Source organism: Hyphomicrobium denitrificans 1NES1, from assembly GCF_000230975.2.
GTDB lineage: Bacteria > Pseudomonadota > Alphaproteobacteria > Rhizobiales > Hyphomicrobiaceae > Hyphomicrobium_B > Hyphomicrobium_B denitrificans_A.
Map to the genome: position 1 here is coordinate 3,544,551 of NC_021172.1, position 54,668 is coordinate 3,599,218.

60 protein-coding genes and 1 pseudogene (2 of these 61 cut by a window edge) are annotated in these 54,668 nt (G+C 63.6%); 18 read left to right on the top strand and 43 right to left on the bottom strand.

The annotated features are described in order from the left end of the window. From HYPDE_RS17040 to HYPDE_RS17100, 13 genes are all read right to left on the bottom strand, one after another. On the bottom strand, positions 1-1,722 hold the 5' portion of the coding sequence (locus HYPDE_RS17040) for a relaxase/mobilization nuclease domain-containing protein (RefSeq protein ID WP_015599783.1). Its footprint begins 30 nt before the window's first position; 1,722 of the gene's 1,752 nt are visible here — the first part of the coding sequence; it begins with the start codon at positions 1,720-1,722; its stop codon lies off the left edge, out of view. 247 nt (positions 1,723-1,969) lie between these two features. After that, positions 1,970-2,809 carry a lytic transglycosylase domain-containing protein gene (locus tag HYPDE_RS17045; RefSeq protein ID WP_015599785.1) on the bottom strand — a complete coding sequence of 280 codons (840 nt, stop codon included), beginning with the start codon at positions 2,807-2,809 and terminating at the stop codon, positions 1,970-1,972. 2 nt (positions 2,810-2,811) lie between these two features. Beyond that, complete coding sequence (locus HYPDE_RS17050) at positions 2,812-3,324, bottom strand: S26 family signal peptidase (RefSeq protein ID WP_015599786.1); 513 nt, start codon at positions 3,322-3,324, stop codon at positions 2,812-2,814. Then, on the bottom strand, positions 3,321-3,830 hold the full coding sequence (locus HYPDE_RS17055) for a DUF2840 domain-containing protein (protein ID WP_015599787.1): 510 nt from the start codon (positions 3,828-3,830) through the stop codon (positions 3,321-3,323). Before HYPDE_RS17055 ends, HYPDE_RS17050 begins: the two co-directional genes overlap by 4 nt. Further along, positions 3,827-4,081 (bottom strand): hypothetical protein, encoded by a 255-nt coding sequence (locus HYPDE_RS17060; protein WP_015599788.1) that lies wholly within the window; start codon positions 4,079-4,081, stop codon positions 3,827-3,829. The genes HYPDE_RS17055 and HYPDE_RS17060 overlap by 4 nt, the downstream gene beginning before the upstream one ends. Further along, the gene (gene parA, locus HYPDE_RS17065; protein WP_015599789.1) at positions 4,078-4,716 is read right to left on the bottom strand and encodes a ParA family partition ATPase; all 639 of its coding nucleotides are present in this window, start codon (positions 4,714-4,716) and stop codon (positions 4,078-4,080) included. The genes HYPDE_RS17060 and parA overlap by 4 nt, the downstream gene beginning before the upstream one ends. Continuing rightward, positions 4,713-5,768 carry a replication initiator protein A gene (locus HYPDE_RS17070; RefSeq protein WP_015599790.1) on the bottom strand — a complete coding sequence of 352 codons (1,056 nt, stop codon included), beginning with the start codon at positions 5,766-5,768 and terminating at the stop codon, positions 4,713-4,715. Before HYPDE_RS17070 ends, parA begins: the two co-directional genes overlap by 4 nt. Before the next feature lie 7 nt (positions 5,769-5,775). Then, the gene (locus HYPDE_RS17075) at positions 5,776-6,060 is read right to left on the bottom strand and encodes a helix-turn-helix transcriptional regulator (RefSeq protein WP_015599791.1); all 285 of its coding nucleotides are present in this window, start codon (positions 6,058-6,060) and stop codon (positions 5,776-5,778) included. 132 nt (positions 6,061-6,192) lie between these two features. Next, the gene (locus HYPDE_RS17080; RefSeq protein WP_244437719.1) at positions 6,193-6,699 is read right to left on the bottom strand and encodes a DUF2285 domain-containing protein; all 507 of its coding nucleotides are present in this window, start codon (positions 6,697-6,699) and stop codon (positions 6,193-6,195) included. Next, positions 6,659-6,964, bottom strand: a complete 306-nt coding sequence (locus tag HYPDE_RS19865; protein WP_432263856.1) for a transcriptional regulator domain-containing protein — start codon at positions 6,962-6,964, stop codon at positions 6,659-6,661. The genes HYPDE_RS17080 and HYPDE_RS19865 overlap by 41 nt, the downstream gene beginning before the upstream one ends. A gap of 121 nt (positions 6,965-7,085) precedes the next feature. Beyond that, entirely contained in the window at positions 7,086-7,364 is a 279-nt protein-coding gene (locus HYPDE_RS17090; protein ID WP_015599794.1) for a DNA -binding domain-containing protein, read from the bottom strand. 50 nt (positions 7,365-7,414) lie between these two features. Continuing rightward, on the bottom strand, positions 7,415-7,693 hold the full coding sequence (locus HYPDE_RS17095; RefSeq protein WP_009338111.1) for a hypothetical protein: 279 nt from the start codon (positions 7,691-7,693) through the stop codon (positions 7,415-7,417). A gap of 244 nt (positions 7,694-7,937) precedes the next feature. Continuing rightward, positions 7,938-8,837 carry a MurR/RpiR family transcriptional regulator gene (locus HYPDE_RS17100; RefSeq protein ID WP_015599795.1) on the bottom strand — a complete coding sequence of 300 codons (900 nt, stop codon included), beginning with the start codon at positions 8,835-8,837 and terminating at the stop codon, positions 7,938-7,940. Between the two features lie 299 nt (positions 8,838-9,136). Between HYPDE_RS17100 and HYPDE_RS17105 the strand changes: the two genes are divergently transcribed. The 5 genes from HYPDE_RS17105 (at position 9,137) to HYPDE_RS17120 (ending at position 11,560) form a co-directional block, all read left to right on the top strand. Beyond that, the gene (locus HYPDE_RS17105) at positions 9,137-9,901 is read left to right on the top strand and encodes a COG4280 domain-containing protein (RefSeq protein ID WP_015599796.1); all 765 of its coding nucleotides are present in this window, start codon (positions 9,137-9,139) and stop codon (positions 9,899-9,901) included. Positions 9,902-9,910: 9 nt separating this feature from the next. Beyond that, complete coding sequence (locus HYPDE_RS19435; RefSeq protein ID WP_187290845.1) at positions 9,911-10,057, top strand: hypothetical protein; 147 nt, start codon at positions 9,911-9,913, stop codon at positions 10,055-10,057. A 20-nt stretch (positions 10,058-10,077) separates the two neighbouring features. After that, positions 10,078-10,317, top strand: a complete 240-nt coding sequence (locus HYPDE_RS17110; RefSeq protein WP_244437721.1) for a tyrosine-protein phosphatase — start codon at positions 10,078-10,080, stop codon at positions 10,315-10,317. 168 nt (positions 10,318-10,485) lie between these two features. Continuing rightward, complete coding sequence (locus HYPDE_RS17115) at positions 10,486-10,962, top strand: DUF2127 domain-containing protein (RefSeq protein ID WP_015599798.1); 477 nt, start codon at positions 10,486-10,488, stop codon at positions 10,960-10,962. A gap of 43 nt (positions 10,963-11,005) precedes the next feature. Then, positions 11,006-11,560: a phosphatase PAP2 family protein gene (locus HYPDE_RS17120; protein ID WP_015599799.1), complete on the top strand. Its 555-nt coding sequence runs from the start codon at positions 11,006-11,008 to the stop codon at positions 11,558-11,560. Between the two features lie 241 nt (positions 11,561-11,801). Here HYPDE_RS17120 and HYPDE_RS17125 read toward each other — a convergent pair whose 3' ends face one another. From HYPDE_RS17125 to HYPDE_RS17205, 16 genes are all read right to left on the bottom strand, one after another. Continuing rightward, positions 11,802-12,155: a response regulator gene (locus HYPDE_RS17125; protein WP_015599800.1), complete on the bottom strand. Its 354-nt coding sequence runs from the start codon at positions 12,153-12,155 to the stop codon at positions 11,802-11,804. Positions 12,156-12,248: 93 nt separating this feature from the next. Next, positions 12,249-12,572, bottom strand: coding sequence for a DUF736 domain-containing protein (locus HYPDE_RS17130; RefSeq protein ID WP_015599801.1), 324 nt, complete (start codon positions 12,570-12,572; stop codon positions 12,249-12,251). 542 nt (positions 12,573-13,114) lie between these two features. Beyond that, positions 13,115-13,735 carry a hypothetical protein gene (locus HYPDE_RS17140; protein WP_015599803.1) on the bottom strand — a complete coding sequence of 207 codons (621 nt, stop codon included), beginning with the start codon at positions 13,733-13,735 and terminating at the stop codon, positions 13,115-13,117. Between the two features lie 160 nt (positions 13,736-13,895). Beyond that, positions 13,896-14,834, bottom strand: a complete 939-nt coding sequence (locus HYPDE_RS17145; protein WP_015599804.1) for a DUF2493 domain-containing protein — start codon at positions 14,832-14,834, stop codon at positions 13,896-13,898. A 307-nt stretch (positions 14,835-15,141) separates the two neighbouring features. Beyond that, a complete protein-coding gene (locus tag HYPDE_RS17150) occupies positions 15,142-16,188 on the bottom strand; it encodes a DUF7146 domain-containing protein (RefSeq protein WP_015599806.1) in 1,047 nt (348 codons plus the stop codon). Beyond that, positions 16,188-20,501: a strawberry notch-like NTP hydrolase domain-containing protein gene (locus HYPDE_RS17155; protein WP_041320615.1), complete on the bottom strand. Its 4,314-nt coding sequence runs from the start codon at positions 20,499-20,501 to the stop codon at positions 16,188-16,190. The genes HYPDE_RS17150 and HYPDE_RS17155 overlap by 1 nt, the downstream gene beginning before the upstream one ends. A gap of 96 nt (positions 20,502-20,597) precedes the next feature. Continuing rightward, positions 20,598-20,834, bottom strand: coding sequence for a DUF4326 domain-containing protein (locus HYPDE_RS17160; protein ID WP_244437722.1), 237 nt, complete (start codon positions 20,832-20,834; stop codon positions 20,598-20,600). A gap of 218 nt (positions 20,835-21,052) precedes the next feature. Further along, positions 21,053-21,295 (bottom strand): DUF6117 family protein, encoded by a 243-nt coding sequence (locus HYPDE_RS17165; protein ID WP_015599810.1) that lies wholly within the window; start codon positions 21,293-21,295, stop codon positions 21,053-21,055. Next, on the bottom strand, positions 21,292-21,717 hold the full coding sequence (locus HYPDE_RS17170; RefSeq protein ID WP_015599811.1) for a hypothetical protein: 426 nt from the start codon (positions 21,715-21,717) through the stop codon (positions 21,292-21,294). The genes HYPDE_RS17165 and HYPDE_RS17170 overlap by 4 nt, the downstream gene beginning before the upstream one ends. Before the next feature lie 68 nt (positions 21,718-21,785). Beyond that, positions 21,786-22,058, bottom strand: a complete 273-nt coding sequence (locus HYPDE_RS17175; protein WP_015599812.1) for a hypothetical protein — start codon at positions 22,056-22,058, stop codon at positions 21,786-21,788. Next, entirely contained in the window at positions 22,055-22,471 is a 417-nt protein-coding gene (locus HYPDE_RS17180; protein ID WP_015599813.1) for a hypothetical protein, read from the bottom strand. Before HYPDE_RS17180 ends, HYPDE_RS17175 begins: the two co-directional genes overlap by 4 nt. A gap of 67 nt (positions 22,472-22,538) precedes the next feature. After that, positions 22,539-22,733 (bottom strand): hypothetical protein, encoded by a 195-nt coding sequence (locus HYPDE_RS17185; protein ID WP_015599814.1) that lies wholly within the window; start codon positions 22,731-22,733, stop codon positions 22,539-22,541. 2 nt (positions 22,734-22,735) lie between these two features. Then, positions 22,736-23,110: a DUF6915 family protein gene (locus HYPDE_RS17190; protein ID WP_015599815.1), complete on the bottom strand. Its 375-nt coding sequence runs from the start codon at positions 23,108-23,110 to the stop codon at positions 22,736-22,738. Between the two features lie 10 nt (positions 23,111-23,120). Continuing rightward, on the bottom strand, positions 23,121-23,600 hold the full coding sequence (locus HYPDE_RS17195) for a DUF6878 family protein (RefSeq protein WP_015599816.1): 480 nt from the start codon (positions 23,598-23,600) through the stop codon (positions 23,121-23,123). Positions 23,601-23,696: 96 nt separating this feature from the next. Further along, positions 23,697-25,832, bottom strand: a complete 2,136-nt coding sequence (locus HYPDE_RS17200; RefSeq protein ID WP_015599817.1) for a ParB/RepB/Spo0J family partition protein — start codon at positions 25,830-25,832, stop codon at positions 23,697-23,699. 189 nt (positions 25,833-26,021) lie between these two features. Continuing rightward, the gene (locus HYPDE_RS17205; protein ID WP_015599818.1) at positions 26,022-26,981 is read right to left on the bottom strand and encodes an ArdC family protein; all 960 of its coding nucleotides are present in this window, start codon (positions 26,979-26,981) and stop codon (positions 26,022-26,024) included. 306 nt (positions 26,982-27,287) lie between these two features. On the opposite strand from HYPDE_RS17205, the gene HYPDE_RS17210 reads away from it, so the two are divergent. From HYPDE_RS17210 to qatD, 7 genes and pseudogenes are all read left to right on the top strand, one after another. Continuing rightward, positions 27,288-27,908: a type IV toxin-antitoxin system AbiEi family antitoxin domain-containing protein gene (locus tag HYPDE_RS17210; RefSeq protein ID WP_015599820.1), complete on the top strand. Its 621-nt coding sequence runs from the start codon at positions 27,288-27,290 to the stop codon at positions 27,906-27,908. Further along, a complete protein-coding gene (locus HYPDE_RS17215; protein WP_015599821.1) occupies positions 27,898-28,815 on the top strand; it encodes a nucleotidyl transferase AbiEii/AbiGii toxin family protein in 918 nt (305 codons plus the stop codon). Before HYPDE_RS17210 ends, HYPDE_RS17215 begins: the two co-directional genes overlap by 11 nt. A gap of 87 nt (positions 28,816-28,902) precedes the next feature. After that, positions 28,903-29,088 (top strand): annotated as a pseudogene (locus tag HYPDE_RS17220) (hypothetical protein); the annotation flags it as partial. Between the two features lie 68 nt (positions 29,089-29,156). Further along, positions 29,157-31,109 (top strand): Qat anti-phage system ATPase QatA, encoded by a 1,953-nt coding sequence (qatA, locus tag HYPDE_RS17225; protein ID WP_015599823.1) that lies wholly within the window; start codon positions 29,157-29,159, stop codon positions 31,107-31,109. Further along, positions 31,109-31,996, top strand: coding sequence for a Qat anti-phage system associated protein QatB (qatB, locus tag HYPDE_RS17230; RefSeq protein ID WP_015599824.1), 888 nt, complete (start codon positions 31,109-31,111; stop codon positions 31,994-31,996). Before qatA ends, qatB begins: the two co-directional genes overlap by 1 nt. After that, positions 31,993-33,342 carry a Qat anti-phage system QueC-like protein QatC gene (gene qatC, locus HYPDE_RS17235; protein WP_015599825.1) on the top strand — a complete coding sequence of 450 codons (1,350 nt, stop codon included), beginning with the start codon at positions 31,993-31,995 and terminating at the stop codon, positions 33,340-33,342. Before qatB ends, qatC begins: the two co-directional genes overlap by 4 nt. Continuing rightward, on the top strand, positions 33,339-34,103 hold the full coding sequence (qatD, locus tag HYPDE_RS17240; RefSeq protein WP_015599826.1) for a Qat anti-phage system TatD family nuclease QatD: 765 nt from the start codon (positions 33,339-33,341) through the stop codon (positions 34,101-34,103). Before qatC ends, qatD begins: the two co-directional genes overlap by 4 nt. Before the next feature lie 125 nt (positions 34,104-34,228). Here qatD and HYPDE_RS17245 read toward each other — a convergent pair whose 3' ends face one another. From HYPDE_RS17245 to map, 3 genes are all read right to left on the bottom strand, one after another. Next, a complete protein-coding gene (locus HYPDE_RS17245) occupies positions 34,229-35,527 on the bottom strand; it encodes a site-specific integrase (protein WP_015599827.1) in 1,299 nt (432 codons plus the stop codon). A gap of 148 nt (positions 35,528-35,675) precedes the next feature. Continuing rightward, positions 35,676-36,335 (bottom strand): JAB domain-containing protein, encoded by a 660-nt coding sequence (locus HYPDE_RS17250; RefSeq protein WP_015599828.1) that lies wholly within the window; start codon positions 36,333-36,335, stop codon positions 35,676-35,678. A gap of 13 nt (positions 36,336-36,348) precedes the next feature. Next, positions 36,349-37,182 (bottom strand): type I methionyl aminopeptidase, encoded by an 834-nt coding sequence (gene map / locus HYPDE_RS17255; RefSeq protein WP_015599829.1) that lies wholly within the window; start codon positions 37,180-37,182, stop codon positions 36,349-36,351. A gap of 237 nt (positions 37,183-37,419) precedes the next feature. On the opposite strand from map, the gene HYPDE_RS17260 reads away from it, so the two are divergent. Further along, a complete protein-coding gene (locus HYPDE_RS17260) occupies positions 37,420-38,394 on the top strand; it encodes an OmpA family protein (protein WP_244437725.1) in 975 nt (324 codons plus the stop codon). A gap of 160 nt (positions 38,395-38,554) precedes the next feature. Here HYPDE_RS17260 and rplS read toward each other — a convergent pair whose 3' ends face one another. The 11 genes from rplS to hrcA form a co-directional block, all read right to left on the bottom strand. Continuing rightward, positions 38,555-39,250 carry a 50S ribosomal protein L19 gene (gene rplS / locus HYPDE_RS17265; RefSeq protein WP_015599831.1) on the bottom strand — a complete coding sequence of 232 codons (696 nt, stop codon included), beginning with the start codon at positions 39,248-39,250 and terminating at the stop codon, positions 38,555-38,557. 311 nt (positions 39,251-39,561) lie between these two features. Next, entirely contained in the window at positions 39,562-41,196 is a 1,635-nt protein-coding gene (locus HYPDE_RS17270) for a L,D-transpeptidase family protein (RefSeq protein ID WP_041321477.1), read from the bottom strand. A 144-nt stretch (positions 41,197-41,340) separates the two neighbouring features. Next, positions 41,341-42,072 (bottom strand): tRNA (guanosine(37)-N1)-methyltransferase TrmD, encoded by a 732-nt coding sequence (gene trmD / locus HYPDE_RS17275; RefSeq protein ID WP_041321478.1) that lies wholly within the window; start codon positions 42,070-42,072, stop codon positions 41,341-41,343. A 59-nt stretch (positions 42,073-42,131) separates the two neighbouring features. Continuing rightward, positions 42,132-42,419 (bottom strand): DUF1330 domain-containing protein, encoded by a 288-nt coding sequence (locus HYPDE_RS17280; RefSeq protein WP_015599834.1) that lies wholly within the window; start codon positions 42,417-42,419, stop codon positions 42,132-42,134. A gap of 101 nt (positions 42,420-42,520) precedes the next feature. Then, on the bottom strand, positions 42,521-43,525 hold the full coding sequence (locus HYPDE_RS17285) for a L,D-transpeptidase family protein (protein WP_041320617.1): 1,005 nt from the start codon (positions 43,523-43,525) through the stop codon (positions 42,521-42,523). A gap of 154 nt (positions 43,526-43,679) precedes the next feature. Next, positions 43,680-44,375 carry an orotidine-5'-phosphate decarboxylase gene (pyrF, locus tag HYPDE_RS17290; protein WP_041321479.1) on the bottom strand — a complete coding sequence of 232 codons (696 nt, stop codon included), beginning with the start codon at positions 44,373-44,375 and terminating at the stop codon, positions 43,680-43,682. Positions 44,376-44,379: 4 nt separating this feature from the next. Further along, positions 44,380-44,979 (bottom strand): NADPH-dependent FMN reductase, encoded by a 600-nt coding sequence (locus HYPDE_RS17295; protein WP_015599837.1) that lies wholly within the window; start codon positions 44,977-44,979, stop codon positions 44,380-44,382. A gap of 109 nt (positions 44,980-45,088) precedes the next feature. Beyond that, a complete protein-coding gene (gene dnaJ / locus HYPDE_RS17300; RefSeq protein ID WP_015599838.1) occupies positions 45,089-46,237 on the bottom strand; it encodes a molecular chaperone DnaJ in 1,149 nt (382 codons plus the stop codon). A 151-nt stretch (positions 46,238-46,388) separates the two neighbouring features. Continuing rightward, on the bottom strand, positions 46,389-48,314 hold the full coding sequence (gene dnaK, locus HYPDE_RS17305; RefSeq protein ID WP_015599839.1) for a molecular chaperone DnaK: 1,926 nt from the start codon (positions 48,312-48,314) through the stop codon (positions 46,389-46,391). Between the two features lie 377 nt (positions 48,315-48,691). Beyond that, entirely contained in the window at positions 48,692-49,312 is a 621-nt protein-coding gene (gene grpE / locus HYPDE_RS17310; protein WP_015599840.1) for a nucleotide exchange factor GrpE, read from the bottom strand. A 125-nt stretch (positions 49,313-49,437) separates the two neighbouring features. Next, complete coding sequence (gene hrcA, locus HYPDE_RS17315; RefSeq protein WP_015599841.1) at positions 49,438-50,523, bottom strand: heat-inducible transcriptional repressor HrcA; 1,086 nt, start codon at positions 50,521-50,523, stop codon at positions 49,438-49,440. 132 nt (positions 50,524-50,655) lie between these two features. On the opposite strand from hrcA, the gene rph reads away from it, so the two are divergent. The 5 genes from rph to hemW form a co-directional block, all read left to right on the top strand. Continuing rightward, positions 50,656-51,369, top strand: a complete 714-nt coding sequence (gene rph, locus HYPDE_RS17320) for a ribonuclease PH (protein ID WP_015599842.1) — start codon at positions 50,656-50,658, stop codon at positions 51,367-51,369. A 23-nt stretch (positions 51,370-51,392) separates the two neighbouring features. Beyond that, on the top strand, positions 51,393-51,818 hold the full coding sequence (locus HYPDE_RS17325; RefSeq protein WP_015599843.1) for a DUF1772 domain-containing protein: 426 nt from the start codon (positions 51,393-51,395) through the stop codon (positions 51,816-51,818). Beyond that, a complete protein-coding gene (locus tag HYPDE_RS17330; RefSeq protein WP_015599844.1) occupies positions 51,803-52,237 on the top strand; it encodes a VOC family protein in 435 nt (144 codons plus the stop codon). Before HYPDE_RS17325 ends, HYPDE_RS17330 begins: the two co-directional genes overlap by 16 nt. Continuing rightward, a complete protein-coding gene (rdgB, locus tag HYPDE_RS17335) occupies positions 52,237-53,124 on the top strand; it encodes an RdgB/HAM1 family non-canonical purine NTP pyrophosphatase (RefSeq protein WP_015599845.1) in 888 nt (295 codons plus the stop codon). The genes HYPDE_RS17330 and rdgB overlap by 1 nt, the downstream gene beginning before the upstream one ends. A 316-nt stretch (positions 53,125-53,440) precedes the next feature. Further along, positions 53,441-54,668, top strand: the 5' portion of a protein-coding gene (gene hemW, locus HYPDE_RS17340) for a radical SAM family heme chaperone HemW (RefSeq protein ID WP_348226061.1). Its footprint extends 53 nt past the window's final position; the window shows 1,228 of its 1,281 coding nt (coding positions 1-1,228); it begins with the start codon at positions 53,441-53,443; its stop codon lies beyond the right edge, outside the window.

Sequence of the window (54,668 nt, forward strand, 5' to 3'; positions counted from 1 at the left end):
GCTCCACTCGACATTATAACCGCGGCTGATGGCACCCCGCACCTCCCGGCCAAGTTCCTTCTCCAGAGCCGGACGCCACGGGACAAGCTGGAAGCCGAGCCCGTCGTCGATCATGGCGAAGCGGCCGGAGGCGAGCGTCACCCGCTGCCGATAGACACCCGAGACGCGCTCGCCTTCTGCCGCGGGCTGATAAGCGAGCCCCGTCTCCACAGAGAGCTTCGCCGCCGCGTCGTCCAATTCTCGCCGACGCAGGGTGGCGAGGAGATCGCGAGCGAAGATCACCCGCTGCCCCTGCCGGTGGGCAAGTCCTTCTTGTGCGAGATGATTGACGCGCGCTTCCATAGCTTGGCGCACCTCGGCGCCGAACGCCCCGCCGCTGAGCGGCGGATCCTTGGCGAGGAGTTGGCGATCGAGCCAGGTCGCCCCCGACGCTGTCACCTGCGCCTCGATCGAAAGATCCGAGCGGGTGGCGAGCGACAGGCGGCGCCGTCCGTTCGAGTCGTCATAGCTCCGCGCCTCGACGATCGCGCCCACCGGCGCATCGCCGGTCATCTCGAGATCGGAGAACTTGAGGTGATGAGTGCGGCCATCGACGCCGGCGACGATCGCATAGGCGGTCCCCTTGAGCTCGTCGTCGAGGCCGCGCTTGACCAGCCGGCCGAGCACTGGATCGGATGGCTCCTCTCCGTGCAGAGCGAAAGAACTGACGTCCGGCTCATGCCCGCCGGCGCTCATCGCTTGGTGCATCGTCTTGATGATGTCGCCCCGGATGCCGAGTTGGCGGAGCGCCGGTTCAAGCCCCGGCTTGAGCGTCCAGCAGGCAGGGCCGACCGGATCCGCGAGGCCGAGACGTTCGAGTTTCGCCGCCCGCCCGAGCAGCAAACCGCGCAGCTCGGGGTCCTCGGTGTCAGGCCCGGGCCGCAGGTCGGCGACGCCGCCGCACTCGTCCGAGATGTCACGCAGCGCCCGGTCGAGGCTCGTCCATCGATCTGATCCGACTTCTCGTTCGAGGGCCGTGCGGATCTCCCGCTCGCTGCGCGGGCCCAGCTCCAGCGTGACGCGCTCGGCCGCGCGATCGCGAAAACCCCGGCTGATGTATTCGCGGCTGATGACCAGGTCCTGACCGTCATCGGCGCGGCCGCGGATGAGGACATGGACGTGTGGATTGTCGGTGTTCCAGTGGTCGACCGCGACCCAGTCGAGCCTGGTGCCGAGGTCCTTCTCGACATCGAGCATCAGCTCGCGCGTGAAGGTCTTAAGGTCGCCGAGCTCGGTCCCGTCTTCCGGCGATATGATGAATCGGAAGTGATGACGGTCATCCTCGCAGCGCTCGGCGAAGGCGCGTTCCTCCGCCGTGTCGGAGGCTGCGTCGAACGTCCGCGCGTCCTCGCCGTCGCGCGTCACACCCTCGCGCTTGAGGTAGGCGATGTGCTTGGGTAGCGGCGCTGAGCGGAACCGCGCTCCCTGGTGCCGCACGACGCGCGCTTTCATCACCACGCGGCGAGCGTTCGAGCGCAATCGAATCGAGACCGCCGCGCGCCGACCGCGTCCGAAGCGCGACCGGCTGCGGCCCTGGCTCGAACGGAAGCTGTTGCCGACATGGCCCGCCTTCTTCGCGGCCCGCATCACTTCGCCGACGAAGGTCTGTGGGCGCTTGCCGCCACGATTGCCGTGCTGGATGCGCCCGGGCCGGACCCGCAGGTCGTCGTCGCGCGTCGTCATGGTGCAGCGACCCGAGACAGTTCGAGGCGACGGCGCGCGAAGCCTTGAAATGTTTGCACAATTTGCAGAAAGCGCCAGCAGCGAGTGTCTCTGGTGTCGGTAAATTCCTCAATCTTCCCAACCACATAAGCCGCGCCGAGGGCCGGCCTTTTCCCTTGCCGTCCGTGGGTTGGTCGTCTCCGCTCGCCAGCACCCACAGCCGAACGTGTCCGCTTGCCCGCCACACCCAGATGAGACCGAAGGCAGCTCATGGCCTGGGCCCACGGGCCGACAGGCGCGCGAACAGTCCCTCGGACTGTGGCGCAAGGCCTGTCCAATCGGCAGCCGACGTTGCAGTCGCTCGCTGTTGCGACACGCCATCCGATGACGGTGGTGGGACCGTCGAACCGCCACGGCGCCGCACCGAGAACAACGGCGCGTCGGTCCACGAGCGGATGATCGCGGTGATGATATTGCCCGGTTCCGATCCGCCGTCGCGCAGCAATGGCGCGAGTGCAGCGACATAGGCCCGCGTCTCTGTCGGCAACGGGTGCCCGGTCGCAAGGTGATCCTCATACCGTCCGGGACCGGCGTTGTAGGCCGCGAGAAAGCCAAGCGCGCCGTAGCGGTCATGCAACTCGCGGAGATACGCTGCGCCCGCCAGGATGTTGTCGTGCGGGTCGAATGGATCGGCGCCGAGGCCGTATCGCGCCCGTAAGCCGGACCAGGTGTCGGGCATGATCTGCATCAGCCCCATCGCGCCCTTGGGCGAGACGGCGCGCACGACGCCGCGACTTTCGGCCTGCATGACGGCGTTGATCCAAGACGTCGGAATGCCGAAGCGCAGCGCGGCTTCCGACACGAACCGTGCAAAGCGACCGCTCTCCGACGTGACGGCTGAAACACGTCTGTCGCCGGCCTGCGCATGAGCAACGCCGTTCGCCGACAGCAGCACCAGTACGATCGCGAGCGACAGGTGATGGCTAAGCTTGTGCGATCGATGTGAGCCGGTACGGCGAGCGAGAGGTGCGGCGATGGCCGGGAAGGAGGATGAGTCGCGAGGCGGGGGCGACGCCGCGGGAGCCGACCGAGCGAAGGAGTGAGGCATGGTCAGTTCTCCGCGTAGGTCCAGATCGGATCGGCGCGGCCGACGATGCTGGTCGTCGGCAGAGGTCCGAAATACCGGCCGTCGAGTGAGTCCGGCGGCGTGCGATTCATGAGGAAGACTTCGCCGGGCCCGAGCACGCGGCAGCCCTGCCAGTCCGGCAGAGCACGGCTGAGGCGGTCGCGTTCGAGCGCATCGCCCATAGCCGCGCCATCGACGGTGACGCGCCGTGCGGTACGGCAAACGGTCTGACCGGGAAGCGCCAGGATGCGCTTCACCAGCGGCACGCCGAGAGGCAGATAACGGCGCGCGGCGAAGAGCTGCGCGAGAGGCGCCGGCGGCTGGACGACGACCAGTTCGTCGAGATGCAGCGGAGGCGCGCGCCGCACGGCATAGAGGCCGATCGGGACGCTGGCGCTGGCGTTCCAGAGCAGCTTCGGCGCGGGATGAACGAGGCTCGACAGCGCGACGAAGAGCGTTGTTGCGTAGGTGGTGAGGACGAAGCCGAAGCGCGTCATGGCGCAAGCCTTCGGCGTAGCAGCCAGGCGCGATGCTGCTCGCGGCGATAGGGGCGCGACGGTAGGCCGACGATGAGGCGATTGTGGAGATGACGCCAGTGATCCGGCGCGGCGTCGGCAGGATCGATGCCGAGCGCCTCGACGGCATCTATCGCCTGCAGCACGCGCTCGACTTTCGGCCACCCGCTGATCCGCAGCAGAATCTCGCCGCCTGGACGGACGAAAGGCAGCGTCTGATAGGGTTCGCCGCGGTCGATCGCGCGCACGATGTCGATGCGCGAGACGATCGTGCCGAAATCGTTGGACGCCCAGCGCACGAAGGCGAAGACTCCGCGCGGCGCGAAGCTCAGCACGCGGCGGTGACGATCGAGGATCGTCTCGCCGGCGTCGCGGCCGAAACGGATCCAGTGCTCGATGTGTCCTTCAAGCCAGGTCAGCTCGACGTGCGTCAGAAACGGTCCGGCATCGGGCCGCGGCGCGCGGCCGGCGTTGAAATCGGCTTTCATGAGCGGTCTCCATCGGCATCGGGAAATTCGCGCGCCAACAGGTCACGCAGCATGTCGGCGACGGTGACGCCGCGCTGGAAGGCCGCGATCTTGATCCGGCCGCGCAAGGCCAGTGTGATGTCGACGGTGAGCCGGGCCGTGTAGAGGTCTGCGGCCGCCGCGCCGGACGAGGCGGGATCGGGTGATTTGATCCAGCTCTCGGCGTTGCTCGGACGCGTGGCGAAGCCGCTGTTGGGGCTGCGTGCGGTCATGGCGACAGCCTTTCGACTTCGGCCGCCAGCGCCGCGATCTCGCGCGCGGCCGAGCTGCTATCGTCCTGCTCGAAGACGAGTTGGCCGGTGCGCGCCGCGTCGGCGAAGATGACGCGCTGGTCGATTCGCGCCGCAAGCGCCGGCGGGTCATGTTCGGCCAGGCTGTGCGCCGTCTCGCGTGCGATGACCGTGCGCGCGGGACAGCGATTGAGAATGAAGCGGGCCAGGAGCTCGGGGCGAAAGACACGCGCTTCGGCGATCAGCGCAAGCATCTCGGCCGATGCCCAACCGTCGAACGGCGACGGTTGCGCGGGGATCAACGTGAGGTCGGCCGCGAGCAGTGCCGAACGCAACAAGGCGGCGACGCGCGGCGGTCCGTCGATGATGACGTGGTCGGCATGCCGAGGGAGTTCGGGCGCCTCGCGATGCAGCGTATCGCGCGCCAGGCCGATGACCCCGAACAGGCGGTCGATGCGCCGGCGTGCGCGCTGCTCGGACCAGTCGAGCGCCGAGCTTTGCGGATCGGCGTCTATCAGGGTGATCGGCTTTCCTTGCCGGGCCCATTGGCCGGCGAGATGCAAGGCGAGCGTCGTCTTGCCGACGCCGCCTTTCTGGTTGAGCAGCGCGACGATCATCGAGCGCCGCTCCCGGTTTTGCACTGGGCAGCGCCGTCGCCAACAACAGACTCGTTAGATTCTTGTTGGTTAGATTCTAAGTTAGGCGGCTCGCAAGCGACGGAATTTCCATCGGAACATGTCGCTTCGGGTTCCTGATGGCACGCGGCTTCGGTTCCCGATGGAACGCGCACCGGGGTTCCTGAAGGCACGACGACATCAACAGATTGTCCACAGGCTCCTGTGGACAAGTGGCTGCGCGTGAAGACGAGAAGCTCGCGGCCGGTGCGGTCGCGTTCGACGCCGAGCCGATATCCGGGCAGCGGTTGCCGGCGTGCCAGATCGCGCAGCTCGAACGCGAAGCGTTTGAACGGCGAAAGGCTCGCCGACTTGCCGTGAAGGTGTCGGAAGTCGAACCGCCAACCTGCACGCTGCCTGCCGGCGTGCTTGCGTACGATGCGATAAAGCCAGCGCTCGAGACCGCCCGTCAGCTTGAAGTATTCGCGGTCGATGGTGAGCACGAGCGCGTCGTCGAGGACGGCGCGGTAGAACCAGTCCGGCACGATGAGATCGATGCCGTCGGCGCGGCCATGCGCATCCGCGCGTTCGGTCCATTCGTTGATCCAGGAGAAGCGGTGCATGCGCCGCTCGCTCGTCTGACGCAGCGAGGTGGCGACCGTGGTGGATTGCAGACGGTCGAGCGCCGCCTTCAGGCGGTGATAGTCGCGCGCGCTGACACCGCGGCCAATGAAAGTAAGAATCTCATATGGGGTGGCGGCCATCAGGCGCGATGTGCGCAGGCCGGCGTCGCGTGCCTCGACGATCTGGCTGGCTGCCCAGATCAAGACGTCGGCGTCCCAGATGGTCGCCATGCCATGCTCGGGCACGGCTTCGACGCGGATGGCGACGTCGTTCATCCGGTAGTCGATCGGCGTCGTGCGATGCGTCTTGGCGAGGCTGAAGAAGGGATAGGCCATGAGGTCCTGCGCGTCGCGCGGCGCGAGATCGCCTGGCAGGGCCCGAAACAGTTCGAGCTGCTCGCGTTCGGATCGTGTGCGATGGCGCGCCGACATGGGGAGGTCAGCGGCGCGGCTGGCGGGCTTGTTCGAGCTGGGCCGGCGTGTGGCGCTTGGCCGGCAGCACGATCACCTTGCCCGGATCGGACGTCGATTCCTTGGCCGCGGCATCGACCCACGTCTGCAGGTCCTCGACGCGGTAAACGACGCGGCCGCCGAGCTTCGAATAGCGCGGGCCCGTGCCGTAGATGCGGTGCTTCTCGAGCGTGCGGATGGAAAGGCCGACGAAGCGCGCGGCCTCCGGCGTGCGCAGGTAGCGCTGCGGCAAGCCTGCGAGATTGGTGGACATGGGATACCTCCGTGATCGCTTGGAAGGCCGTCGAATGACGGCGGCTGTCAGCGATCACGGTGGCGGAAGGGACCCGATCCGAAATAGGGCGATCTCGGAGGGTGGCGAAAGCGCATCCAGACGGGCGGAGCGCTACACGCGGCGGCGATAGGGATGCAGAAGAAGGCGGCGATAGCCGCCGCGCATCATGGAGAATCCGAGCCGGACGAGCCGACCGGTCTGATCGCGCAGTTCGTGCGAAATCCAGTCGCGCTTGGAGATGGGTGCGATGTCGAACAGGACGGCCGCGATCTCGGGGTAGGTCGCACGTTCAAGCCGGCCGTCCAGCGCGCGCAGTGCGAGGATGAGCCGGTTGCGCCGCTCGGGTGTGAGCATGCCGAGGTCAGGACCCGGCGCGCGCCCGGCCAGCGCGCGCCACAAGCGGAGCGCGGCGGCAGCGCGGATGTCGAAGAGCTGGTCGAGCGGGATGAGGACTGCGACGGGCTCGCCGAGCTTGCCTTGTTTGTGCAGGCGCATGCGTGCGCCGCGCAGTTCGACGATTTGGTCATCCTCCTCACTAGCGAGAAAGGGCCAATGGCTGTGCGCTGCGAGGCCAAGTCTAGGATCGACGAGGCCATCGGGGAATTTGGTCAGGGTCACCACACTCGGAAGCGCCTGGGGTGTCCACAGAACGGCGTCGTGTCGCGCGGGATCTGTTTTGCGATCGAAATCGCACCCCCCAGCGCTGGGCGAATGCTTCGGCCTCAGCGGGATCAAGCGTTCGGTTCCGGCTCTTACGCGTCTGGCGAGCGTGATCGCTCAGAAAGTCGGGATTGCGGCGAAGAAACTCATAAGCGAAGGCAGGCGCGTCGAGCGGCCGGAGGTTCTCATACGCGCCCGCCGATCGCCAATCGGCGCGAGCCATGGACAACGTCTCCTCTGACAACAGCCGTTGCTACGGCTCAGTCGAGAGAATGCACGCTACGGTGGCGCTCCGAAACAGACTGAGACTGCAACGCGCGTTGCCGGAGGCGCACGGAACCAATTCAGTGTGGCGCGCCACCGTGGAGAAGATGGCGGTAGCCTTTCTCCGTCATCCATCGAGCGCGGGCGAGATGACTCTCCCAGGCCCGATGCGCGCGATCAGGTTCCCGCGCCGGATCGATATGCAGCACGATTTTCGCAACTTCCTTCCAATCGGCGCCGTCGGCATCGGCGTCGAGCAGCCGCAAATAGGTCACGGCATGTCGCTCGTCGTAGCCGGTCAGAATGCCGGCGGTCGGCGCGAGATCGTCCACCGGCGGATCAAGTGGCGGCGACTGCATCAGGGCTCCTCGGCTGGACAGGGTTTCCTAAACGTTAACACAAACCCTCTTCATCGTTTCAAGGTCGCCGGTCTTCTGGCTGGCCGCGTTGCCGGTTCTGCCTCGTGGAGGAGCATGACGCCGCGACCACGATCGGATTCGACGAACAGAATTCCAGCGGCTTCCAGAACACGGCGCACCTGGTCGCGCGTGCCCTCGTGCACTTGGAGCTGCCTTTCGGACTCCAGACGCTTCAGCGCGGTCAGCGCCACCAGGGCTTTCTCGGCGAGCATCTCCTGCTTCCAATTCAGCAAGGCTCGCGCGGCCCGAACTTGTCGGCCGGTGATCATTCATGATCACCTCCGACAGACGATCTGCGCGCACCAGAAATACGACTATAATAGTCGCTTTCTGGCGCTGCAACGGCACCGTGGGCCGCGCTTCTTCCATCTATGAGGGTCGGCGGCCCTTGTTCAGCTGGCTGATTCGCTGGCCGCCGAGGACTGGGGGCGTGCCGCGCGCTCGGCCGCTCGTCGAGCAAAGTTGGGGCAGAGCGTGCAGGTCGAGCGGCTGTGAAGGCGTGAGGGGCTCTGTTTAATCTGTCTGCCGATTCGACTGTCTGGTCGCGAGGTTCACTGGCGCTCCAACGATCCGCTCGCGAAGCTTGTTGAGATCTTCCAGGCTCTGAATGGTTTCCTCAGGCCGCTTTGCGGCAATTCCGACCAGGAGTGCTTCGAGTAGGCCGAGGGTAGCGGTATGCATGCTCAACATGTTGGCTCGCCCGCGGGCGACAGGCAGCACAAGGTCGACGCGGCCGCGGAGTTTGGGTCCGAGATTATCCGTCAGCAATAGTTTGCGAATGCCGTGTCGGTCCGTTTCGTCCAGCAGCACCGCCAGCTCCCGATAAACGTGACCGTATGCCATGGCGACCAGAGCGTCTCCGGCGCGAAGCGTTCGAAGCTCGTCGGCGAAAAGAAGGCCGGTTCGCGTCAAGCTGGTCGCGTCGATCCCGAACCGCCCGAGCTGCGCCGCGAAATAAGTGGCCATCATGCTCGACGGTCCGATTCCGAAGACCACGACCCGCCGGGCATTGGCAATGAGGCTGACGGCCTTGCGGAACAGTTCGGGGGCGATGTCGCGACGAAGGCTTTGAATGGATTCGACGTGAATATCGAGCGTCAGATCGAACGTAGCGTGCAGGTCATCGCCGACCTCCCGAAGGGTCTCGCGCATACGGCTGGCGATCGACAGGCTCTGTTTCAGTTCGGCGGCCAGGGTGCGGCGCAGTTCCTCCATGCCGGCGAAGCCCAGAGCTTTTGTCGTACGCACGACGGTCGCGTCGCTGGTGGACGCCTTCGCCGCCAACGACGCCGCCGACGCATAGAGGACTTCTTCGCGGTTTTCCCGAAAGACCCGGGCAACGCGTTGTTCGGCCGGGCTCATTTGATCCAGGTGTAAAGCGATGCGCTCATCGAAGGTGGCAGCGGCTTGCATGGTCGGGAATATGGCCCAGATGTCGTAGACACGACAGGATGCACCAAATCCGCTACAAAAGCCATCTGCCAGCCGACTCCGGACGGCGTGAGCAATGCAGTCTCGAGAGCCGGATGCGTCATCAAAGAGGCCCCAAGCCGGGGCTATGGCGGTGATCGACTGCGTTGACCCGGTATGTCGTATTTGCTACGTATTCGTCCAACATCGGAAATACTTGCTACAGAGCGCCGCGTGGGAATCGTCTTTCACGAAACTTGGTGCTGACAATCGGGCTTCCCCCCGGTGTTTAGGAGAAGTGGATGATCATCCATTGGGCCCACGCTTGGCCGTCGATCGCGGCGGCGTTCCTGGCGTCTCTCGTCGAGTTCGTCGAGGCACTCACCGTCGTTCTGGCGGTTGGCACCGTCCGTGGCTGGCGTGGCGCTCTGATCGGGAGCGGCGGGGCAGTCATCGTGCTCCTCGCCATCGTTGCGGCTCTTGGGCCGGCACTGACGCGCATACCGCTCGACGTCGTGCAGCTCGCGGTCGGAACACTCTTGCTCTTGTTCGGCATGCGCTGGTTGCGCAAAGCGATCCTGCGATCGGCCAGGGTGATCCCGTTGCATGACGAGGACGCCGCTTATGCGACAGAAACCGAATTGCTGCGCCGGATCGGCGGGGGGCGCGCGGGTTGGGACACGGTGGCCATCGCGACCGCGTTCAAGATCACGATGCTGGAGGGCCTGGAGGTTGTCTTCATCGTCATCGCGGTCGGCGCAGGCGGCGTGGGGCTCCTGATCCCGGCGAGTGTCGGGGCGTTAGCTGCGCTGGTCCTGGTGGTGCTTTTCGGCGTCATCATCCATCGGCCGCTGGCGTCCATCCCGGAGAACACATTGAAGTTCGTCGTCGGCATACTCCTAACGGCGTTCGGCACCTTCTGGATCGGCGAGGGAATCGGGCTCGGCTGGCCAGGGCAGGACTGGTCGATCCTCGGTCTGGTTGCCGGGTTCCTCGTCATCGCTCTCTTGACTGTGCCCCTGTGCCGGACGCGCGCTGGCGCACATGCGGCTGTCTTAAACCGATAGGAGCTGCGCATGCGCTGGTTGAAAACGATCGTCGCGGAAATCTTCGGTCTGTTCGTCGATGACGGCGCCTTTGCTCTTGCCATCATCGTCTGGCTGGGAGCCGTTTGGTTGGTGCTGCCGCGGCTCAACGTGCCTACAGCATGGGGCGCGAGCTGAGCGCGGCTAAGGCTGCCAAATTGATCGTCCTCATGAAGGGCGCGCAGAAGCCCATCCTGATTCATTGCAAGGCGGGCGCCGATCGCAGCGGGTTGGCGTCGGCTCTTTATATGGCGGCGATCGCACGGGTCGGCGAAGCGACCGCCGAAGGGCAGCTTTCAATCCGGTTCGGGCATTTCTCGCTACCCTTCATTCCGGAATTCGCCATGGATCGAACGTTCGAGGCGCTTGAGCCGTCCCTCGGATATCCCGGTTCGTGATGCGCACAAACACACAGGAGAAAGAGCCCGTTAGGTTTGAGCGCCAGGTCATTCGACATTTGCGCGGCCGACGCAGCATGCCGGTTGCCAGCGCCATTTTCTTAATAACTGCTCTCGCGGAGTCGCCGGCGGGTCACACGGCCTGCGCAGCCGAGCGGTGGTAAGCACATGAAAGAGCAGCGGATACATCAGATTTTTGAAGTGAGCATTCTGCTCAAGGGAGCGCACGCGCTCATCGAGTGCATAGGCGGTATAGCGCTCGCGATCATCAGCACCAATACGATCGCAGTCCTCGCCAACCGGCTCACTCAAGACGAACTCATCGAGGACCCGCACGATTTCGTCGCGACTCATCTTCTCGCGTGGGCGCAGAACTTCTCCGTCAGCACAAAGACCTTTTACGCCTTCTATTTACTTAGTCACGGCGTCGTAAAGCTCCTTCTCGTTGCCGGCCTGCTCAAAGAGAAACTGTGGTCTTACCCTGCCTCACTGGTCGTGATCGGCTTGTTTATCGTTTATCAACTCTACCGCTTTTCCTACACGCACAGCGCTGGGTTGATTGCCCTCACTGTCTTCGATGTAGTGGTGATGGGTCTTATTTGGCATGAATACAAGCTCGTCCGGCGCCATCTGCCGACGAAATAAATCCGACCGAGACCGCGAATTGAGTCAGAAGAAGGAGATGTCAATGGATGTTCTGATTACGCAGTGGATCAACGCTGCGGCTGGCAAAAGTGCTCTGCTCGATATGTTCATGATCGCCACCACGCAGTATTGCGTGCCTCTCGTGGTGTTGCTTGTGGCGTTGCAGTGGTGGAGCGCGTCCGACCGGATGCATGTGAGGCATACCTGTATCGCTGCGGGTCTCTCATTCGTCATCGGCTTGGGCCTCAATCAGATCATTCTTCTATTTGTCCATCGGGTTCGTCCTTACGATGCCGGCGTCAGCCATCTGATCATCAGTCCGAGCAGCGACTGGTCGTTTCCATCTGATCATGTAACGGCAACGATTGCGATCGCTACAGCCTTCTTGCTCCACGGGATTAGACGTCGCGGTGCCGCGTTCCTCGCGGCGGCCGGCCTTGTATGTGTGTCGCGCATTTACGTTGGAACGTATTACTTTACGGATGTGCTTGGTGGAGCGGCTACTGGCGCATCTGCTGCTATCGCGGTTCGGTGGCTCTATTGGGAAGGCACACGGCTGGACCGATTGGCCACCGGGATTAGCAACCCCCAATGTTAGGCTTCTAACCTGCGCCGAGGATAGGAAACGCGCAGACGAAGGCTATCTGAACACCCCATCTATAATAGTCGTTTTACGGTGCTTTAACCATGCAGACACCCCTGAATCGGGTATCCGGCAGGGTCGTTCTGGCAGATATCCGAACCGACTGATTCGGTCGTCCGATAGTGGTCGATACCGAGATACTGCGGCGGGATTAGACCCGTCCCGGCATGTCTTCGACGCGGGTGCTCGGGTGGGGCTACCGCATACGCTCGGCAATGGCGTGAATGACAATCTCATACGGAGATGGCTTGAGAATGACCGGGATATCCGGGTGCGATCGTTGCAGATCGGAGGGAAGGCCCAGGCCCGTAAACACCACCAGCGGAACGCACCTGTCGCACAGGGCGCGCGCAACCGGCGTGATGGGACCGTCGAGGAGATTGCCGTCGAGGATCGCGCCGTCCAGATGTCCGTCGATCAGAGCAAGAGCACTTACGTTGGTTTGCGCGGGGCCAAGGGCGATCCCGCGATAGTCAGTGATCGTCTGGATGAGTGCGGCCGCGATCCAATCATTGTCCTCGGCGACGAGGATTCGCTTTCCTCTCAGCATGGCTGTCATCTCGTGCAAGGCGGAACCGTTGAGCTGCTCGGCTGCGCGAAAGCCCCGCCCGGCGGAGCCGGACGGGGCGTTGGCGGAATAGCCTCAGTCGTTGTTCTTGCGCGGACGGGACCAGATGAGGGTGTAGCCTTCGCCGTCCTCATCGTTGAACAGGTTCGCGTAGATCGGCGCGTTGAAGGAGGGATCGTCGAGCTTGAGCGAGAGGTAGTCGCGGCCCTCTTCGGAGCGCTTCGACCAGGCGGCTCCGATCTCGGCCCGGCCCACGTAGACGCGGTGGCTGGGAGCGTTGTCATTGGAGCGGTTGGTCTCGGGGACGATGCGGACGCCTTTGGTCTGGACGCTCAGGGTGACGATCTCGCCCTGGAACTCGCTGCTGCCGACCTTCTTGAAGGAACCGATATTGGCCATGTCACTTCTCCTTGCTGTTTTCGAGCCCGCGACCACCGCGGCCTCGATGGCGATCGACAGGCCGAGGACGATCGACGACGCACCCGCTCGCGGGCCGGAGCGCAGCGGAGGATGGCGGCGGCGAGACTTTCTTGCCTCGCGAGGAATGGGCGAAGCCCAGGGGAAGAAAGTCGACCCGACGGCGTTGCGGCTCAGGCGATCGAGGCGCAGCCGGTCTTCGGCCAGATCAGGCCATCAAGAGGCCGGGTGCTCGCGTGCGCTGAACAGGATCCTCGGGAGAAGACGTGGCGGATATCGGTCGTCCCGCACAAGACGTCGGACAGTGTGAGCGTGGAGAAAGAAGCCATAGCGTAGGAAAAGGCGTGGTCGCTCGCCGCAGCATCACCGCATGACGACCTCTGCACTGCGATCTACGGGCCGGCCTATGCGCGGAGATGGCGCCGTCGATGGGGGCCTTCCGAAAGAGGGCTCGGCTACCGATTCAAGCGTACGGTTTCCGCGAGCGCCGATCGCCAGCGCTATTCAAACAAGGAGGGCGAGGCCTATCCCCGATGCGTCGCGCCAGTCAGAAGCGGCTGAGGCTCGTTACGGGATGCTCCGCTGGGCCGCAATGGGAGGGGCTCCGCGAAGACAGTCATGCGCCCCCAAGCCGTGCCGCCGATGACGATCGCGCCCATCCAGGCAAAGACCTCGCGCCAGACGAGCGACGGCACACCGATCTGCGACAGGTCGAGGACCGCGTGATAGCCGGCAATCGCCGCCGGAATAGCGAAGGCGGCCGCGATGACGGCGCGCAAGACCAATGGGCGAACGACCGCGAAGGCGATTTGGCCGACAGCGAGAGTGAGCGCGCCGGCGACGATGCCGGCGAGCAACGCGCCGATGACGCCCGCGCCACTGTGAAACGCCGCCATACCGGCAGTCAGTCCGACGAAGAACGGCAAGGCATAGACAGCGAGGGTAAAGATCAGCCAGCAGAACAGGCCGATCCCGAACATGCTGAGGATGAGTCCGATGACGAGCATGGTGGAAGCCTCCGTGACAGAAGATGTGACGGTCGCGCCTTCCACCACCACCACGGCGCAACGCAAAGTATAGCCAAACGCGAGCGGCGATGGGAGGGCCAATCGCTCCTTGCCAACTCCTGCAGCGACCGCGGGCATCCGACGGGCTCCGCTCCGGAGGGACCGAGGCGATGGTCAAGCCTGCGGATAAGAGTGGTTTTCTGGTACGCGGATCGAGCGCGACTTGGAGCCGCGCACGATCGTGCTGGTGCCATCGGCTCTTGCTGATGGGTGCAACATCATGGGGTAACGGCGGCGCTCACGCGCCGCCCTCGCCGAATATCCACACTGGGATGCCGAGCTTCTTCGCCTTGTCGGCGAGATTGCCCTGGATGCCGGTGCCGGGGAATACCATGACGCCGATCGGCAGCACCGTCAGCATCGCGTCGTTGCGCTTGAACGGTGCAGCCTTCGCGTGCTTCGCCCAATCGGGCTTGAACGCGATCTGCGGCACCTTGCGATTGTTCGCCCATTTCGCGGCGATTAGCTCGGCGCCCTTGGGCGAGCCGCCGTGCAGCAGCACCATGTCAGGATGCTTCGCGTGGACCTTGTCGAGCCGGTCCCAGATCAGCCGATGGTCGTTGAAGTCGAGCCCGCCGGTGAGGGCGATCTTCGGTCCTGACGGCAGCATCACCTCGGCCTCGGCGCGACGCTTGGCGGCGAGGAAATCTCGACTGTCGACCATTGCCGAGGTCAGAGTGCGGTGGTTGACCAGTGACCCGGAGCGGGGACGCCAGGGGGAGCCTGTGTGGACCTCGAAGCGCTCGGCGGCCCGGTCGCGGAAGAGCTCCAGGCTATTGCGGCGTTCGATCAGCGTGACGCCCTCAGCCGTGAGACGCTCAAGTTCAACCGAGCGCACCTCCGAGCCATTCTGCTCCCGCTGACTGCTGCGCTGCGCCTGCTCGTTGTCGTCGAGCTCGCGTTCGATGCGACCGGTGGCACGGTGGAACAGGTTGACGGTCGACCAGAGCAAATCTTCGAGGTCGGGTTCGAGACGCGTGTCGCTCAGGGTCGAGACCAGAGCGTCGAAAATGTCGGCGACGACGCCCGCGACAGCATCGCCTTCCGGAAGCGGTCTCGAGTCGGGCTCGTCGTGGAAGGGACGGTAGCCGTAGAGCTGAAGTTCGTTGAGGACGTGATCGGTAGGGGAGGAGGTGTGCGGCGGTTCGAATTCGGTGTCGTCGTGGTCGGTCGTCATGGTGAGGTCCTTTGCCGGATCGACCGCGCCCATCGCGGCCTTCGTGGCGATCACCAGACGGCAGGCGGAACGGGCCAGAACCCGCAGCGAAGCGAAGGGCCGAAGCGCCAGCGGAGGATGGCGAAGCCCGGATATTTTGTTTCGCGCTGCAAAGGCCCGCAGGGCCGGCGGAAAATAGCCGGGCGCAGCCATTGCCGGGCCGGGCCGCCTGCCGTCCGATCGCCCTCTAGAAGGCCAAGGGCGCGACTCTGTCCGGCGGGGTGGTCCTCGCCTGACCGGCCATCAGGATGCGCGAGCCGCCGACCGCTCACCCCGTCTCGGCGGTCGCCCACAGCATGAAGCGGATGACGTCCCGCGGTGCGAGCTGGATGCGCAAGGCTGCTCGGAGTTCGTCGATGCCGAACGTGCGCAGATCCTCGTTGAAGTCGCCAAGTCGAGGCGACAATGCGATCGCTTCGATGCCGGTCGCCTCGGCACGCTCTGTCAGACTCGCCACCGCCGCGTCGCCGGCCGCATCGGCATCGCGCGCGATGTAGAGGCGGCGCAGCGTCAGCGGGAGCAGCATGGCGGTGAGGTGGTTGGCGGAAAGCGCCGCGGCCATCGGCAAGGTCGGCAGCACGCATCGTAGTGACAGCATGGTCTCGATGCCCTCGCCGGCGGCGAGCACGTCGCTCGCCACACCGAAGCGGACCGCGTTGCCGAGGAGGTTGCCCATCGCGCGTCTCGGCGTGTCGATCGGCGCTTTGCCACGGCCTGACGGATCGAGCCAGGTGCGGTGTGCGCCGGTCATCCAGTCGTCGAGATCAGTGACACGGGCGATCATCGCTGGCCAGGTCTCGGTCGGTGCGTTCTCGTCCGGGCGATAGTAGCAGCGCGGGTGAAAGCGCAGCGCGCCGGCTTCGTGCAAAGCCGTAATGCCGCGATTGCGCAAATACGCTTCCACGAGTGTCCGCGCGATCGGCTGCGACATAGCGAACAGTCGCCGTGCGGCCTCGGGCGATCCCGTCTGTGCCGGGATACGTGCAGCTTTCGGCGATGGCTCCGGGTCCGAGCGGGGCAGGCTCAGGAAGCGTCGTGCCTCGTCGGCGACATCGTGGAAATCGAGAAGGCCACAGCTTTCACGGATGACGTCAAGCAGATCGCCGTGCTCGCCGGTGGCGGCATCGGTCCATTTGCCGGCCGGCCCTTTGGGCGACTCCTTCAACCGGACGAACATGGAGCGGCCCGGCGTGTTGCGCGCGTCGCCGACCAGCCAATAGCGGCCCTCGCGGCGGCCATTGGAGAGATAATGACGGCACACCGCCTCGGCTTCGCGCGCGAGACGGTGCGCCAGGTCGGAAGCATCGCGCGGCATCACGCGGCCTCCCGCTCGCCGATGCGCTCGACGGGAAAGCGCTCCAGCACTTTCGTCAGCACGCCGACGCCGCTCGCATCGGTTGGCACAAACATGCGGAGCTTCCAGGTGATGATCTCGTGGAAGAGGCCGTAGGCCTTGAGCCGGTCGCGCATAGTGTCGGTGAAGCCCGACAGCTCGATGCGGTTCGCGCCCATAACGCGCACGCGACGGAGCTGCAGGCCTTCGGCGAGATCGAGAACGGTGCGGCCGTCCATCAGCGCGGCGAAGGCGCTCTCCGGCGTCAGCGCCGGTTCGCCCTCCGCCAGCGTGCTCGCGACCCAGGCGGGCGAGACCTTGCGGCCGATGATGCGTTCACCCGCATCGGTCTGAAGCCGATAGACGCGCGTCGACTCGTTCGGCAGGCGCTTCCAGATCGGCAGGAGCAATCCGCCGACGATATGGGTCGTGCTGTCCGTGAACTCGGGCACCTCGGCAAGCTCGCGTTGCCAGGCCGAGGCAAAGGTGTCGCGCTCCGCCTCGACCCAATGGCTCTCGGCCATCGTCTTCAAAGGTACGCCGTGGCTCTCCATCGGCCGGATGAGCCGCACGCGCTGCTCGATCTCCCCATCGTCGAGCATCAGGCTCGGCGCTGGGACTTGCACGGCGGCGCGTCCCGAGCGTTCGTTGACGAGCAGCACGACGCGCGGATCGGAGAGCCGATCCAGAGCCTCGTTCAGCGTCACGGGACGATTGCGCTCGCGCTGCGCTACGGTGAGCAGGCGCGTCTCCGCGCCGGTGCCGGGATGGGTGTAGATCGTGCACCGATCGGTGACGACAAAGCTTTCGGCGCGAAGCGTTTCGAGCCCGACATCGTAGGTGCCTGACGCGATGGCGCCTTCGATGCGGGCCGTGAGCAACTGCTCGAAGGCCGTGAACAGCACGTTCTGCAGATCGATGGTCAGCGCCAGCAGGCGATTGAGGAAGGTGGTGATCGGCGGCAGCTCGTCCTTGATGCCGTTGGCGTCCATCAGCTTCAAGCCGGTGGCGTCCTCGAAGGTCTGAAGCGAGCAGCCCTCCACCTTGTCCCTGACCAGAAGCATGTAGAGCTGCCGCAACGCGTCGCGCCCGTAGTGGCTTTCGAGATTGTCCTCGGGCCGGAACAAGCCCTGGCCGCCGGTCTGACGCTGGCCGCGCGTGATCGCGCCGAGCGTGTCGAGGCGGCGCGCTATGGTGCTCAAGAAGCGCTTCTCCGCTTTCACGTCCGTGGCGATCGGACGGAACAGCGGCGGCTGGGCCTGGTTGGTGCGGTTAGTGCGGCCGAGACCCTGGATCGCCGCATCCGCCTTCCAGCCGGGTTCGAGCAGGTAGTGGACGCGCAGGCGCCGATTCCGCGCCGACAACTCGGCGTGGTAGCTGCGTCCCGTGCCGCCCGCTTCCGAGAAGACGAGGATGCGCTTAGCGTCATCCATGAAGGCGGCCGTCTCCGCGAGGTTGGCCGAGCCGGCGCGGTTCTCGACCATCAGGCGGTCGCTCTTGCGGATCACGCGGCGCGAGCGGCCGGTGACCTCGGCGACCATATCGGTGCCGAAGCGCTGAACGATCTGGTCGAGCGCGCCGGGCACCGGTGGGAGCGAGGCGAGCTTCTCGATCAGGCGGTCGCGACGAGCGACGGCTTCGCGGCTCTCGACCGGCTGGCCGTCGCGGTAGACCGGCCGGGAGGAGAGATTGCCCTCTGAATCCGTGAAGGGCTCGTAGAGCTGCACCGGGAAGGAATGGGCGAGATAGGCGAGGACGTACTCGCGCGGTGTGATGTCGACCTGGACGTCGTTCCAGTCCTCTGTCGGGATTTCCGCGAGCCGGCGCTCCATCAGCGCTTCGCCGGTCGAGACGATCTGGATGACGGCGGCATGGCCGGCCTCGAGATCGCGCTCGATCGAGCGGATCAGCGACGGCGTTTTCATACTGGTCAGCAGATGGCCGAAGAAGCGCTGCTTGGCGGATTCGAAGGCGGAGCGCGCGGCGGACTTCGCCTGCGCGTTCAGCGTGCCAGTCTCGCCCGTGATGTTCGCGGCCTGCATCGCCGCGTCGAGGTTGTTGTGAATGATCGAGAACGCGCCGGCATAGGCGTCGTAGATGCGGACCTGCTCCGGCGTGAGCCGGTGCTCGACCAGTTCGTATTCGACGCCTTCGTAGGAGAGCGAGCGAGCAGCATAGAGGCCGAGCGCCTTAAGGTCGCGCGCCAGCACCTCCATTGCCGCGACGCCGCCGGCCTCGATCGCCTCGACGAACTCGGCGCGGGTCGCGAACGGGAAATCCTCGCCGCCCCAGAGTCCGAGACGCTGGGCATAGGCGAGGTTATGGACCGTTGTGGCGCCGGTCGCGGAGACGTAGACGATGCGGGCATTCGGCAAGGCGTGCTGGAGCCGCAGCCCCGCCCGGCCTTGCTGCGAGGCGGCCTGGTCGCCGCGTTCGCCCTTGCCGCCGACCGCGTTCTGCATGGCGTGGCTCTCGTCGAAAATGATCACTCCGTCGAAGTCGGAGCCCAACCATTCGACGATCTGCTGGACGCGCGAAAGCTTCTCGCCGCGTTCATCGGTGCGCAGCGTGGCGTAGGTCGCAAATAGGACGCCTTCCGCCAGCCGGATCGGCGTGCCCTGACGAAAGCGGGAGAGCGGCGTGACGAGCAGCCGCTCCATGCCGAGCGCCGACCAATCGCGCTGGGCGTCTTCGATCAGCTTGTCGGATTTAGAGACCCAGACGGCGCGAGGCCGGCCCTTCAGCCAGTTGTCGAGCAGGATGCCGGCGACCTGGCGACCCTTACCTGCACCGGTGCCGTCGCCGAGAAACCATCCTCGTCGAAAGCGGACAGCATTTTCGGCATCGTCGCGCGCCGCTGTGACGACATCGAAGGTCTCGTCGATGGACCAGTTGCCGGCGAGGAAGTTCGAATGGGCCTCACCGGCATAGATGACGGATTCGAGCTGAGCGTCCGACAGCAAGCCTTCGGCGACGAGGTTCGCCGGCAGACGCGGCCGATAGGACGGTTTCGGCGGCGCGACCGAGGCCATCGCAGCCGACTGCACCAGCTTGGTGGGATGGGCCTGCGACCCGGAAATACGGATCGACTGCAATCCGTATTCTTCATAAAGCGCCTCCGTGAGCCGCGCGCCCTCCGGCGGGGTCCAATCGACGGTTTCGTAGGCGAGCTCCATCGCTTCCGGTTCGGGGAGCGCCGGAGCGGAGGACGGACGCATCGCGAAGGCGCGCACCGTGCGGGGGATGGCGTGACGCGCACCGGTGACGGCGATGGACGCTTCAATCGGCAAGCGCGGTGGAACCTGCTCGATGACCCAGGCGAGCAAGGTGGCTGCATCCGGCGCGACACCCGAAGAGTCAGGGAACATGTCCGGATCGACGGCGGGTTGCTTGTCGATGACGAGCAGCCGCGTGTCGATCGTGGTGCCGTGCTTCGCATAGACCGAGCCGTCGACGGCGGCGGAAAACACGAGCCGTCCGCGCTCCTGCAGGTGAGCGAAGGTGCCGGTCCAGGCCGGATTGTCGGGCGCGAAGCTCGATCCGGTGATCGCGACGAGACGCCCGCCGTTGCACAGCCGCGCTAGGGCGGAGGTGACGTGGCGAAGCGCAGCGTCCGCCATGCGCCGATCGACGTTCGCCATCGCCGAGAAGGGCGGGTTCATCAGAACCACGCTCGGCGCGATCCCGACATCGAGATGATCGTCAATCTGTGCCGCATCGAACCGGGTGACGGCGATGTCCGGAAAGAGGTGGTCGAGCAACGCGGCGCGGGCCTCGGCCAGCTCGTTCAGCACGAGCGAGCCGCCGGCCAGTTCGGCCAGGATGGCGAGCAGCCCGGTGCCGGCCGAAGGCTCGAGCACCCAATCGGCCGGCGTGATGGCTGCGGCCGTGCATGCGGCAAGTCCGAGCGGGACCGGCGTCGAGAATTGCTGGAGCGCCTGGCTCTCCTCGGAGCGGCGCGTATGGGTGGGGAGAAGGTCCGCGATCTTCGCCAGCAAAGGCAGCATGGCGGCCGGAGACGCGGCCTTGGCGCGGATGGCCGGTCCGAATTTCCGCAGGAACAGGACCGTAGCCGCCTCGCAGGCGTCATAGGCGGTTTTCCAATCCCAGCCGCCGGCGGAATCGGAGGCGCCGAAGGCGGACTCCATGGCGGCGCGCAGGATGGCGGCATCTATCCGGCGGCCGCGTTCGAGATCGGGAAGAAGGAGCCGCGCGGCCTGGGCGATGGCGGCAGATGCGGGCGCGAGCGATGGCGTAGCCAAGCGGGCGGCCGCGGAGCTGGAAGGATTCGTCATGAAGGGGACCTCGGGAGAGCAGGAAGGGCCGAGCCGCCGGGCGCTCTCTCTCGACCCGACCGGCTCAAACCCCTTCCGGCCAACCTCTCGCTCTCGTCACGCCGCCGCCTTCACGGCGCACCACCACGCGATGCGCGTATCCCGCGTCGCATTCGCGAGCCGCAGCAGCAGATCGCCGTGACAGGCGTGCGGCGCGCAGAAGCAGACGAGATCGTGGCCGCGCAACTCGTAGAGCGCGCGCAAGAGATGATGCTGATCGGCGAGCCAGCGCTCGTATTGGCGATGACGGCGGCGCGGTCGCCGTCGGGGCCGATTCGGAACGTATTGCCCCATTCGAGCCGCGTCCGATATAGACGGCGCCCGCCGGCGCGCCTGCCTGATGCTTGTTGAGAACCCTGCACATCGCGTTCGCCTCCTGGTCCTGAGCGACGGGCTTGCGACCGAGAGCGGTTCAGGTTCTCGGGTCACGCATCGGAGGGCGGACGATGCGGGAACGGCTCGCCCGTTGACCCGCGAACCGCCGCGCTCAGACAGGCCAGGAAGCGGCGGGATCAGGATCGCGTTGGGTCCGGCAGGGGTTCGGACGGCAGCAGGTAGGCGTCGAAGGGATTGCCGTCGACCAGATGGCCGAAGGGCGTGAACACGAAATCCGTTTTATCGCGGCCAATCGCGCAAATGAGGTAGCGCTGTTCGCCGGTCACGGCGTCGATGCACTCCATGAGCGCGAGATTGCCGTCGGCAGCCGCCCGCAGCAGCGTCTGGAAGTTGGCACGCGCGTGATCGGGAATGCTCATCGCGCACCTCGCCTTCCGCGCGCTGGCGCGAGGGGGCGTGCCAGCCAGCCATTGGTGTCGGTCCAGGCAATCGTCTCGCGGGTCGTGAGATCGATCACATGCGCGCCGCCGCCGAAGGCATTGACGCGCGGCTGCGAGCAGGTGTTGGCCCACTGAAAGCCCCAGCGGCCTGTGAGGCCGAATGCCTCGGCGCAGCGGAGCACGAACAGGATCACCTGTTGCGGATCGCCGGTGACCTCATCGCGAATCCACAGCGCGGTGCCGCCATGCTCCGGCTGGATGGAGAGGAGGAAGCCGTCGGGCGGCACGTCCTCGCGCGCTGCCTGCTCCATGAACGCCTGGTAGAGATCGAGCGCGCGTCCGGCGTTGTCGGGCGTGCCGACATCGAGCACGCATGAGAAGCGAGTGAAGAAATCAGCCATGACGGCCTCCTGAAACGACGAAGCCCGGCGCGAAGGCCGGGCTCTCTGGAATTGCGGTAATGTGGGGATCAGCCGGTTGGGCTGTCGTGGATGCGGTCATCGTCGAACGCGACATCCTCGGCGACGGCGTGGCGACCATCCGGCGCGACGCGGTCGATGAAGGCGATCACGCCTTCCCGGCGCTCGCCGGTCTCGACGTGCTCGGGATGGGCGGCGGACTCCATCGCCGTTTTCGCCACTGCCTTGGCTTTCTCGATCGCGTCCGCATCGGACTCGGCTTCGACAATGAAGCCGTCATAGGCGCGCAGCCAGAACCCGATCTTGACGATGTATTCGTTCATGGCGTGCCTCCATTCATCTCCGGATCGCGGCCGCCGGCCATGATCGCTTCCGCTTTGGCTATCGCCGCATCAGCGCGCTGACGCCAATACGGCGGGTCGGAGCAACCGGCCTCCGGGGTGTGCACGAGAACCTTCAGAATCCCGAGCAGGGTCTCGAAGTGATCGGCCTTTCGCTGAAACATCTCGCCGAATTGCGATGGAACGGAGAGCGCGGTGACGCGATAGGCGGTGTCCTCGCCCGGCCAGGCGCCGGTGACGTAAGTCTCGCCGGAGGATTCGTAGTCCTCCTTCTGGTCGGACCAGTCATCGTCCTCGATGGCGAGCCGGCAGGCCTGGTCGAGCGTCTCGGCTTCATAGGTGCGCTGGCGGTAGATGGGAATGCGATAGGTGGCCTCGATGGTGAAGAACGGCATGATGACCTCCAGAAATGCGAAAGCCCGGCGGGCCGGGCTCAGGTGGACGAAGCGGGAGTGATCGGCGTCAAAGACGCCAGGTTCGGACGAGCCGTTGCGGGTCCTGGTGATGCGCGAGCATCTCGCGATAGAAGCGATGCCGTGCTTGCCGACGCGCCGGGTCGCGCCGCGCGCGCCGCGTCAGCTTCCGCGCGGCGGCGCGGATGACGGTGCGCCAGCCGTCATCGACGGTGATGTCGAGGCGCAGATAGGTGCCGTACATGATCAGGCGCCTCCCGCCGTTGCGGCCGCGAAGGGATCGACCTGCTTGTGGATCGGCTGCGCCCGACCCATCCAGGGCTCCGGCCGGATGCAGCGCACCCAGTCGGCGAAGCTCGGAATGAAGCCGAGATCTTCCACCACATGTTGTTCGCCGATGAGCCGCACCGGCACGACGCGTCCGGTCGAGATAGCGATGGTTGCGCCGAAGAAGCGCTCCAGCATGAAGATGCCTTCGGCGTGATGGCGCAGGGCACGGTGACGAAAGTCGGCGGTGATCGCCTTCGATTCGTCGAACCACTGATGCAGCGGCAGATAATCTTCCGCGACGCCGCCCCACTTCTTCACCGAAGAGAGCGCGTGATGATAGCAATGTCCCATCATCGCCTCCTCAGAACACATGCTGCGAATATTCGGACGCGGTGTAGCGCTCGTTGTAGTCGAGCGTGATCGTCCGTTCGGCGACATCGAAGGTGAAGTCGCCATAGGCGCCGTCGTTGTTCTCCCAACCGCAATGCGTGTCGGTAAGAAAGTCGTAGGCAAGACGCTCGATTGCGTCGGCGATGCTGATGTGCGATCGGTCAGGCTCGGCTTGGTCCCACACTGCGGTGGCCATCTCGATCTCGCCGATGGGCATGTCGATGACAGCGTCGCCGGCCTTCGCCTCGACATTCTCGATCTGGCCGGAGTCGCCGTAGCCGTCGAAGGTGACGACGACGAGCGTGACGCCCGCGGCCGCGAGAGCGTCGAACAGCGCGGCCTTGTTGCGAGGCTGCAGCTCGGCTTGCAGCCGCTCCTGGACGACGCGCTTGGCCTCCCAATCGGAAGGTGACGCATTCGTGCCAGGCGTAGTGTCAGAGGTGTCCGTCATGGTGATCTCCTGAAACGAAATCGCCCGGCGCGATGGCCGGGCGAAGGATTGATGGAGAGGTGAGCGGGACGGCTCACGCCGCCCCGCTCGGGGTCGTCACTCGGCGGCAATCACAGCCGGCTCGTCGGTCTCGTCCTCGCCGGCGCTGTCCTCGTCGTCGGCGAGGAAGGCGGGAAGCGCTTGCTCATCCCCGCCCGCGTCGGCGTCGGTTGTGTCGGCGCCTTCGGCCTCCGGAGTCCGCAGCGGCTCGGGCAGCCAGCCGGTGCCGTCGAGCAACCGTTCGGCCTCCTTCGCCATGTCCGCCTTCTTCAGGTGGTCGATGAGTTGCGCCGACTGCTCGCCCTTCGCCTCGCGCACCGCTTCGAGGATGCGAGGCTTGGTGACACGGCCGAGATAGCTATCGACCGTCGGCCGCCAGCCGGCTTCCACCATGTCGAGCCCGACGGCACGTGCGAGCCGGTCAGCCTGGACGAGACGGCGCTGGACGCCATGAACCGACACGCCAGGACCGCCGTAGCGATCGCCCTTCTCGTAGAGCGCATTGACTCCGAACGAGACGCAATGCGCCAGAAGCGCGCCACGGCTGGCGTCGTCCAGCGCGGCGAGCCAGTCCCAAAGCGCGGCCTCGTCCTTCGGCAGATCGGCTTTCCAGGCTTCGTGCCGTTCCGCGACCGCCTTGGCGGACGGGCTGTCCTTCAGATCGGCGGGCTGGATTGGGAAGGACACCTGCCGCACCGCCGCTTCGAGACAAGTCCCCGATCCGCTGTGCTGGAAGGTGTCGAGGCAGAGCTTGTGCAGCAACGCTGTCATCGCGACCTGCGGGTTGTTCGCCACGGCGTCCCGCAGCGCCAGCGTCCGGTACGCGGTCAGCTCGCTGACGAGCCGGTCGGGCAGCGGCCTGACGGCGTCGTCCTCATTTTCCTCCGGCTCGCCCTGGCCGCCGATCGTGATGATGGCGCGCTGCGCCGTGGGCGAGGACGGTTCGTCGCCTTCGCTCGGATCGCCATCGGCCTCCACTTCGCCCTCGCCATCCACGGTGGCCGGTGCCTCGTCTTCCGGACGGACGTAGGCGCGATCGACGCAAAGGCTGCCGTCCCCGTCGATGCTCGCGAACACGCCGGCGCGGGCGATCTCAGCTAAGTCGTAGCTGACCGGGCGATCCTCGAAAGCGGCGAGCGCCGTTTCGATCTCGCCGAGGCGAGCGTCGATTTCGTCTGGCAACTCGTCGGCGTTCTCGTATTCGGCCTCGAGCTTGGCATAATCGGCCTTCAACGCGTCGATCGTCGCCTGTTCCTCGGCCGTGAGGTCCGTCGGCGTGCCTTCGAGCTCGCGCAGATGGTGGGTGTGGCCATAGGGGAAGTCGACGTTGACCTCGATCCACTTCCAGCCCTCGGCGGCGATCGTCTCCGCTTCGGCTTTCAGCTTCTCCGCGACCAAGCCGTCGAGCAGGCCGACATTCTCCAGCCAGCCGCCATCGTCCTGTTGGAAGAGGTCGCGCATGACAATGCCGCCCGCCTGCTCATAGGCGTCGAGGCCGACGAACAGGACCCTCTTGTCGGACGCGCGCACCGTGCGTTCCGTCAGCATGCGACGGATCTGATACGGCTCCTGACTGTAGGAGCGCTGGAGCGTTTCCCAGACCTGCTCCTGGCGCGCGTGATCATCCGTCACGGAGAACGCCATCAGTTGCTCGAGCGACATGCCATCTTCGGCATAGGTGTCGAGCAGTTTCTCGGACACGGCAGCAAGACGCAGCCGCTGCTTCACCACGTTCACGCCAACGAAGAAAGCCGCGGCGATATCCTCCTCGGACTGGCCTTTCTGGCGCAGCGCTTGGAAGGCGCGGAACTGGTCGAGCGGATGGAGCGGCGTGCGCTGGACGTTCTCGGCGAGCGAATCCTCCTCGGCCGAGATCTCGACGCTGGGATCGCGCACAACGCAGGGCACCGGCCCGGTCTTGGCTAGACGCTTCTGTTTGACGAGAAGCTGCAGCGCGCGGTAGCGCCGCCCGCCGGCCGGGACCTCGAACATGCCGGTCTCGGCACCGTCGGCGTCGAGGACCGGCCGGACGCTGAGGCTTTGCAGGAGCGTGCGCCGGGCGATGTCCTCGGCCAGCTCCTCGATCGAGACGCCGGCCTTCACGCGTCGGACGTTCGACTGAGACAGAACAAGCTTGTTGAAGGGAATGTCGCGCGAGGACGACAGGGTGATCTTCTGAACCGCAGGTGCCATCGGGATAGTCTCCGCGACGGGCGCCGAAAGACTCTCTCTCGGCTTTCAACCCGTCACGAAGACCGGCGCAGCCCTCTTCCTCTGGGACGCCGCAGACCTACCGAGCCGGAGATGCGCATCCGCACAGATCCGACTTTGCGTGACGGCTGGCTCCGCCAAAGATGTGGGCCGAGTCCAGCGGCGGAAGAATCACGCTGCCTCCTGTTCGGCATCCGATGGCGTGGCGGGGCGTTCGTCGTCGCTGGGAAGAAAGCCGAGGAGGAAATCTGCGGCCTTGCTTGCCTGTGAGGCGGCGCGCACGATGGCGCGATTGTCCTCGCGCAGCACTTCGAGCCAGGAGCCGATATAGTCCGCGTGGCGCACCGTCGGGGCGATGCCGAGCGAGGCGCAGCAGAAGGCGGCGTTCATCTCGGCGACCAGCTCCTCGAACGCATACTTCTTGGAGCCGAAGGAGCCGGAGAGATCGCGGTTCAGCCGGTGCGGGGCGCCGCTGGCGTGACCGAGCTCATGCAGCGCCGTGCGGTGCCAGTTGATCGGTTCGAAATAGGCTTGCGGTGGCGGGACCTGCACATAGTCGTGCGCGGGGACATAGAAGGCGCGGTTGCCGCCGATGCGGAAGTCGATGCCCGTCGCCTTGATCAGTGCCTCCACCTTGGGCTCGATCAGTCCGGGCTCGGGCGGCGGCGCTGTGACGGCGAGGTCTTCAGGCAGACCCTCACACTGCGCCAAGTTGAACACTGTAAAGCGCTTGAGGAATGGGATCGCCTGCGCTTCTTCGCCGGTCTCGCGCGCCCGCTTCTTCTCGTCGTCGGGAATGAAGCGGTCGGCATAGACAACAGTGGTGCCGTGCTCGCCCTTGCGGACATTGCCCCCGAGGCCGAGCGTCTGGCGAAACGTAACCCAGCCCTGGACCGGGAAACCGTGCTCGATCACCGATCCCCAGAGGATCAGCACATTGATCCCCGAATAGTTTCGGCCGGTGGCGGCGTTCTTCGGCATGGCAAGCGGCGCCTTCGCCGCCGCCGTGCCCCAAGGCTGAACCCAAGGCACACGGCCGGCCTCCAGTTCGCCGATGATCTTGGTGGTGATTTCGTCATAAAGGCTCGTCCGGTCGAAGCCGGAACGGGCGCGAGCGGTGTGTCTGGACATCGCGGATCTCCGCGACGGGCGCTGGAAGCCTCTCTCCCAGCCTTCAACCCGTCACGAAAACCCTGTCTGCACTCTCACTCTCGGGGCGTTGCGGGGTGTCCCCGCAGAAGGGGGTGTGCCGGCGACTGCGGCGCCGGTCAGGGGGAAAGCCTTCACCCAACTTGAGGAGGTACGTTGGCGCCTGGAACTCGGGCCCAGACAGGCCCGGCACGGGCGCTTGACCCGCATATTTTCAGTTTCGCATTACGCGGGAGTGTGATAAAACCTCTGCTAAAATTTATGATAGCCAAGGAAACGTCACTGTCAATGACATCGGCGAACGCCCAGCGAGTTCGTGCCCTAGATCTCTTGAAGTCGCGGGGAATGCTCCGCCAGAAGGACTTCATGGCCGAAGGCATTGGCCCGGAGACGCTCGCCCGTCTCGTACGGGAGGCGGCGGTCGTGCGTCCGGCCCGGGGCCTCTATCAGCTCCCGGACACCCAGATCGAGGCGGCCCACATGCTTGCCGAAGCCGCCGTGCTGGTTCCCAAAGGGGTCGTCTGCCTGACCTCGGCGCTTCAATATCATGAACTGACGCTGCAGATGCCGTCAGCCGTATGGATGGCGATCGAGCGTACCGCCTGGCGGCCGAAGATCGACTATCCGCGCATCCGCTTCGTGCGCTTCACCGGATCGGCGCTGACCGAGGGGGTTGAGCGTCATCGCGTCGAGAACATCGAGGTCCCCATCACGGATCCGGCGCGGACCATCGTCGACTGTTTCCGCTACCGGGCCAAGGTCGGCCTCGATGTCGCCATGGAAGGACTTCGCGAAGGCCTCCGCCGCCAGCGATGTACACCTGATGATCTGTGGCGTTACGCGCGAACGGCGCGGGTCTGGTCAGTGATGCGCCCTTACGTCGAAGCGATGGCGGCCGATGCCACGTGAGCCTCGCAATATTGGCGCGTCGGTGCGGGCCCGCCTGCTGGATCGGGCGCGCGCGGAGCGATCCGATTTCCAGATTCTGCTGACGCGCTATGCGCTCGAGCGTCTGCTCTACCGGCTGAGCATTTCCCCCCATCGCGACCGCTTCATTCTAAAGGGGGCGATGCTCTTTGTGACCTGGGTCGCCGATCCCTTCCGGCCGACTCGCGATCTCGACCTGCTCGGTTCTGGCGACAATGGCGCCGAGGCGATCGCGGAAACCTTCCGCGTCATCTGCGCCCAGCCGGTCGCCGATGACGGTGTGATATTCAATGTCGCTGCGCTGCAGGCGGCGCCGATCCGCGAGGAAGTGGAATATGGCGGCGTACGGGTACGCACAACCGCGACGATCGCCGGTGCGCGCATCCCAATTCAAGTTGATGTCGGCTTCGGCGATACCGTCACGCCGGCGCCGGTCGAGATCGACTATCCCACCTTGCTGGACGCCCCGGCACCGCATCTTCGAGCCTACCCGATCGAGACGGTGGTGGCGGAGAAATTTGAAGCCTTGGTCGCGCTCGGCATGGCCAACAGCCGACTCAAGGATTTCTATGATCTTTGGCTGATTGCGCACACCTTCAAATTTGGGCGGCCCGCACTTTCTAAAGCCGTGCAGCGCACATTCGAGCGGCGCGGCACAGCGCTCCCAGCCGATATTCCGGTTGGTTTGACGGATGAATTCGCGGCGGCGTGGGCTGTCCAGTGGCGAACCTTGCTCACGCGCGAGCGCATGGCGGCGGCGCCAGAAGGATTCACGACAGTCATCGCTGATCTTCAGGATTTCTTGATGCCGTTACTTGGTGGGTCAAACACAGAGTCGGTTTGGCCGGCCGGCGGGCCATGGTCGCTCGGAGCATCGAAAGATGAATAGCGGCCTGCGTCAGTTTCGCTGGATGCACCAACCGGTGATAGTCCCTTCAGCAAGTGCCAATCTCGGGGGCGGATGCCTGGGGGTGCTGTGGTGACGGAAGCCGACACGTGCCGAAAATTCGTGGTTCCGCGCCTGCAGACGGCAGGTGGGAAGGCGCGCCCACGCCATCAACGACGGACCTTTACCGATGGTCGCGTGATCTTTGTCGGCGGCAAGGCGACGCGCGGCCGACAAAAGCGTGCCGACTACATCCTGCGCTACCGCGCCGACTACGGCAGCATCGGTTGTGAAGAAATAATAATCGTCGTGAGAGTGCGAGAGCGTCGGCTGGGGGAAATAGAGTGATACTGACCGACAACGAAACGAAGGTCGATCTCCTTAACAACGAAGCGATCGCCAAGACCATCATCGCGTTGCTGCGGGAGAAACCGGAGCGCCCGGTGACGATTGGCGTTCACGGCGATTGGGGCGCGGGGAAGTCCAGCATCCTCGAGATGATCGAGAGCGGCCTCGCGGACCAGGACGGCGTCCTCTGTCTCAAGTTCAACGGATGGCGGTTCCAGGGTTTCGAGGACGCCAAGATCGCGTTGATCGAGGGCATCGTCACCGGTTTGCTCGAGAAGCGTCCGTTGCTGTCGAAGGCGGGTGCGGCGGTCACAGATATCTTCCGCCGGATCGATTGGCTCAAGATCGCACGCCACGGCGGCGGTCTGGCGTTCACCGCCATGACGGGCATTCCGACAGCCGGCCAAATCGGCGCCGTCGTCGATACCGTGAAGGGCGTCTTCGCCGATCCCGCGAAACTCGCGACCAAAGAGAACTACGACAAAGCCGTCGATGGTGTGCAAGGGCTATTGAAGCCGGCCGAGTCGAAGAACGTTCCGGAAGAGATCGAGGCCTTCCGGAAGGCTTTCACGGGCCTGCTGAAGGCGGCTGGAATCGACCAGCTGATCGTGTTGATCGACGATCTCGATCGCTGCCTTCCCGACACCGCCATCGAGACGCTCGAAGCGGTTCGCCTGTTCGTATTCACCGACCGCACAGCTTTCGTCGTCGCCGCCGATGAGGCGATGATCGAATATTCGGTGCGCAAGCATTTTCCCGAGCTGCCGGACACGACTGGTCCCCGCGACTACGCGCGGAACTATCTCGAGAAGCTGATCCAGATACCGTTCCGCATACCGGCGCTGGGGGAGACCGAGACGCGCATCTACGTCACGCTCCTCCTAATCGGCGCTGAACTCGCCGACGACGCCGACTATGCGAAACTGATCGACGCAGCGCGCGGTCTGCTCAAGCGGCCGTGGACGACGGCCGGTCTGGATGCGCAGACCGTCAGGACCGCGCTCGGCGACAAGGCCAGCGATGTTCAGAACGCGCTCACGCTGAGCGATCAGATCGGCCCCATCCTCGCCAGCGGCACCCAGGGCAATCCGCGGCAGATCAAGAGGTTCTTGAACACGCTCATGCTGCGGCACCAGACGGCGCAGGCGCGCGGGTTCGGCGAGGAGGTCAAGCTCCCGGTCCTGGCGAAGCTCATGTTGGCCGAGCGCTTCATGTCGCGGTTGTTCGACCAGATCGCGAGCGCTGGTGCCCGCAGTCCCGATGGACGTTGCGCCGACCTGTCAGGCCTTGAAGCGGCCGCCGCCGACGTGGCGGAAACGTCGAGACGTAAACGCGGCGGTTCGAAGGCGGCGGTCGACGGCGACGACGACAAGTCGGATGCCGTGGTGAAGGACAGCGCCGTGTTGGCAGAATGGAAGGCGGCAGAAGCGATCCGGGCCTGGGCGTGCCTCACGCCATCCTTGGCCGAGGTCGATCTTCGCCCGTACCTCTTCGTCACCAAGGACCGGAAGGACTATTTCGGGGCGGCCTCGGTGTTGGGTCGCCTGGCCGCTGTCGTGGAAAAGCTGCTTGGGTCGAAGCTTGCTGTGCAAGCCTTCGAAGGGGAGCTGAGGCAGCTCGTGCCCGCGGAGGCTGCCCAGGTGTTCGAAGAACTGCGCGGCCGCGTCATGGGCAGCGACGCCTTCGAGACGGCGCCCCCGGGCATCGATGGTGTCGCCGTTCTGGTGCGCGCCCATCCGACCTTGCAGCCGAATCTCCTCGATCTCTTGGAGGCTCTCCCGGCGAACCGCTGCGGTCCGTGGCCGGCGTCCGGCTGGGAGGGCGTGATCAAGGAGGGGGAATCGGTGGCTCGCTTCGAGCGGCTTCTGAAGACCTGGTCCACATCCAAGGGCTCGTTCCTGAAGACGACAGCGGCGGCGGCGCTGCGCACGCGCGGGAATCGCCGCTGATGGGAACCTCGAACGCCTATGGCGGTGCCGGCGGTGGGACGCCCTTGATCCCGAGTTGGTTGCAGGATGACGGCGGCGGCGCGGGAGGCGGCGCCACGCCGCCCAGCGACGGGTCGACGCCTGCACCCGCGACCGGTACGCCGCCCGCGGTCCCGCCGGCGCCGGCGCCGCGACCTGTCATCCCGGCGGCTGGGGCTTCCGACCGCTTCACTGGTGCGCGCGCCAGCTTCTCGCGGTTCGCCAGTTCGGGGGGAAGCGACCGTCGTGGCTTGGGGCGCGCGGTCTCGCGCTATGTGTCGACCTCGGCGGGCGGATCCCGTCGCGCCGCCCAGCGCATGGGTTCGTCGCGGGGAGCAGGGGCGGGGTTGGTCCGCTTCCTGAACGACGCGAGCGTCAACGGCGTCCGCGAGGCCCTGAGGGCGTTGAACCTCGAAAGCCTCGCAGGACGGCCGATCGAAGAAGTGTTCGCCGGGCTCGCGGATTATATCTGTCCAGAAGGTGGGTCGATTGATGAAGGCATCGCTCGCGATGCGTTCGTCGAGACGATCGCCGACCTCGCCGGCGCGGGCATGACCGACATCGACGCTCTGACCCCCGCGCAGATCCAGACGGTGTTGGAGCTCTACGCGACCCATGCGATCGAGGCTCGTCTGTGCAACGACATCGGGACCAAGGTCGTCACCTTGCCGGCGGACCCCCGGGCGGCGGCGCGCGTCGAAGCGCAGCTTCGGGATTTCATCCAACGTGGCGTCAGCGACGCCATCAACGCGGCCGGCGTCAACATCCAGGCGCTGTCGCCCGATGCAGTCACGGAGTTCGTCACAACAGTCTACCAGTCCGCGTTCGAGATCCTTCAGACGATGGGCGATGCGGAGGCGGGGGAATGAGGCGGCACGTCCTGATCGGGCGCTTCGGCGCCGACGATAAGACCCGCGTGCCCAAAGCGCGTGATGAGGTCCCTTCAACCCTTCAACTGGTCGCCGGCAAGCGCTTTGACCATGGGATTGGGCGGGCGTTGGACGACCTGAAGGCTCTGTCTCTATCGCCAAGCGAGATCGGCGCGGACCTGCTTGTCCTCGCTGCGCATGTCCACGCGGCAGACACCCGGTTGTCCCGTTCCAGTGAATCGCAGGACGCCTGGACGCGTGAGATTCGGTTGGTCATCCCGGTCAGCGATCCGGGCAGATGGACGGCAGCCGCCCCGATACTCGTGCGAGCGCTAAACTTCCTCACCGGCGATCGGTGGGAGGTTGGCTTCCGGAAACGGCCGCCGGCGTTCAAGACGATCGTGCCAGCCTCCGCGCCAACTTTGCTGCCGCCCGCGTTCGACGGCGTCAGCCTGTTTTCAGGCGGTCTCGACAGTCTGATCGGCGCGATCGATACCCTTGAAAGAAAGGAGACGCCGCTGCTCGTGAGCCATGCAGGCGAAGGGTTGGTGAGCAAGTCGCAAGAGCGCTGCTTCGACGGCCTGAAGGCCGCATATCCCCAGTCTGCGTTCAATCGGCTCCGGGTCTGGATGAGCTTCGACGCCGGTCTGTTTGACGATGTGGCGTCCGAGGAGACGACACGCGGCCGTTCCTTCCTGTTTTTCTCCCTTGGGGTGACGGCTGGAACGTCCTTGGCGAATCCGTTCGTGCTGAAGGTGCCGGAGAACGGGCTGATCGCGCTCAATGTGCCGCTCGACCGCCTGAGGCTCGGGGCGCTCAGCACGCGGACGACGCACCCTTTTTATATAGCGCGCTGGAACGAGATGCTGGCTGCGCTCGGGGTCGGTGGTCGCATCGACAATCCGTACTGGGACAAGACCAAGGGCGAGATGGTGGCCGCCTGTGCGAGCCCGGCGGTGCTGGCGAAGCTCGTCCCGTCGTCCTTGTCGTGTTCGTCGCCGAGCAAGGGACGCTGGACGAAGCAGCCACAAGGCCATTGCGGCTTCTGCCTACCCTGTCTGATCCGGCGCGCCGCTCTCCAACCGAATGACCCGACGGCGTATACGCTAGCGAATCTCCGCGCCGGCCTCCTCGACACCAAGCAGGCGGCTGGTCAGCAGGTCCGCTCATTTCAGATCGCGATCACGCGTCTCGCCGCCCGTCCTGATCTCGCCAAGGTGCTGATTCATAAGCCCGGGCCGCTCTACGACGATCCCGCCCGACACGACGCGTTGGCCGGTGTGTACCGTCGGGGGCTCGAGGAGGTTGGCCGGCTTTTGACCGGTGTTCGGACGGCTCCAACGTGACTTCGGATAAAGTGCGCCCGCTCGTAGACTTCCATTGCCATCTCGACCTTTATCCCGACCATGCCGACGCGGTGGCGCGGTGTGAGCGCGAGGGTGTCTTCACCCTCGCAGTGACAACGACGCCGAAGGCTTGGCCACGCAACCAGGAACTCGCAGCAGCGACGCGCCACGTCCGGGCCGCTTTGGGATTGCATCCGCAGCTCGTCGCCGAGCGCAGCCGCGAAATTGTGCTCTGGAAGGAGCTGCTGCCGCGGACATGCTACGTCGGAGAGGTCGGTCTCGATGCAGGGCCCAAATTTTACGCTTCGTTCGAGCGGCAGAAGGAGGTTTTCGTCGAGGTACTTACTTCATGCGCCGCAGCGTCCGACAAGATCCTGACCGTTCACAGCGTTCGCGCGACGAAGATCGTGCTCGACATGATCGAAAAGCATCTGCCGCCGACGCGCGGCCGGGTGGTGTTGCATTGGTTCACCGGGACGGCGGCCGAAATCCGACGCGCCGTCGATCTCGGTTGCTATTTCTCGGTCAACGCCGAGATGCTCGCGAACGAAAAACGGGCCGTCGCGAACCGCGCATTCCCGTTAGGTCGCGTCCTTACAGAGACGGATGGCCCGTTCACGCGAACCGGCGCTCGCCCATCTGAGCCCAGTGATGTCTGGGGCGCGGTCGAAGGCTTGGCGAGCCTGCATGGTTTGGACGCTGCCGATGTTGGTCGCCGAATCGGCGCCAACCTCAAGGCGCTGTTGGATGAAGTGTCATAGCTGCCGGTGTTGGGATGGGCACGAGCTGCACGGCAAAGGCTCTCCGCCGACCTTGTGAAATTGTGCAACGGGTTGTTGCACGAACTTGAGATCGCCGCGCCGTCCCGAGAACCACTCGGTCGGCCTCACGCGGCGTGCTGAGCCCACTCCCCAGCGGGCTCTTCATTGATCGCCGCGCGCTTCTCTCCCGCAGCCTTGGCGCGCTTCTTAGACAGCATGGCTCGAACAAAGGCGTTCCACTTCTTCATCGCGGCCCGTTTCTCCGGCATGTAGTTCCAGCGGTCGTAGCTCTTCGAACTGACATCCTGGAGCGTGTGGTTCTGTATGCGGTCGCGAATTTCCTTCGACAAGCCAGCCTGCCCGGCGAGAGTCTTCCAGGTTCTGCGCAAATCCCGGTTGGTCACGACGGGGATCACCTCGCGCTCGCGCTGACGCCACATGAATGAGTAAAGCGTGCCATGGCTAACGGGTTTGGTCGGGTCGGTCGCGGAAGGGAAAAACCAGCCGTGCGCGTTGGGTTTGATCGACTCGATCAGCTCGGCCGCCACTTCCGGTACGGGAATGGCGTGCGGCTTGCCATTTTTGGTCTTCGACCAGTCGATGATCCGTTCCTTGGCATCCCACTGATCGACATGCAGACGGGCGATCTCCTCGACGCGCTGCCCAGTGAGCATGAGAATGCGGACAGCCCGCGTGTAGGGTGGGTGAACGGGCGTGTCCGGACATTCCAGCCAGCGGTAGAGGCGCAGGAACTCTTCTTCATCAAGCCAGCGGGTGCCGACTTTCTTGGGTTCCGTGGGGATGCCGGCTGCGGGATTGTAGGCGAGGCGGAAGCGGCGCTGCGATGCGCTGCGGTAGTCGTGCTCCGATTTCAGGCCCCAGCTATATGCGGATCGGATGTAGCTGCGGACGTGATCCGCCATCGAGCGCTTGCCGCGGTCATAGATTGGCCGAATTAGGTCAGTGATTTCGTCTGGCTCGATGTCCCGAGCGGGTCTATTGCGCCCGAGCGTATCGGCGATCTTGTTGAAGCCTTTCTCCGCTTCCTTCCAGGACGACTTGCCCGACGCCTTTAGGTGAGCGACGTAGGCTTCGAAAAGATCGGCCACGGTGCCGGGACGTGTGTCGCCGGCGATCTTTATGCTCCGACCCTTCTGGATCATGTCGGCGAAATCGCGGCTGAAAACTTCGCGCGCCTTGCTGAGCGACATCGACGGATACGAGCCGAGCTTCTTTTTGAGACGCTTCTGATCTCGCCATTGCTGCGCCATCCAGTCCGCCGTGACGCGAGTGGGCATCGGCTTCATGACCAGGACCAGACGGCCGGTGCCGTGCCCCTCGCCATCGATCAGGCTTAGCTGCTTGCCGGTCTGCTCGACCTGTTTCAGAGCGCGGCGTATCTCTCCATCGGTGAGGCTTGGCACTGGGCTCTCCCATCGGCTCACAAGTGGGGTCGCCAGACGGGTAGTAGGGGTCGGCGACTGGGGTCAAAAGGGCGACCGATCCCCCTTAAAACCGACCCCAATATGCCACAGCGTCCGGCCCTACGACAAGCCAGAAAATTCAAATGATTCAATGAGAAGGAACGTGATCGAGCGTGATTGAAATAGGTCGAGTGGGATGGTTGTGGACGAGAATGATCGCGGTTGCCGACAATTCGAGTGCGCGCTTCACGACCTCGCGGACATACACGGGCGTGTGATCGACCGTTCCGCGCCCTTGGACTTCGTCGGCGATCAGGGCGTTCTTTTTGTCGAGGAAGAGGATGCGGAAGTGCTCACGGTCCTCGAAGCCTTGCGCGAGGCGGAGATAATCAAGAACGCCGCTCCAAGATGAGAGCGCCGGGCGCGATTGAATCTGTCCCTTGGTCAGGCGTTCTGCGGCCGTTTTGATCAGCTTCAGTTCCTGGACGGCGCGATCGCCGATACCTTCGACCTCCTTGAGACGGTCCGGCGGCGCCGACAGGACTTCGGCAAACGAGCCAAAGCGCGCGAGCAAGCGTTTCGCAATCGGCTTTGTGTCGATGCGCGGGAAAGCCCGAAACAGGATCATTTCCAGGAGTTCGTAGTCGGGCACCGCATCGGCGCCGCCGTTCGTAAAGCGGTTCCGCAGGCGCTGGCGATGGCCCGCCTTGTCGTCGGGGACATTCCTTGTTTTGACTGCGCTGCCAAACAGAGCGCCTTGTTCCGCGGCGCTCGCCTTATCGTCGCCAGACCCCTTGGAATGCGACATCGGCTCTGTCCAGTCAGGCCGCGGCGCGAAGATCGTAAGGCGGGAAGTGCAGACCGGCGGGCGAGGTCGTGAAAATCTCGCAGCCTGTTTCCGTCACGCCGACGGTGTGTTCGAATTGCGCGGAGAGTTCGCGGTCGCGCGTGACGGCCGTCCAGCCGTCAGCGAGAATTTTGACGTGCGGCTTGCCGAGATTGATCATCGGCTCGATCGTGAAGAGCATGCCCGGTTCGAGGATCACGCCCGCTCCAGGCTCGCCGTAATGCAGGACATTCGGCCGATCGTGAAAGACGCGGCCAAGGCCGTGGCCGCAGAAATCACGCACGACGCTGCAGCGTTCGGATTCGGCGAACGTCTGGATCGCAGCGCCGATGTCGCCGGTCGTGTTGCCCGGCTTAACGGCTGCAATGCCGCGCATGAGGGATTCGTAGGTCACGTCCATCAGTCGCTCGGCGCGACGCGAAACTTCGCCGACGGAATACATGCGGCTCGTGTCGCCATGCCAGCCGTCGACGATCAGGGTCACATCGATGTTGACGATGTCGCCGAAGCGCAGGGGTTTGTCGTTCGGCATGCCGTGACAGACGACATGGTTGACAGAGGTGCAAGTCGAGTAGCGGTAGCCGCGGTAGTTCAGGGTCGCAGGAAGTGCCCCATGGTCGAGGGCGAAGGCGAGAACCAGATCGTCGATCTCGCCGGTCGTGACGCCCGGTTTCACGACCGGGACGAGCATGTCCAGCGCTTCGGCTGCTAACCGGCCGGCTTTGCGCATTGCAGCAAAAGCATCGGCATCATGCAGCGGGATTTTGCCGTCGCGGCTGGCGCCCTTATTTACTTCAACGTTCGACATGTTGCTCCGACCAGGAACTTATATGGCTCAGGTTGTAATTTAGTGCCAAAATATCCCGTCGCAAAAGAGCGCCTCCGCTAATGGCGCCGTGACCACAGGAGGAAAGCGATGTTTCAATTCCGTACCCCTCTTCTTGGAGGGGTCTGTTGCATCGGGCTGATATTTCAATTTGCCAGCGTTGATATAGTCCATGCGGCGACCATGGTCGAGATGCTGAGTGCTCGTGACGCTACCCTCATGCCGTCTGCTGTGAGCTCCATGCCGGCGCTGGCCGATGAAGCAGCCACAAATTTCGGCTACGAAACGCACGAAGACATGGTCGAGGTTGCAGACGATAACTCCGCGCCACCGGCAACCGGCGGACAGGCGACGACCGAATTTTTCGGCGGCAGTGCGTCTCCACAAAATCCTGCGTGGGCGGCTCCAGCGACGATGAATCCCGACTATGCGGCGGATGGATCCGCTGCGCCTGCGGCGACAGAGCAAGCGGCACCTTCGGAAGCTGCTCCGCCACAGGCGGCGGAAGAATCGGCTCCGCCCCCGACAGGTGGACAGGCAACGACGAGCTTTTATGGCGACAGCGCCAATCCGGAAAATCCCGCGTGGGCCGCTCCAGCCAAGATGAATCCCGACTACACGAGCGAGCCTGCTGCACCGACGGAGCAGGCTCGGCCGGCAGCAACCGAGGCGCCGGCGGCCGAAGAGCCTCCGCCGCCTCCGACCGGCGGGCAGGCGACGACGGAATTTTTCGGCGGCAGCGCTGCTCCAGAAAATCCGGCGTGGGCTGCTCCAGCCAAGATGAACCCCGACTATAATGCCGCTGCTCCAGCCGCCGCTCCCGCGGCCGCAGCTTGCCGCGACGCCGTCGAGAGCGCCGCAAAGGCAGCGATGCTGCACTTCACCGAGGATAGCGCTGCCGTTGCTCAGGATAGCCGCGCTCGGCTGATAGCTCTCGCTAATGCTCTGAAGGATTGCGGCGGTGTGGTCGTCGAGGTCCATGGTTATACGGACAGCGTTGGCTCATCCGGAGTCAACAAGATGCTGTCGGAGCTTCGGGCGAAGAAGATCGTCGATTTCCTGACGGATGCGGGTGTTGATGCGTCGAAACTGAAGGCCGTTGGGAACGGCGAGGAGAATCCGGTTGCCGATAACGGCACCAACCAAGGGCGTCGGCTCAATCGGCGCGTCGAGTTCGTGGTGTCCAGCCAATAAGGCCCGCGTTACCCGATCATCGCGACGAGGCGGCTTTATCGGCTGCCGCTTTTCGTTTGAACGATTGCCGTGTGGGGCGCCCTCCGGCAAAACGCCAAAAATAAAAACGCCGGACCCGAAGTCCGGCGTTTCATTCGTGAGCCGTCGATCAAACGACGGCTTATTCCTTCGCGTCTTCAGCCGGAACTTCGGCCGCCGTAAGCTCCGCGACGAGCCGCTGCGCTTGTCCAATCCAATCCTGCTTCTCGATGGCGCCCTTGAGGTTCAGCGTCTCATCAATGTTGGCGATGTCTTCATCCGACAGGTTGGCGATCTGCTCGACCTTGTAGCAGTTGAGATGCTTCAGACGGTTCTGCAGGTCGATGTCGATACCCTTGATCTGCGTCAGATCATCGGCCTCGCCCTTCGGCTTCTTGAAGCCCTTCCAAGCGGCGTTGAGGCGGCGTGCACGCGCATCCGTGCGCTCGAAGATGCGGGCGGCTTTGCCGCGGCGGCCGCGGAGATAATAAAGCTTCGCGCGGCGGACCTTGCCGCGGCGAAGGACTTCGATCTCGGCGATATAGGGCGAATAGATGGGGAAGACACGCTCGACGCCTTCACCATAGGAAATCTTGCGGACCGTGAAGTTCTCATTGAGGCCGCTGCCCGAGCGGGCGATCACGACGCCTTCATAGGCCTGGAACCGGACGGTCGGTTCTTTCTCGACCTTCTTCTTCTTGTCCTTGGGGTCGGCCTCGGCCGCCTCGATGACTTTTACCATCACTCTGACGGTGTCGCCGGGGCCAAATTCGGGAATGCCGCGCTTCGAGAGGACGGCGTCCATCTGCTCGCGTTCGAGCTCTTGGATAATGTTCATCTTATTGATTCCGTTTCATTTTTTGATGACGCAGAGGATCGGCTGGCGGCAAAAAAGACCGAGCCGGTCATGCAAGCCCCTGATGGGCCACCCGTTTGAGGGGAGTTATCGTTGCGCCGCTGATACTCGAAGAGAGGTCCGTTGTCGAGCGGGAAACGGGTGCGCCCGATTGTAGTGGCTGGACCTCACGCGTGCAGATGCTTGCCCATTCTGGGCCATGGCCATTACTCACATTCTCAAATTGCGGAATTAACACTCTTGTGCAAGCAACCGAGCACCATGGCTAGAGAGTCCTTAGCGAACGCGTGGATTCAAAGTCCGAAGGCGTTGCCGATAATGTCGCCGAGCGATTCTTCCTTCTGAGCGGAACGCGGGGCTTCGTCATCAATACCGCGGGATTTGGCAGCGACGGCGGCCGGGCTGAAGCTTGGCTCGACGGGCGCCAGATGATTGCGCCCTTTCTTGATTTTCGACCATTGGCCGTCGAGTGCCAGAGTGATCCGCTTTTCATGCCCGTAGACGTCACCGAACGTCTTCAGCTTGCCGTCATCGCCGACCCAAGCCGTGAAATAGACGAGGTGAATCGGAATTTCTTTCGTAATCGGGATCTCATTGTTGAGGGGCCCTGAGCGATCGAGCTCGGCGACCTTGGCGGCGTCCCAGCCTTTGTCTTCCATCAGGATCATTTCGGCGAGCTGCATCGGATTTTGTACGCGGAGGCAGCCGTGGCTGAGCGTGCGTTGCGCCGGACGGAACATCCATTTGTCCGGTGTGTCGTGCATGAAGATCGTGTGCTGGCTTGGGAATGAAAACTTGACGTGACCGAGTACGCTTTTCGGACCGGGCGGCTGGATGACATTGAAGTCGCGAATGTCGGTCGTCGCCCAATCGTACTTGCGCCAATCGATCCGCCTGCCGTCTTTGGTTTCAAGCTGCAGCCCGTACTGACGCATCAAGGCGCCGCCGCGGATGAGGCTCGGCCACAGCTCGTTGACCATGATGCTTTCCGGAACGCGCCACGTCGGACGGAGCACGACGTATTTCAAAGGGCGCGAAAAAATCGTCGACTGCTTGTCGAGCTGGCCTGCAACGATCTTCGCGGAGCGGATGATTTTGCCGTCCTTGTAGACATATTGCATGAACTCGGGGATGTTGTTCAGCACGTAAAAGTCGCCCATATCGAGCCACATCCAACGCCACATCTCCATGTTGGCGCGAATGCGTTTCGCAGTAGGGCTGAGCTTTGTCAGCTTGCCGTCCTTGGGCAGCATCGTCACGTAGATCTGGCGGAGCTTTTCGAATTGCGGCTGCTGCGGATGTAAGCTCCGGAGATAAGCGTCCGGTTCGTGGGAGTCGGCGAGCGCGTTGATGACGGTCGCGGGTTCGATCCACTGTGGCCGGCGATCGAATTCGGTCGTCAGCATTTCGGACGGGTCCGGAATGCGTCCGCCGCGCGCGTAGCGCGCGTAGAGCAGGGCTGCGGTCGAATATTGGATCTCGGCGTCGGCGAGTGCGTCGGTGTCGGTTGCGGTCAGCGCACCGTTCTCAAGCTTCGGCAGCTTGAATACGCTGGCATCGAGACCGTAGGCGTTTGCGTTTTCGATTTCGGCGGCGAGCGCTTTGGCAGCGGGTTTCAGGCCGGAAGCAGTTACCCAAAGTCCTTCGCCATGACGCGCGGCATAGAATTCGGTGAGCGCGGCCTGATCCATTCTCTCGCGCTCGTTGTCCGCAGGATGTGTGACTCTGAGCTTGGTGCGCACGACACCAAGAACAGGATCTTCGGCCACCGCAGCCGGAGCGGCGGCGGTTTCGGGCGCGGGGGGCATTGCGGGTTGCGCGGGCGCGTTCTGTGCTGGAGCTTCGTTCGGCGAAGGGTCCGCCAGCACCGGCTGGATCGTCGCAAAGGCCGCGATCGTGCCGAACAGAATGCCTTTGAAGTTCCCCATCACCCTGTCCCGATTGGCAACGCGCACGCCGGCGTTTCCGATTGCGCCCGCCGCGGAGGCCGCGAGCTTGCGCGAATCTTTCCCCTGGATGCATTTGTCCAGGAAAATCCTGACCATGCAAAGGCGAAGGTTTGATGGCGATCTTTACGTGCGTTTTTGGCCACTAGGGCGTAGCAGATCGGGCCGCCTGTCAGCAGTCAGTTTTTCGGACTGACTTCGCCGCCATGCCTCGATTTTCTTGTGGTCCCCGGAAAGCAGAATGTCCGGGATCGACCGGCCTTCCCAATCGCGCGGTTTGGTGAACTGCGGATATTCGAGGAGTCCCGTCTCGAAGCTTTCGCTGGCAAGGCTCTCCGTGGCGCCGATCACGCCGGGAAGCAGCCGTACGCAGGCTTCGATCAGGACCATGGCCGCGACCTCGCCGCCCGCGAGAACGTAGTCGCCGATGGAGACTTCCTTGAGCCCCTTTGCTGCAATGACGCGTTCGTCGATGCCCTCAAAGCGGCCTGCGAGCAGCGTGACGCCGGGACTGTCGGCGAGATCGCGCGCCAGGCTTTGCGTCAGCGGGGTGCCGCGCGGCGAGAGGTAGATCATCGGTGCGTCGGGAGAGAGCGATGCCGCGTGATCGAGCGCAGGGCCGAGCACATCGGCGCGCAGCACCATCCCTGCGCCGCCGCCCGCGGGCGTATCGTCAACCTGACGATGCTTGCCGAGGCCGAAATCGCGAATCTGAATCGTATCGAGCGACCAGATACCGGCTTCTCGCGCCTGTCCGGCGAGCGAAACGCCGAGCGGTCCCGGAAATGCTTCGGGGAATAGCGTCAACACCAGTGCGCGCCACGGCGTCCGTCCATCGCCCGAGGGAAAGTGGGGCATCGCATGGGCCTCGCGTGAAGCTGTCATCCTGGGCATGAAGCCTAGGATGACTGGAAAGATCAGACGCCTTCGACGACCGTGATGTCGAGTTTTCCAGCGCCCTGACGGAGCGCCTTGGCTTCGGCATATTCGGGCGACGTCGCATAGCCATGCGCGTGCTCGTAGCTCGGGAATTCGAGGACGACGTTGCGTGCCGTGCCGTTGCCTTCGACGATTTCGTAACGGCCGCCGCGGATGATGGGCTTGCCCTCGTACTTGTCGAGCGCGATTTTCGATTTCGCGACGTAGGCGGCCCACTTCTCCGGATCCGTTACTGTGGCGTGGGCGATGACATATCCCTTCGGCATTGCTGTCTCTCTGCTATGTGATGTTTGGCTGCGGTGGCATAGCTGGAGCGGGGCAGCTTCGGCAACCCATGAGGACGAAGAAGGGAAATTCGGCCGATCGATCAGGGTCCCAAGAGCGGCTGGACGGCGCCGAGGCTGGCGTCGCTGCTCTGGCGAGCCGGACGGTTTTCGGCGCTGATGGTCGCTGTTGTGGATCCCCAGCTCAAGCTTGTGAAAAAGCCATAAATGCTCGAGCTTTCTTGAGCCGTCTTCATCTTCTTGCCCCGGGCCTCGAGGCTCGGATCGTTCTGCGCGAGTCTCCTGGATAGGCGCGGCGACAAAGGAGCGAGGCGTTTGCCGATGAGCGCCGGGCACGCGGCATTCGGGTCCATGCCCACGGGTGTCAGCGAATTGACGACGTAGCGCTTGCCGCACATTCCAATCTTCGGCGGCTCTCTCGTCTCGCCGAAATCATCATAGGCCTGCTTCAGCGGACCCCAGGTGTCGCGTGCGGGGTTATCGGCATGGCGCTTGATGTTGGCGTCGGTCATGCGGAACGGAAACACGTGGACCGGGACGGACGGTTCGCCCGCGGCGAGGGCATCGCGCACGAAGGCGTAGATTTCCTCGATCAGCTTGTCCGACATGGCGAAGCAGCCGACGCTGCGGCAATCGCCGTGCACCATGATGTAGGCGCCTGTCCGGCCAAGTGCTCTGTCGAGCGCGTTCGGATAGCCGATGTTGAAGGCGAGATGGTATTTGCTGTCGGGTTTCATGGCGCCGGGCGTGACGCCGTAAAATCCTTCTGGCGACATGCTATCGCCTTGCGTTCGCTTCGGGCCAAGCGTGCCGCCCCAATTGCAGATCGGGAACGTCTTGATCAGCGCATAACGGCCGTTGGGGCGCGCTTTCCAGACCTCGAGTTCCGACTCTTCTTTGAAAACGCGGATGTAGACCGGCGCTTCCGGAACAATGTCCTTCATCAGCAGCGCGGCTTCGGTGGTCGCGGGAAGAGGTTTCTCAGCGGCGGCTTCCCCGGCGCGCGCAGCTTGGAGTGCCGGCAGCGCTATCAGAAAATATAGAACCGCAGCGAGCCAATCCGCCCGCTTCATTGAACGCCGCAACATCTGCCGTGAACCCCGCGTGACCTGTTCCCCGGGCTGGCCTTTAGCCTAGCCCCACAGACGGTTAATGCTTGGTAAATCCGGAGTGTGCGCTGGGCGTGGTCAGAGCTTGGCGAGGATGTGGCAGGCGGTTGTGCCAATATCCAATATCTGCGGATTAGGTGTTCGCAATGCGGGACAGGAAGGCTTCGGCAGCGGCCTTCGGATCTTTTGCAGCGTTAATCGGCCGACCGACGACAATGTGATTAGCGCCATCGCGGATCGCTTCTTCCGGCGTCGTAATGCGCGCCTGATCCCCTGTTTCGCTACCGGGGAGGCGAATCCCGGGCGTAACAATCAGGAATTCGGAACCGGTCTTGGCGCGGATGGCGGCCGCCTCCTGGCCCGAGGCGATGACGCCATCGACACCGGCGTTGTGAGCAATGCGTGCGCGGCTCAGCACCAGCGCGCCGGGCGTCAATGGGATGCCCTGTTCGTCGAGGTCGCCTTGATCGAGGCTTGTCAGAACCGTTACGGCAAGAATCTTTAGCGTCGAGTCGCCGCGCCCACGCACGGCAGCTTTCAGCGTTTTCGTGTCCGGCCCGTGAACGGTGATGAAGTCGACGCCGAGTGCCGCGGCCGAGGCGACGGCGCGCTCGACAGTGTTGCCAATATCGAGAAATTTAAGATCGAGGAAAACGCGTTTGCCTTCCTGCTTCAGTTCGCTCGCTAGCGACAAGCCATCCGAAAACAAGAGTTCGAGTCCGATCTTGTAGAACGTCACCGTATCGCCCAAGCGATTCACGAGCACGCGTGCGTCATCGTAAGAGGGCAGGTCGAGGGCGACGATCAGTTTGTCTTTTGCATTCGTCATCGTGTCATCCGTGCAAAACGCGCGCGGCGCGGGCAAGCTTTTGAATGACCGTCTTCAATTGTTCCTGCTGATCCTTGTTCTTCAGGTGTCCATGCTCGTTATAAGCATCGGCGGCGCGGGGCAGCAGGAACTGATCGGGCAGGACAAGCGCGCCGATGCCAAGCTCCAGAACCAACCGTAATTGCGAGAGTCCGCGCATACCTCCCGTACCACCGTTCGATGCCGCTCCAAGCGCAAAGACACGTGTCCTGTAGACCTCCATCGGCGCTTCGCCGTCGTCGCGGATGTGGCTGATCCAATCGATCGTGTTTTTCAAAAGTGGCGTGAACCCGGCGTTATATTCGGGGCTGACGATGAAGATGCCGGTATGGGCCTTCATCAGGTTTTTCAGCTTGTGGGCGTTTTCCGGCTGACCCGATGCCGCTTCGAGATCGCCGTCATAGAGCGGCATCGGATAGTCGGCGAGATCGACGAATGTCGAGGGAATGTTGTTTGCTTCGGCGATCTGAGCCGCAAGTCTCGCCAAGCGTTTGTTGTGTGAATTCTTGCGGGCGCTGCCCGCGAAGAAGAGCAGGCGTGGATCGGACTTCGTCGATGCTGTCATGGAAAATGAAATTGTCCGTGTGGGATTTGGCCATCGGTCGAGCGGACCCTACCGAGGGAACAGGGATTAGGGAACAGGGATTAGGGCGGAAGTCGCGAGAGCGTGCGGCTCAGCCGCTCTTACCCTCAAAGAATTCCTTAACGCGCGAGAAGAAGCCAGCGCTTTCCGGGCTTGTCTCTTTATGGCTTGCGCGCTCGAATTCTTCGAGCAGCTCGCGTTGGCGGCGCGTCAGGTTCTTCGGCGTTTCGACGTCGACCTCAATGTACATGTCGCCGGTCACCTTGGCGCGCAAGACCGGCATACCCTTGCCGCGCAGCCGGAACTGCTTGCGGCTTTCGGTGCCTTCGGGGATTTTGACCCGCGTCGTCGTGCCTTCGAGCGTCGGCACTTCGATCTGACCGCCGAGCGCCGCGGTCGTCATCGAGATCGGCACCTTGCAGAAGATGTCGGCGCCGTCGCGCTGGAAAAATTCGTGCGGCTTGATCGACAGGAAAATGTAGAGATCGCCGGGCGTGCCGCCGCGAAGTCCGGCCTCGCCTTCTCCGGCCAAACGAATGCGGGTGCCATCCTCGACGCCGGCGGGGATGTTGACCGATAGCGTCCGTTCCTTCTGCACGCGCCCGGCTCCGCCGCAATCGACGCAGGGATCGTCGATCGTCTCGCCGCGGCCCTGGCAGACCGGACAGGTGCGCTCGATCGTGAAGAAGCCCTGACTGGCGCGGACTTTTCCCATGCCGCCGCAGGTTGCGCACGCGCGCGGCTTGGTGCCGGGCTTGGCGCCGCTTCCAGAGCACGTCTCGCATTTGACGCTCGCCGGAACGCGAATCTGTGCGGTCTTGCCGCTAAAAGCTTCGCTGAGAGTAATTTCGAGATTGTAGCGGAGATCGGCACCGGCTTCGCGCCCCGAGCGTCCACCACGCCCTTGGCCACGCCGGCCTCCCATGAACTCGCCGAAGAGGTCGTCGAAAATATCAGACATCGACGAGGCGAAGTCGGGTCCAAATCCCCCAGGTCCGCGGCCACCCATTCCGCCTTCGAAGGCCGCGTGTCCAAACTGATCGTAGGCGGCGCGCTTTTGTGGATCTTTCAGCGCTTCGTAGGCTTCGTTCACTTCCTTGAAGCGGCGCTCGGCGTCTTTGTCGCCAGCGTTGCGGTCGGGATGGTATTCCTTGGCGAGACCACGATAGGCGGATTTGACTTCCTGTTCCGTGGCGCTTCGCTTGACGCCGAGAACCTCATAGTAGTCCCGCTTGGCCATGGTTTTGTTGTTCTGTGACCTGTTGGCAAAAGGGCTGGCTGGGCGCCCGCAATTACATAAACGATTATATTCGTTCGCCCCCGACCCAGCTGTGGCACCCTATGCAGGGATTTCCGCAGTGTGTCGAGGGCGATAAGACTGCAGTCGGCCGTTAAGCCGACTTCTTCCTGTCGTCTTTGACTTCTTCAAAATCCGCGTCGACGACATCGTCGCCGCCTGCGGGTTTCTCAGCAGATGGCTCTTCGCCTTCGACGCCGGCTGCACCACCCTTGGCGGTGTAGACGGCTTCGCCGATCTTCATCGCAACCTGGGTCAGAGCCGTCGTCGCAGAGCGGATCGCTTCGGCGTCCTCGCCCGCAATCGCGGTCTTGGCGGTTGCGATCGCGCTTTCAACCTCGCCCTTGATCGACGCCACCGCCGGAATCGACTCGTTTTCGGTGAGCGACTTCTCGGTGCCATGGACCAGCGCTTCGGCCTGGTTGCGAAGCTCGACGAGCTCGCGGCGCTTCTTGTCTTCCGCTGCGTGCGCTTCCGCGTCCTTCACCATCTTGTCGATGTCGGTGTCGGACAAGCCGCCCGAGGCCTGGATGCGGATCGACTGCTCCTTGCCGGTCGCTTTGTCTTTCGCCGAGACGTGCACGATGCCGTTGGCGTCGATGTCGAACGTCACCTCGATCTGCGGTACGCCGCGCGGAGCGGGCGGGATGCCGAGCAGATCGAACTGGCCGAGCATCTTGTTGTCGGCAGCCATCTCGCGTTCACCCTGGAACACGCGAATCGTCACGGCATTCTGACCGTCTTCCGCCGTCGAGAACGTCTGGCTCTTCTTGGTCGGAATGGTCGTATTGCGATCGATCAGGCGCGTGAACACACCACCGAGCGTCTCGATGCCGAGCGACAGCGGCGTGACGTCGAGCAACAGGACGTCCTTGACCTCGCCCTTCAAGACGCCGCCCTGGATCGCCGCACCGACGGCCACGACTTCATCGGGATTGACGCCCTTGTGCGGCTCCTTGCCGAACAGCTGCTTGACGACTTCCTGGACCTTCGGCATGCGCGTCATACCGCCGACGAGCACAACCTCGTCGACCTCGGCTGCCTTCAGGCCAGCATCCTTCAGGGCCTTTTCGCAGGGACCTTTGGTGCGGTTGATCAGGCTCTCGACCAGGCTCTCGAGCTTGGCGCGCGTCAGCTTCATCGTCAGATGCTTCGGGCCCGACGCGTCGGCCGTGATGAACGGCAGGTTGATTTCGGTCTGCGGTGCACTCGAAAGTTCGATCTTGGCCTTTTCCGCGGCTTCCTTGAGGCGCTGCAAAGCGAGCTTGTCGGAGCGGAGATCGATGCCCTGCTCCTTCTTGAATTCGTCGGCCAAGTAGCTGACGAGCACCATGTCGAAGTCTTCGCCGCCGAGGTGCGTGTCACCGTTCGTCGACTTCACTTCGAAGACGCCGTCGCCGATTTCGAGGATCGATACGTCGAACGTGCCACCGCCAAGATCGTAGACGGCGATCGTCTTGGCGTCTTTCTTCTTATCGAGGCCGTAGGCGAGCGCGGCTGCCGTCGGCTCGTTGATGATGCGCAGCACTTCGAGGCCGGCGATCTTGCCGGCATCCTTCGTGGCTTGGCGCTGGGCGTCGTTGAAGTAGGCCGGAACGGTGATCACGGCCTGCGTAACCTTCTCACCGAGCTTGGCCTCGGCGGTCTCCTTCATTTTCTGAAGGATGAATGCGGAAATCTGTTGCGGCGAATACTGCTTGCCGTGGCTTTCGACCCAGGCGTCGCCGTTCGTGCCCTTGACGATCTTGAAGGGGACCAGCTTCTGGTCCTTCACCACTTCCGGATCGTCATAGCGGCGGCCGATCAGGCGCTTGATGGCAAAAAACGTGTTGGTGGGGTTCGTGACCGCCTGGCGCTTGGCCGGCAGGCCGACGAGGCGTTCGTCGTCGGACGTAAATGCAACGATAGAAGGCGTCGTGTTCGCGCCTTCGGAATTCTCCAGAACCTTTGGCTTCCCGCCCTCCATGACAGCGACGCACGAGTTGGTCGTGCCGAGGTCAATACCGATAACTTTAGACATTCTCGTCAATCCTTCTCAGTTGCGGCAGACCGGGTGGACCCTGTTTGGCATCCAACGTGCCCGCCCACGAGGGGCTCAAAGCACCGGTCCCCAGGATTTCAATGGTGTGACCGACGGTTATATAAGGAGCTGTTTTTCGCGTGCAACGGTTCACCCGCGCAACCGCAAATCAACTTTAAAGCCACTCCGTTGCGAAACACCAGCATAAACCTTCCCCCTCAAACACGTTCGATTTCGGGCCATTTTGCAGGAAATGATTTGATCTCGAACGCGGCTCTAAGGGCACGAAATCCCACGGAATGCGCCGGACAAGGGCTGCGCGCAAAGTCGTCGCAGGATCATCTCGTCGGGGCCTTGGCCAGAAGTCGTTGGCGCGACTAAGCAGCCGGAGGCGGCTCGGGCGCGTCTTGTTTTGCGACTTTCGGACCGCCCTTCGACACGACGACCATCGCCGGACGGAGGCAGCGATCCTCGATCAGATAGCCGACCTGGAAGACCTGGAGCACGGTGCCAGCCGGAACGTCGGCGCTCTCCTGCTCCATAACGGCCTGATGATGATGTGGGTTGAAGGGCTGGCCGATCGGATTGTCGACGACGATGCCGTGCCGTTCGAGGGCGCCGCGATAATCGCGTTCGGCAAGAACAACGCCGTCGAGCAAAGTTCTTAACGCGGCGTCGGTTTCGAGCGCATCCTTCGGCACGGCCGCGATGGCGCGCTGGAAATTGTCTCCGACCGTCAGCATGTCTTTCGCGAATTTCGTAATCGCGTATTTGGCCGTTTCCTCTTTTTCCTTTTCGAGGCGGCGGCGTACGTTTTCGGTCTCCGCAACAGCGCGCAGATAAAGGTCTTGCTTGGCTGCAAGCTCGGTGGATTTCTTGTCGATCTCGCCCTGGAGAGCGGCGACCATCGCTTTGAGCTGTTCCGGCGTAACCTCGCCCTCTACCGGTGCAGGGGCCGAAGGCATGGGTTCGTCAACTGGCTTGTTCTCGTCGCTCATGTTTCTCTTCGCTTGGGAATGAGGTGAACCCGATGCGGACACGAACGGGTCCCGGGATATCGGCTGCTACAGCCTAAAAATCAAGGCGGCCCTAAAGCGCAACTGTCGATCCGCTCAATGAACCATTAAGGAATGAGGCGGCTGACCAGCTTGGCCGTGTAGTCGACCATCGGGATGATGCGGGCGTAATTCAGCCGGGTTGGGCCGATGACACCCAATACGCCGACGACATGACGGGTTTCGTCGCGGAATGGCGCGACGATCAATGAAGAGCCCGAAAGCGAAAACAACTTGTTCTCCGATCCGATAAAGATGCGCACGCCTTCGGCCCTGTCGGAGGCGCCGAGAAGCTCGACGATGTCCTGCTTGGTTTCGAACGCATCGAAAAGCTGGCGGATACGTTCGAGATCTTCAGCCGCGGTGACGTCTTTCAGTAAATTGCTCTGGCCGCGGACGATCAGGCTCTTGCGATCGTCCGAAACGCCGGACCATTCCGCAAGACCCGCCTGGATGACTTTTTGTGCGAGCTGATCGAGCTCGGCCTTGGCAGCGTCGAGCGATTTTTGGAGCTCAATCTTGGCTTCCGCCAGTGTCATGCCGCGGACGTGGGTGTTCAGATAGTTCGATGCTTCCTGCAATACGGAGGGAGGCAGACCCTCGGGCAGCGCAATGATACGGTTTTCGACGTTCTGGTCTTCGTCAACGAGGACGGCGAGGCCGCGCCCGGGCTCGAGCGGCACGAATTCGATGTGGCGCAGGCGTGCGACCTGCTTTTCGGCGAGCACGATGCCCGCACAGTGCGAAAGGCCGGAGATCAGCTCGCCGGCTTCGCTCAGCAACTGGTCGACGGACTTATCGCGGCGATAGGCGATCTGGGTCTCGATCTGCCGCCGTTCTTCGGGTGTCACGTCGCCGACCTCAAGCAGGCCGTCGACAAATAGCCTCAGTCCGAGCTGTGTCGGCAGCCGCCCGGCGGAGGTGTGTGGCGAGACGATGAGCCCAAGCTGCTCCAGGTCCGACATGACGTTCCGGATGGAGGCGGGGGAGAGAGCCATCGGCAGGGCGCGCGACAGGTTGCGCGAGCCGACGGGCTCGCCGGTTGCCAGATAGCTCTCGACAATGCGCCGCAGGATCGTGCGCGAGCGCTCGTTAAGCTTCTGGAGCGGGCTTTTGCCGTCAAGGAGGGCCGCAGTCACGATCTGGTCGTCCATTTTCATGGCCTCAGAGTCTAGGAACGCCAATGCCTCCCGTCAAATCGGCTTGCAGGGTTTCGGCCTTTAGGGTTGAAGGGCGGGGATGACTTCTTTAGCCTCCAGAGAAATTTCAAGGTTTTCAGGAACAATATGCGACCCTCCAAACGCAAGCCCGATGAGCTGCGCCGCGTTTCCATTGATCGTGCAGTGTCCAAGCACGCCGAAGGTTCTTGTCTCATCAAATTTGGGGACACGCATGTCCTCTGCACGGCGAGTCTCGAAGAGCGGCTGCCGCAATGGCTGAAGGGCCAGGGCCGGGGCTGGGTCACGGCCGAATATGCGATGCTCCCGCGGTCGACGCACGAGCGGACGCGGCGCGAGGTCACGAGCGGCCACCCTTCGGGGCGAACGCAGGAAATCCAGAGGCTTGTGGGCCGGGCGCTTCGCGCGGTCGTCGATCTTCCGAAGCTCGGGGAGCGGCAGATCACGGTCGACTGCGACGTCATCCAGGCTGACGGCGGTACGCGAACGGCTGCGATCACCGGCGCGTGGGTGGCTCTCTACGATTGTATCCAATGGATGAAAATGCGCGACATGGTGAAGGACGGCGTTCTGCGCGACCATATCGCGGCCGTGTCATGTGGGCTCTATAAAGGCGAGCCGGTGCTCGACCTCGACTATGCCGAAGACAGCAACGCCGACGCCGATTCAAACTTCGTGATGACCGGCTCCGGCGGTATTGTCGAAATCCAGGGGACGGCTGAGACGACGCCATTCACGGAAGAACGTTTTGGCGAGCTGCTGATGCTTGCCAAGAAGGGCATCGGAGAGCTTATCCAACTGCAGAAGCTGACTGTTGCGTAAACCAAGCGCTCGGGTGGTCGAGCATGTTCGGAGAATTCGCACTGTTTGCCGCGGCCATGTTCGCCGGAGCGGCGCTATACGTGAGTTTCGCCGAGCATCCCGCGCGGCTTGAACTCGACGACGGTCCGGCTCTGGTGGACTGGCAGATGAGCTATCCGCGCGGTGCCATGATGCAGGCGACACTGGCTCTTGTCGGGTCGGTGCTCGGCGTTCTCGAATGGCTCGTCACCGGCAATGGGCTTTGGCTGCTCGGAGCGCTCGTGCTGTTCGCCAACTGGCCCTATACCTTTATCTGGATCATGCCGACGAACCGAGCGCTCAAGGCGACGGTCTTCGATCAGGCGGGACCGCAATCACGGGCCGCGCTTGAAAAGTGGGGGCGCTTGCATGCCGGGCGAACCGTGCTCGGCTTAATAAGTGCCGGGATTTTCCTATGGGTGCTGATCTGAACGTGCCGTCTCCCTCTCTCTCAATTCTCGAAACCGTCCTTTATGCGCGCGACCTTGCGGCGATTGAGGATTTCTATCGGCGCGTGCTTGGGCTGGAGCCTTTCGCCGTCGTGCCCGGCAGGCATGTGTTCTATCGCTGCGGAAACCAGATGCTTTTGATCTTCAATCCGGACGCGACGCGTCACCCGCCGAAGCCCGGGGCGCTTCCGGTGCCGCCGCACGGCATGGAGGGCCAAGGGCACGTCTGCTTTCGCGTCTCGGCCGAAGACCTCGACGAATGGCGGTCGAAACTTACAGCGCTCGGGATCGAGATTGAAGCGGCCTTCGAATGGCCCAAGGGAGGTCAGTCGATCTATTTTCGCGATCCGGCGGGGAATTGCCTGGAATTCGCCGAGGCGCGCATCTGGGGGATTTCCTGATGCGGCGCCTGACGGACGGCTCGAAGCTTGTCGTGGCGAGCCACAACCCCGGCAAGGTCTGGGAGATCAATCAGCTTCTCGTGCCCTACGGTCTCAACGCCGTCTCGGCGGGCGATCTCGGGCTTTCGGAGCCCGAGGAAACCGAGACTACGTTTCAGGGCAACGCGCGCCTCAAGGCGATCACTGCTGCGGAAGGTTCCGGGCTGCCGTCGCTCGCCGACGACTCGGGACTTGAGATCGACTGCCTCGACGGGGCGCCGGGAATTTATTCGGCGCGGTGGGCCGGGCCGGGCAAAGATTTCGGGGTTGCGATGAAGAAAGTCGCAGACGAAATCAGTCTACGCAACGCCTGGGGGCCACCGGCGCCGCGCGCCAATTTCATATCGGTGCTGTGCCTCGCGTGGCCCGACGGCGAGACGCAGATTTTCGAAGGCAAGGTGTTCGGCCATCTCGTTTGGCCGCCGCGTGGCGGCAACGGCTTCGGTTACGATCCGATGTTCGTGCCGGAAGGCGCGACCAGGACGTTCGGAGAAATGGAGCCGGCGGACAAGTACGCGATTTCGCATCGGACGCGGGCTTTTGCAGCGTTCAAGGCGGCCATGCTCGATCATTTGAAGCCGGTAGAAGCAGGGGAAGCGCCAGCGCCCGGACGCGACTTTGCCGCGCTATCGGCGGCTGCGGCCAGTCTTTCGACCCGGCTTGAAGCGGCGTCTTTCCTTGCGCATTTGAAGACGGATCTCAAAGTAAACAGCGCCGAGTGGGCGAACGTGACGCTTGCGGATTATCTCGATGCGCTCGAAATGCAGTTGAAGAATGTGCCCGCGACAGACGAGCCCGCGTGGCGCCAGATGGCGAAAGCGATGCTGGCAGCGAGCGTGAAAGGCTAAATGGGTTGCTTGTCCTGAGCTGCCTAAAGCCCCTCCCCTTGACGGGGAGGGGTTGGGGGTGGGGTGTTTTACGAATGGACATTCTGCAGAAAGTTTAAGAGTGAGCGGCTGCGACGAAAAAAGCTGGGACGTCCCCCCCACCCCCGCCTGGGACGTCCCCCCCACCCCTGCCCCCTCCCCGCAAGGGGGAGGGGAGAAGGGAGAGCCGGGGAATCCTTTCCACGCGAGGGGGAGGGGAGAAGAGGGATGCAATCGCGCTTTTAATGACGAAGCGTCCAGTGCGATCGCCCGCGATTCTGAAAGCGCGCAAAGCCAGTTGGCGCCCTTTGGCGTCTACGTGCATTGGCCGTTTTGCGCGCAGAAATGTCCGTACTGCGATTTCAATAGTCATGTGCGCTTCGGCGGCTGGGATGAAGCGCGGTTCCTCGCGGCCTATAAACGAGAGATCGACGGAATTGCTGATCTCGTCGGCTCGCGGACCGTCAGCAGCATCTTCTTCGGTGGCGGTACGCCGTCTCTGATGCAGCCTGCGACGACGGCGGCGATCCTCGATCACATTGCCAAGCGCTGGGGCATCTCATCCGATGTCGAAATCACGCTCGAAGCCAACCCGAACAGCGTCGAGGCGGGGCGCTTTCGTGATTTTCGCCAAGCGGGAGTCAACCGGGTATCGATTGGTGTGCAGTCATTGAGAGACGATGAGCTTCGTAAGCTCGGACGCATTCATACCGTCGCCGAAGCCAAGACGGCGCTCGATGTTGCGCGGTCGACCTTCGACCGCTTTTCGTTTGACCTGATCTACGCGCGGCCGAAGCAGACGGCGGAAGATTGGCGCGCCGAGTTGACGGAAGCCTTGACGTTGGTGGGCGATCACCTGTCGCTCTATCAGCTGACGATCGAGCCGGATACGCCTTACGCCGCGCTTCATGCCGTCGGAAAGCTTGTCATCCCAGACGACGATGCGGCACGTGCGCTTTACGAAATCACGGATGTGTTGACCACAGCGCGTGGCCTCTCCGCGTACGAAGTTTCGAACTATGCGCGGCCCGGTGCGGAGAGCCGGCATAATCTGCTCTATTGGCGCTACGGCGAATACGCCGGTATCGGACCCGGCGCGCATGGGCGAGTTTTGGTTGAAGGCCAACGCTCCGCAACGGTTACCGAGAGGAATCCAGAGGCTTGGGCTGATCGAGTTGAAGCAACCGGAACGGGCGTCGTCGAGGCGATAGAGCTTACGTGCGCCGAGCAGGCAGACGAGATGCTCTTGATGGGTTTGCGGTTGAGCGAAGGTGTCGATCTCGATCAGCTCGCGGCGCTTGGCGGTGTCCGGCCCGATGCGCACGCCATTGATGACCTCGTCGCGCTAGGGCTGTTGGACGTCATTGGCATGCCGAACAGGGCGCAAGCGGTCGTCGCAATTCCGGATTCGGACGACAAGGATATCATTCGTGCCTGCGCTGGGCCGGGGCTTGCTCCCGATGCGTTTGCCGTCGACCGGATACCGGCAGCCCGGATACGTGCGACGCGCGCCGGGCGGCTCGTTT

Bases quoted from the DNA above. Each gene is read 5' to 3' on its own strand.
- HYPDE_RS17195 (WP_015599816.1), bottom strand. From the start codon at position 23,600: ATGACGGACACCTCTGACACTACGCCTGGCACGAATGCGTCACCTTCC.
- HYPDE_RS17070 (WP_015599790.1), bottom strand. From the start codon at position 5,768: ATGTCGGCGCGCCATCGCACACGATCCGAACGCGAGCAGCTCGAACTG.
- grpE (WP_015599840.1), bottom strand. From the start codon at position 49,312: ATGAGCGACGAGAACAAGCCAGTTGACGAACCCATGCCTTCGGCCCCT.
- HYPDE_RS17115 (WP_015599798.1), top strand. From the start codon at position 10,486: ATGAAAGAGCAGCGGATACATCAGATTTTTGAAGTGAGCATTCTGCTC.
- HYPDE_RS17055 (WP_015599787.1), bottom strand. From the start codon at position 3,830: ATGAAAGCCGATTTCAACGCCGGCCGCGCGCCGCGGCCCGATGCCGGA.
- pyrF (WP_041321479.1), bottom strand. From the start codon at position 44,375: ATGACGAATGCAAAAGACAAACTGATCGTCGCCCTCGACCTGCCCTCT.
- HYPDE_RS17200 (WP_015599817.1), bottom strand. From the start codon at position 25,832: ATGGCACCTGCGGTTCAGAAGATCACCCTGTCGTCCTCGCGCGACATT.
- HYPDE_RS17130 (WP_015599801.1), bottom strand. From the start codon at position 12,572: ATGGCCAATATCGGTTCCTTCAAGAAGGTCGGCAGCAGCGAGTTCCAG.
- HYPDE_RS17075 (WP_015599791.1), bottom strand. From the start codon at position 6,060: ATGTCCACCAATCTCGCAGGCTTGCCGCAGCGCTACCTGCGCACGCCG.
- trmD (WP_041321478.1), bottom strand. From the start codon at position 42,072: ATGCCCCACTTTCCCTCGGGCGATGGACGGACGCCGTGGCGCGCACTG.
- HYPDE_RS17180 (WP_015599813.1), bottom strand. From the start codon at position 22,471: ATGCCGTTCTTCACCATCGAGGCCACCTATCGCATTCCCATCTACCGC.
- hrcA (WP_015599841.1), bottom strand. From the start codon at position 50,523: ATGGACGACCAGATCGTGACTGCGGCCCTCCTTGACGGCAAAAGCCCG.
- dnaJ (WP_015599838.1), bottom strand. From the start codon at position 46,237: ATGGCCAAGCGGGACTACTATGAGGTTCTCGGCGTCAAGCGAAGCGCC.
- HYPDE_RS17155 (WP_041320615.1), bottom strand. From the start codon at position 20,501: ATGACGAATCCTTCCAGCTCCGCGGCCGCCCGCTTGGCTACGCCATCG.
- HYPDE_RS17050 (WP_015599786.1), bottom strand. From the start codon at position 3,324: ATGACGCGCTTCGGCTTCGTCCTCACCACCTACGCAACAACGCTCTTC.
- HYPDE_RS17145 (WP_015599804.1), bottom strand. From the start codon at position 14,834: ATGACGACCGACCACGACGACACCGAATTCGAACCGCCGCACACCTCC.
- HYPDE_RS17120 (WP_015599799.1), top strand. From the start codon at position 11,006: ATGGATGTTCTGATTACGCAGTGGATCAACGCTGCGGCTGGCAAAAGT.
- map (WP_015599829.1), bottom strand. From the start codon at position 37,182: ATGTCGAACGTTGAAGTAAATAAGGGCGCCAGCCGCGACGGCAAAATC.
- HYPDE_RS17205 (WP_015599818.1), bottom strand. From the start codon at position 26,981: ATGTCCAGACACACCGCTCGCGCCCGTTCCGGCTTCGACCGGACGAGC.
- HYPDE_RS17280 (WP_015599834.1), bottom strand. From the start codon at position 42,419: ATGCCGAAGGGATATGTCATCGCCCACGCCACAGTAACGGATCCGGAG.
- qatC (WP_015599825.1), top strand. From the start codon at position 31,993: ATGAGGCGGCACGTCCTGATCGGGCGCTTCGGCGCCGACGATAAGACC.
- HYPDE_RS17165 (WP_015599810.1), bottom strand. From the start codon at position 21,295: ATGAGCATTCCCGATCACGCGCGTGCCAACTTCCAGACGCTGCTGCGG.
- rdgB (WP_015599845.1), top strand. From the start codon at position 52,237: ATGCGGCGCCTGACGGACGGCTCGAAGCTTGTCGTGGCGAGCCACAAC.
- HYPDE_RS17330 (WP_015599844.1), top strand. From the start codon at position 51,803: ATGGGTGCTGATCTGAACGTGCCGTCTCCCTCTCTCTCAATTCTCGAA.
- rph (WP_015599842.1), top strand. From the start codon at position 50,656: ATGCGACCCTCCAAACGCAAGCCCGATGAGCTGCGCCGCGTTTCCATT.
- HYPDE_RS17250 (WP_015599828.1), bottom strand. From the start codon at position 36,335: ATGTCGCATTCCAAGGGGTCTGGCGACGATAAGGCGAGCGCCGCGGAA.
- HYPDE_RS17160 (WP_244437722.1), bottom strand. From the start codon at position 20,834: ATGGGGCAATACGTTCCGAATCGGCCCCGACGGCGACCGCGCCGCCGT.
- HYPDE_RS17090 (WP_015599794.1), bottom strand. From the start codon at position 7,364: ATGCAGTCGCCGCCACTTGATCCGCCGGTGGACGATCTCGCGCCGACC.
- HYPDE_RS17140 (WP_015599803.1), bottom strand. From the start codon at position 13,735: ATGCCCGCGGTCGCTGCAGGAGTTGGCAAGGAGCGATTGGCCCTCCCA.
- HYPDE_RS17170 (WP_015599811.1), bottom strand. From the start codon at position 21,717: ATGGCTGATTTCTTCACTCGCTTCTCATGCGTGCTCGATGTCGGCACG.
- HYPDE_RS17210 (WP_015599820.1), top strand. From the start codon at position 27,288: ATGACATCGGCGAACGCCCAGCGAGTTCGTGCCCTAGATCTCTTGAAG.
- HYPDE_RS17270 (WP_041321477.1), bottom strand. From the start codon at position 41,196: ATGGGGAACTTCAAAGGCATTCTGTTCGGCACGATCGCGGCCTTTGCG.
- parA (WP_015599789.1), bottom strand. From the start codon at position 4,716: ATGATCGTCGCGCTGCTCAACCAGAAAGGCGGCGTCGGCAAGACGACG.
- HYPDE_RS17295 (WP_015599837.1), bottom strand. From the start codon at position 44,979: ATGACAGCATCGACGAAGTCCGATCCACGCCTGCTCTTCTTCGCGGGC.
- qatB (WP_015599824.1), top strand. From the start codon at position 31,109: ATGGGAACCTCGAACGCCTATGGCGGTGCCGGCGGTGGGACGCCCTTG.
- HYPDE_RS17045 (WP_015599785.1), bottom strand. From the start codon at position 2,809: ATGCCTCACTCCTTCGCTCGGTCGGCTCCCGCGGCGTCGCCCCCGCCT.
- HYPDE_RS17185 (WP_015599814.1), bottom strand. From the start codon at position 22,733: ATGTACGGCACCTATCTGCGCCTCGACATCACCGTCGATGACGGCTGG.
- dnaK (WP_015599839.1), bottom strand. From the start codon at position 48,314: ATGTCTAAAGTTATCGGTATTGACCTCGGCACGACCAACTCGTGCGTC.
- HYPDE_RS17175 (WP_015599812.1), bottom strand. From the start codon at position 22,058: ATGAACGAATACATCGTCAAGATCGGGTTCTGGCTGCGCGCCTATGAC.
- rplS (WP_015599831.1), bottom strand. From the start codon at position 39,250: ATGAACATTATCCAAGAGCTCGAACGCGAGCAGATGGACGCCGTCCTC.
- HYPDE_RS17260 (WP_244437725.1), top strand. From the start codon at position 37,420: ATGCCGTCTGCTGTGAGCTCCATGCCGGCGCTGGCCGATGAAGCAGCC.
- HYPDE_RS17215 (WP_015599821.1), top strand. From the start codon at position 27,898: ATGCCACGTGAGCCTCGCAATATTGGCGCGTCGGTGCGGGCCCGCCTG.
- HYPDE_RS17325 (WP_015599843.1), top strand. From the start codon at position 51,393: ATGTTCGGAGAATTCGCACTGTTTGCCGCGGCCATGTTCGCCGGAGCG.
- HYPDE_RS17095 (WP_009338111.1), bottom strand. From the start codon at position 7,693: ATGATCACCGGCCGACAAGTTCGGGCCGCGCGAGCCTTGCTGAATTGG.
- HYPDE_RS19435 (WP_187290845.1), top strand. From the start codon at position 9,911: ATGCGCTGGTTGAAAACGATCGTCGCGGAAATCTTCGGTCTGTTCGTC.
- HYPDE_RS17125 (WP_015599800.1), bottom strand. From the start codon at position 12,155: ATGCTGAGAGGAAAGCGAATCCTCGTCGCCGAGGACAATGATTGGATC.
- HYPDE_RS17150 (WP_015599806.1), bottom strand. From the start codon at position 16,188: ATGCCGCGCGATGCTTCCGACCTGGCGCACCGTCTCGCGCGCGAAGCC.
- HYPDE_RS17190 (WP_015599815.1), bottom strand. From the start codon at position 23,110: ATGGGACATTGCTATCATCACGCGCTCTCTTCGGTGAAGAAGTGGGGC.
- HYPDE_RS19865 (WP_432263856.1), bottom strand. From the start codon at position 6,964: ATGGCTCGCGCCGATTGGCGATCGGCGGGCGCGTATGAGAACCTCCGG.
- HYPDE_RS17285 (WP_041320617.1), bottom strand. From the start codon at position 43,525: ATGTTGCGGCGTTCAATGAAGCGGGCGGATTGGCTCGCTGCGGTTCTA.
- HYPDE_RS17060 (WP_015599788.1), bottom strand. From the start codon at position 4,081: ATGACCGCACGCAGCCCCAACAGCGGCTTCGCCACGCGTCCGAGCAAC.
- HYPDE_RS17105 (WP_015599796.1), top strand. From the start codon at position 9,137: ATGATCATCCATTGGGCCCACGCTTGGCCGTCGATCGCGGCGGCGTTC.
- HYPDE_RS17100 (WP_015599795.1), bottom strand. From the start codon at position 8,837: ATGCAAGCCGCTGCCACCTTCGATGAGCGCATCGCTTTACACCTGGAT.